This window comes from Novosphingobium sp. NFX11, from assembly GCF_057376415.1.
Map to the genome: position 1 here is coordinate 1,442,501 of NZ_CP080385.1, position 57,671 is coordinate 1,500,171.

Genomic DNA, 57,671 nt, shown 5'->3' on the forward strand with positions numbered 1-57,671 from the left:
GGGCAACTGGATCTCGCGCTGGACGTTGTCGATGGTGTTCCAGAACGCCGCGAGGTTGATGCGGGCGATGCCGAACAAGTCCTTCTTCACGCCGATTTCATACGAGTTCTGGACTTCGTCGTTGAACGGGCCGGGATCGACCTGGGTATAGACGTTGCGGAAGTTGTAGCCACCCGAACGGAAGCCCTTCGACCAGAAGCCGTAGACCTGCGTTTCCGGATCGGGCTGCCACTGCATGCCGACGCGCGGGGTCAGGCCCTTCCAGGTGTGCTTGTCGTTGAACGTGTAGTTGCAGGTCTGCGCTTCGTAGTCGCAGCCGGTCGCGGTCAGGTTGGCGACCTTCACCGCCTTGGTCTCGGTGGTGTAGCGCGCGCCCAGGTTCAGCGTCAGCGTGTCGGTGAAGTGCCAGTCGGCCGAACCGAAGATGCCGTAGGTATCCTGGTTCTGGATACCGCCGCCCGACAGGGTGCGGGTGCCGTTCGCCAGCTTACGCTGTTCCTTGTAGTCGATGCGCTGCGTGAAGTAGTACAGGCCGGTGGTCACGTCGACCTTGCCGAAGGTGCCGGCCCAGCGCAGTTCTTCGCTCATCTGCTTCTGGTGCGTGGTGTTGCCCGAGTGGAACGCATAGGACGGCGAGGCGTCGATGTCGTTGAACACGCGCGAGTTGTATTCGCGGTAGGCCATGATGTTGGTGATCTTGCCGTCACCGAACGCGGTATCGATGTTGGTTTCGTTGGAGGCGAAGTGCCAGTAGTTGTGCGCGAAGCCTTCCTCGTCGATGTTCACGTGGAAGCTGTCACGCGGGTAGAGGCCGTGGTTGCTCGCCACCGCGCCGTCGCCGTCGTACTTGCCGTATTCGTAGCGGAACACGGACTCGAACCCGTCGATCGGCGTGAAGCGCAGGGCCGGGCGCACGATGAAGGTGCGGTTCTTGCCGAGGTCGTCGTTGCCGTTGTACTCGTTGTGGTAGTAGCCGGTGTCCTTGTCGTAGTAGACTGCCAGCTTGGCCGAGATCTTGTCCTGCACGATCGGGCCTGTCACGGTGCCGCTGATCTTGTATTCGGGGCCGGACGAGACCGAGGCGCGCACGTCGGCGGAGAAGGTGTCCTTGGGCGTGGTGGTGCGGATCACCATGGCGCCGCCGGTCACGTTGCGGCCGAACAGCAGGCCCTGCGGACCGCGCAGCACTTCGAGGCCCTCGATGTCGAAGTTGCCGAACACGACACCGGCGCTGACGCCAAGGTACACGCCGTCGACGAAGACGCCCACGGTCGGGTCGATCGAGGGGATCGAGGAGTTGATGCCGAGGCCGCGGATCGAGAAGTTGGCATAGCCCGGCGTCGTGCCGACCGCGTTCAACTGCACGTTGGGCATGTTGTAGCTGAGCGACTGCAGCGTGGTGAAGTGCTGCTCTTCAAGTTGCGCGGCGCCGAACGCGGTGACCGCGAAGGGCACGTCCTGCACGTTGGAAGCCTGGCCGCGCTTGGTGGCGGTGACGACGATGGTGTCGAGGGCGCCAGAGTCATTGGCCGAAGAAGAGGCGCTGTCGGCGGCGGCATCCTGCGCCATGGCGGCAGGTGCGATGGCGAACGCCAGCCCCGCGCTGGTCGCGAGCAGGCCGCACTTGATGATCGAGGACATCTTCACTCTTCTTCTCCCACAAACCCGGGCGCTCACTCGCGCCTTGTTATCTGGCCCCGGCGCGATGCGCCTTGTTCTCTCACGTCACGGCGTGCAAGCGGCAGATGCTGCGCAGCATGCTTCGTGACGGGACACTCAAGTCCGCGCTCGGGGCGTTTCGTTCAATCGCAGGGCGGGTCCGGAGGGGAATATCACAAGGCTGATATCCCGGGTGGGGTGGCGGGCGCGTCCGCTTATCACGGATGGGATGGCGGCATATCGCGGATGTGAAATGCGCGGGGGTGTCCGGCCCGACGATACCGGCGCGCAATGCCCCGTGACAAGGCTTCGCCTCGAACGAATGTGAGAGGAAAAGCCGACGTGACGACCTGCGAAGACATCCGGCCCGGAGCGCAAACGGCAACCGGCGGCCTCGACGCGCTGTTCGCGCCGCGCTCGATCGCGCTGGTCGGCGCCTCGGACGATGCCGCGCGGATCGGCGGGCGCCCGCTGCGCTATCTGCGCGCCAGCGGCTATCAGGGCCGCGTCTATCCGGTAAATCCCAAGCGCGAGACGGTACAGGGCGAACAGGCCTGGCCTTCGGTCGCCGCGCTGCCCGAAGTGCCCGACCTCGCGCTCCTCGCCGTGCCCGCCGCCGCCACCCGCGCGGCGGTGGAGGACTGCGTCGCGAAAGGCGTGAAGGCCGCGATCATCTTCGCCGCCGGGTTCGCCGAGATGGGCGAGGAAGGCCGCGAGGAACAGGCGCGCATCGTCGCCATCGCCCGCGCCGGAGGGCTGCGCCTGCTCGGCCCCAACTGCCTCGGCGCGGCGGACAGTTCGATCGGCTACTACGGCACTTTCTCGGTCATGCTCGACGACGGCTTCCTCGAACCCGGCCCGGTGGCGATCGTCTCGCAGAGCGGCGCCTACGGCTCGCACATCGCGCAGCTGGCCCGGGGTCGCGGCCTCGGCATCCGTCACTGGATCACCACCGGCAACGAATGCGACGTCGACATGGCCGAGGCGCTGCGCTGGGTGATCGACCGCGAAGGCGTGAAGGTCGTCATGGCCTATGCCGAGGGCGTGCGGAACCGCGCGGTGTTCTTCGAGGCGCTCGACCTTGCCCGCCGGCGCGGCATCGCGGTGGTACTGCTCAAGGTCGGCCGCTCGGAAGTGGGCGCGCATGCCGTGGGCAGCCATACCGCCGCGCTGGCAGGCTCCGACGGCGTGTTCGACGCAATCTGCCGCCAGTTTGGCGTCCACCGCGCGCGCAGCACGGCGGAACAGCTCGACATCGCCTACGCCGTCGCCCGTGCGGGCCTGCCGGGCGGGAACAAACTGGGCATCTTCTCGATGTCGGGCGGCCTCGGCATCCAGATGGCCGACGACGGCGACGAGGCCGGGCTTGCCGTCACCCCGATGCCTGCCGAGGCGCAGGCGGAACTCAAGGCGCTGCTGCCTTACGCCTCGCCGGTGAACCCGATCGACGCGACCGCGCAGGCTATGACCGACCTGCCGCTGATGACGCGCTATATCCAGGTCGTGCTGGAGCAGGGCGGCTACGACATCTTCGTCGCGATCCTGGGCACCACGCCCGCGCTGCCCAGCTATTCCGCGCGGCTGGCCGAGGCGCTGGAGGCGGCCGGTCCCGGCGGCGCAGGCCTGATCCGCGCCGTCACCATGAGCGCCCCGCCCGAAGTTGTCCGCGCCTATGAGGAACGCGGCTTCCTCGTGTTCGAGGACAGCGTCGCGCTCACCCGCGCGCTCGGCGCGGTGGCGCGCTTCGCCGAGAGCTTTGCGGCTGCGCGCATCGAACGCCCGGCGCTGCCCGCCTTGCCTGCCCCGCTGACCGCGACCGGCACGCTCAGCGAGCGCGCCGCCAAGCAGGTGCTGGCCGAGGCCGGGATGCCGTTCCCCGACGAGCGCCTTGCCGCCACGCCCGACGAGGCAGCGGCAGCGGCCGACGCGATCGGCTATCCCGTGGTGGTCAAGATCTGCTCGCCCGATATCGCCCACAAGACCGAAGTGGGCGGCGTCGTGGTGGGCCTCAAGGACGCCGCCGCCGTGCGCGAGGCAAGCGCGCTGGTGCTCGAACGCGCCCGCACCGCGATGCCGGGTGCCATGATCGAAGGCGTGCTGATCGCGCCGATGATTGCGGGCGGGGTCGAGGTGATCGCGGGCGTCAGCGTCGATGCGACGCTCGGCCCGGTGGTGATGTTCGGCCTCGGCGGCGTGCTGGTGGAAGTGCTGAAGGACGTGACTTTCCGCGCCGTGCCCTTCGATGCCGAGGAGGCGCGCCGCATGATCGCGGAGACCACGGCAGGCAAAGTGCTGCAGGGCGTGCGCGGCGCAGCCCCTCGGATATCGCCGCGCTGGCCGAAAGCCTTGCCGCACTGTCGCGTTTCGCGGCGGCCAATGACGGTCGCCTTGCCGGGGTGGATATCAACCCGCTCAAGGTCATGCCCGAGGGTGAAGGCGTGGTGCCGCTCGACGCACTGGTGCTGCTGCAGTCATGACGCGCCTGCTCGACCGCGAATTCCTCGACTTGTGCCTGCACGACTGGCTCAGGGTCGAGGCGCTTGCCGAGCGCGATATGGTGGACGCCGTGCTCGACCTGTCGGAAACGCTGGCGCGCGAACGCTTCCTCACGCACTTCAAGGCGGGTGACGCGCATGAGCCGCAAGTCGGCCCGCAGGGCGTCACCGTCCACCCCGAAGTGCGCGCGGCCTTGGGCGAATATGCCGAGCTGGGCCTGTTCGGCGCAGGCTTTCCCGAGGAACTGGGCGGCCACGGCCTGCCGTTCGTGGTGAGCTGCGCCAGCTTCGCATGGTTCGCGGCGGCCAACATCGCGACGTCCTCCTTCGCGATGCTGACGGTCGCCAACGCGCGGCTGATCGCGGAGTTCGGCAGTCCCGCACAAGTCGATGCCTTCGCGCGGCCGCAGATCGCGGGCGAGTGGCTGGGGACGATGTGCCTGTCCGAACCGCAGGCCGGGTCCGACCTTGGCGTCGTTCGCACCCGCGCTACGTTCGAGAACGAAGACGATCTCGGCCGCCGCTACCGGCTGGTCGGCTCGAAGATGTGGATCTCGGGCGGCGAGCATGACGTGGGCGGCAACATCGTCCATCTCGTGCTGGCGAAAGTCGCGGGCGCAGACGGCGCGTTGCCCGAGGGGACGGCGGGCCTCTCGCTGTTCATCGTGCCGCGCGTGCTGCCCGATGGCATGCGCAACGACGTCGCGGTGGCGGGGCTCAATCACAAGATGGGCTACCGGGCGATCCCCAACTGCCTGCTGGCGTTCGGCGAGAACGGCGGCGCCACCGGCTGGCTGGTCGGCGCGGAAGGGCAGGGCCTGCGCCAGATGTTCATGATGATGAACGAGGCGCGTATCTCGGTCGGCCTCGGTGCGGCGGCGCTGGCGTGCCGGGGCTATGGCCATGCGCTGACGTACGCGCAGGAGCGGTTGCAAGGGCGCGGGAGCGATGGCGCCTTGGTGCCGATCATCGCGCACGCGGCGGTGCGGCGCATGCTGCTGGCGCAGAAGGCGCTGGCCGAGGGCGCGCTGGCGCTGTGCCTCTACGCCGCGCGGCTGGTCGACGCGGACGATGCCGACAGCGCGGCGCTGCTGGCGCTGCTGACGCCGGTGGTGAAGACGTTCTCGTCCGAAATGGGGCTGGAGGCCAATGCCATGGCGATCCAGGTCCACGGCGGCTACGGCTACACCCGCGACTTCGACGTCGAGCAGGTCTACCGCGACAATCGCCTCAACCCGATCCACGAAGGCACGACCGACATTCAGGCCATCGACCTGCTGGCCCGCAAGCTGCTGAAGGGCGGCGAGGGGCTGGCGGTGCTCAAGGCGCGGATCGCGGCGACGCTGGCTGCGGCGGACGGCTTCGCTGCGGAGACCGAAGCGCTGAGGGCGGCGTGGGCCGAGGTCGATGCCGCACTCGAAATGCTGCGCGGCTCCCAGAGGGCACTGGAGGTGGCGACGCCGTTCCTCTTCGCTTTCGGGCATGCCGTAGTGGGCTGGATCTGGCTCGACCTCGCGCTGGCTGCGCGCGGCAAGGGCGCGCGGATCGAGGCGGGCACGGCAGGGGCACTGCGTTACTTCACCGCCTGCGAACTGCCGCGCGTGGGCGCATGGCTGGCAAGCTGCACGGCTGGGGGCGAGGTGCTGGAGATTGATCCCGGCTGGCTGTGAGCGGAGGCCCTCCTCCCGAAGCTCCGTCACCCTGAACTTGTTTCAGGGTCGATCGTGCCGCCAAGTCGGAGCTGGGATAGTAAGCTGCGATCTCGGCTAGCGACACGACCCTTCGGTTGCGACTGCCCGATGGACCCTGAAACAAGTTCAGGGCGACGGGATAAGTTTCGTCATTGCGAGCGAAGCGAAGCAATCCAGGGCAGTATAACGCCGCCCTGGATTGCTTCGCTGGCAATGACGAGCTGTCAAAGGATCGCGTTCGCCAGTCCGCCGTCCACCGTAATCATCTGCCCCGAAACGAACGCCGAGTCCGCCGAGGCCAGCCACAGCGCCGTCTGCGCGATGTCGTCGGTCTCGCCCAGACGGCCCAGCGGAATGCGCGCCTTGCGCTGCGCCAGTGCCTCGTCATCCAGCATCGAGAGCACGCCTTCGGTCGCCACCGTCGCGGGCGAGATCGCGTTGACGCGGATGCCCTGCGCGCCCAGTTCCACCGAGGCCGCGCGGGTCAGCCCGCCGACGCCCGCCTTGATGCCGCAGTAGAGCAGCGCATTGACCATGCCCTTGAGCGCCGAGACCGAGGCGATGTTGATCATCGAGCCGCCGCCGCGCTGCGCCATGAAGGGCGCCGCAGCCTGCGTCATCCACACGATCCCGTCGAAGCCCACGCCCGACATGCGCGCCAGCGTCTCGGGGGTGATGTCCGCGATCGGCTCGTACTTGTTCCACATCGCGCTGCTGACGGTCACGTCGAGCCCGCCGAGTTCCCCGGCCGTGCGGGCCACTGCCGCCTGCACCGCCACGCGGTCCGATACGTCGCAGCCGATGGCGATGGCGCGGCCGCCCTGCGCGGTGATGCCGTCGACGACGGCCTGCGCCCAATGCTCCTTGAGATCGAGCACGGCGACGGCGGCGCCCTGTGCAGCAAAGAGTTCGGCAATAGCGCGGCCCAGCCCGCGCGAAGCCCCGGTGACGAGCGCGACGCGCCCCGACAGTCGTTGCGACATGATGGTCTCCCTAATGAATGACCGCAGCCTTGGACCGGCCGCCGCGCGCGCCCAAGCGGGCGCCGCCCGGGCCGCCGCCTTATCCCATAGGTGATAGCCGTGGCGCCGCGCCGGAGCCGGGTTGAGGCGTCGTCGCCCTGGTGCTTCGCTGACGCGAACACGAGAACGGGAGAAGACGATGGAGCGGCACGGTGCAAGAGTGGTGCTGGTGACGGGCGCGGCGGCCGGGATCGGCCTTGCCACGGCGCGGCTGTTCGCAGCGCGCAGCGATACCGTGGTGCTCGCCGATCGCGATGCCGGGGCGGTCCGGCGCGCGGCGGCCGAACTCGGCGCGCCGCATCAGGCACTGGTGCTCGACGTCGCCGATGAGGCCGCCGTGGTCGCGGCCGTAGCGGAGATTGCTGCGCAGCATGGCGGGATCGACGTGCTGGTGAACAACGCCGGGATCGTCGATCCGGCAGGCACCTCCGCGCTCGACCTCGATGCCGCAACGGTGGAGCGGCTTTTGCGGGTGAACCTAACCGGCAGCTATCTTCTGGCGCGAGAGGCCGGGCGCGGCATGATCGTGCGAGGCGGCGGCGCGATCGTCAATCTCTCCTCCGGCATCGCGTTGCAGGCGATCGCGGGGCGCACGCCTTATGCGATGTCGAAGGCGGCGATCCTCGGCTTCACCCGCGCGCTGGCCTGCGAGTGGGCGCAGCACGGGGTGCGCGTTAACGCGGTGCTGCCGGGCTACGTCGCGACCGAGATCGTCGAGGCGCTGGTGGCTGAGGGACAGGTGGATCCCGCCACGGTGGCCGCGCGCATCCCGCTGGGCCGCATGGCGCGCCCGGCCGACGTGGCGGAGGCGATCGTATGGGCGGCCGACAACGCTTACGTCACCGGCGGCAGCATCGCGGTGGATGGTGGCTATTCTGCCTATGGCGGCACCGCAGCGGCGGCCACGACAGAGGCGCCCGCAGCGCCGCAGTCTGACCGCCCGGTGGTGGTCATTTCCGGCGGTGCGCGCGGCATCGGTGCGGCCACGGCGGATCGCTTCGCGGCGGACGGCGCGCGGGTAATCGTGCTCGACCGCGAACTTGGCGCGTTGCCCGAAGGGCGCGAGGGGCATGTGCTCGACGTCACCGACGAGGCCGCGCTAGTCGCCATGATCGAAGGCATTGCTGCGCAGCATGGCCGGATCGACGTGCTGGTCAACAACGCCGCCATCGCCGACGATTTCCAGCCTACCGCCAAACAGACGCTGGCCGCCTTCGAGCATGGCCTCGCGATCAACCTCGTCGCGCCGCTGCGGCTGGCGGTAGCGGCGGCGCGTGTGATGCGGGGACAGGGCGGCGGCGCCATCGTCAACCTATCCTCGATCGCGGCGCGCGGGGGACTGCCCCGCCGCAACAGCTACTGCGCAGCCAAGGCGGGGGTGGAGGCGATGACGCGCCAGCTCGCGTGCGAATGGGCGCAGCATGGGGTCCGGGTGAATGCCGTCGCGCCCGGCTATATTGCCACTCCCGGCGTCATGGCGCTGGAGGCCAAGGGCAAGCGCTCGCTAAGCGGAATCCGGCGGCGTATTCCGCTGGGGCGGCTCGGGCGGCCGGAGGAGATCGCCGACGCCATCGCTTTCCTCGCCTCGCCTCGTGCGGGCTACATGACGGGGACGGTGGTGCCGGTGGACGGGGGCTGGTCCGCCTTCGGTGACGCGGGCGATGCTGCGGATGTGGATTGAGGCGCATCGCATATGGGATTCTCCCGCGCGCGAGGCTCCGATGCGCGACGGAAGGGCCGCAGTTGCGGCTAGATGGTCGCCAAACCTGAGGATGCCGAAATGACGATCAGACTCGAAGTGGCCGACTATGTCGCCGTGGTCACGATGGACAATGCCCCCGTCAATGCGCAGTCGATGGAGATGATCCACGGCCTCGCCGATGCCTTCGACGAGATCAGCGACCGCGACGACGTGCGCGTGGCGGTGCTGACCGGCGCGGGCAAGTGCTTCTCCGCCGGTGCAGACCTCAAGAACCGGCCCGACGTCTCCGCCCCCGGCGCTACCTGGAAGCGCAACCGTGCGGTGCGCGAGATCCAGCTATGCCATCATCGAGTGCAACAAGCCGGTGATCGCGGCGGTCAACGGCCCGGCGCTCGGCGGCGGGCTGGGGCTGGCAGCGAGCTGCGACATCATCGTCGCTTCCGAGACCGCCGTGTTCGGGCTGCCCGAGGTGGACGTGGGCCTGATGGGTGGCGGCAAGCACGCCGCGCGGATCCTGCCGCATTCGATGGTGCGCCGCATGATGCTGACCGGCTGGCGCGCGCCTGCGGCGGAACTCTATCGCCGCGGCGTGATCGAAGCCTGCCTTCCGGTCGAGGAACTGATGCCCTGGGTCATGGAGATGGCCCGCAGCATCGCCTCCAAGAGCCCGATGGCGACGCGGCTCGCCAAGGATTCCATGCGCACGATCGAGAACATGACCCTGCGCGACGGCTACCGCTACGAGCAGAACAACACCAACGCGCTGTCGAAGACCGAGGATTCGAAGGAAGCCATCGCCGCCTTCAAGGAAAAGCGCGCGCCGGTCTTCCAGGGCCGTTGATCGCGGCTATAGCGCTAGAATAACGGGTCGGGAGAAGAACATGGCAACCACGATGCAACCGGCGAGTGCGCCTGCCTCCTCTCGCGAGGTGGGCGGTTACGACTGGTACGTCGTCGCCATTCTCTTCTCCGTTTCGGTGCTGGGCTACATCGACCGCGTGATCCTCAGCTTCCTGGTGGAAGCGATCAAGGGCGATCTTGCGCTCAACGACGCCGAGATCGGCGCGGTGACGGGCATGGCCTTCGCGGTGCTCTATGTGTTCGGCGGGGTGTTCATCGGCCGCATGCTCGACAAGGGGCGGCGGGTGACGATCCTGGCCGCCTGCATCCTCGTATGGTCGATCGCCACGGCGGCGAGCGGGTTCGCCACCGGCTTCGTGACGCTGTTCCTGGCGCGCATGTTCGTGGGCGTGGGCGAGGCGGGGCTGAACCCGGCGGCGATCGGCATCATCTCCAGCCGCTTCCCGCAGGACAAGGTGCAGAAGCCGATCGGGTTGTTCACCACCGGCCTCTACGTCGGCGGCGGCATGGCGATGATGCTGGGCGCGCACCTGCTGGGCAAGTTCAGCGCGGGCGGCCCCTACGACCTGCCGCTGATCGACACCGCAGAGCCGTGGCGCGTCGTCTTCCTGCTGCTCGCGGTGCCGGGCCTGCTGGTGGCGCTGCTGGTGCAGACCACGGTGCGCGATCACAGTGCCGCGCAGCGCGCCGCCGCTGCGCCTGCCAAGGGCGAGGCGCTGGCCTTTGCGCGCGAGAACCGCACGCTGATAACGCTGCTGGCGCTGGGCATCGTCTCGTGGTCGATGAACAATTACGGGCTGCTCAACTGGTATCCGGCGATGCTGATGCGCTCCTACGCGATGACACCCGCGCTGGTGGCGACGAGCTATGGCCCGGCGTTCCTGCTGGCCGGGATCGCCGGGTGCCTTGCGGTTCATCCCTACCATGCATGGCTGCGCAAGCGTTTCGGCGGCAAGGCGGCGTACTGGCTGACCTTCACCTCGATGGCGGTGCTGAGCGTGACCACAATCCTCGGCCCGATCGTGCCGACGGTGGGCCTGGCGGTGTTCATGTCCTACGCGAACCTGTTCGTGAGTTCGATGTCGGTCGCCTCGATCTTCGTGCTGATCGTCGCGGTGGTGCCGCCGACGCTGCGCGGGCTTTACACTGGGCTCTACATGGCGCTGGTGAACCTGACGGGCGGGGCCTTCGGCTCGGTGCTGGTGGGGCTGATGACCGACCACGTCTACGGCGCCAAGGGCCTGAACCTGGCGCTTACGACGATGGCGGTGGTGTTCGGCCCGCTGGGCGCGGGGCTTATGTATGCGGCGCTGAAGCGGGCGCCGGAGCGGGGTGATTCCGCCTACGAAGCCTTCGGACCATTGATCGTGGTTCAGCACGTAGCGATCAATTTGCCAGCCCTCGGGGTGATCTACAAACCCCGGCTGACCTGACAGTCGTTCCGTCGCCGCCTTTGCGTCGCTCTCTGTGCGATATGCCCCGATCAGCTTCGCATCGTCGCCATACTCATCGTCAGCGCGGACATGGTGAAGGATGAAGACTGCTTCCATCGCATCGATATGCGCCGCTGCGCAAACGACCGCAACGGGGCGCTTAAGGTTGGTCCGGATTCCGGGGCGATAGGCTGGTTTACGCACGTAAAGCTAGGTCCGGTCGCGTCGTTTCCAAGCTGTGGAGACGGTGGTGCACAGCGGCCCTACAAAAAATTCCCACACGACAAGGCCAGACCCAACGGTTGTAGCGCCCAATGCGCCACGCATCGCCCAGCGCTGGGCTTCATCGGAAATTGAGAAGAGCCAGCATCCGCACCATAAAAGTAGGGGCAGTGCAATCCAAGGAATTAGCTGCGTTCGCATTTCATTGATCAGCGCTAGGCCGTCGAGTGGAAACGCCTTTCTGGCCAGATAAACTCGGTAGCGGGTCATCATCATCGCCCACTCTTCTCACAACCATTGCACGTCTGCAAAGGGGCGCTTTTTGACGTAACATCGCACGCATTCGTGGCGCTGCAACACCTCCCGATCAAACTTCAGCCAATCCCCTCCAGCACCGCCCGCCACGCCTCGGGCAGCGGTGTCGGGCGGCGGCTGTCGCGGTCGACGTAGACGTGGGTGAAGTGCCCCTCCGCCGCCGGTTCCTCGGCCCCCTCGACGAAGATGCCGAGGTGGTAGGTCACGCTGCTCGAACCGAGCCGCGCCACTTTCAGGCCGACTTCGACCTTCTGCGGGAACTCCACTGAGGCGGCGTAGCGGCAGCCGGTCTCCACCACGAGGCCGATCGGGTTGCCGTTCTCGATGTCGAGCAGGCCGACCTCGATCAGCCAGGAATTCACGGCGGTGTCGAACCACGAATAGTAGACCACGTTGTTGACGTGTCCGTAGACGTCGTTGTCGTGCCAGCGGGTGCTGATCGGGGTGAAGTGGCGGTAGGCGTCACGCGGGCGCAGGGGTTCACGGCTCAAAGGGCGGCCTCGTAGAGTTTGCGCGCGTCATCCAGCGTGATCGGGCGCGGGTTGTTCCTGAGCAGGCGTTCCTGCAGCATCGCGTCGGCGGCGAGCTGGTCGATGTCTTCGGCGCTCACGCCCACGGCCGCCAGCTGCGCGGGCATCCCGGCCTTTGCGGCCATGTCGCGCAGCGCTTCGAGCAGGCCCTGTGCCTGCGCCTGCTGGCCGAGGCCCTCCAGCGCCGGATCGACCAGTGGGCCAAGCTCGGCATAGAGCGGCATCGCCGTGCTCATGTTGAAGCCCAGCACATGCGGCAGCATCAGCACGTTGGAGAGGCCGTGCGGCACATGGAAGCGCCCGCCGAGCGGATAGGCGAGGGCGTGGACCCCTGCGACCGGGGCGTTGGAGAACGCCACCCCCGCCAGATGCGCGCCCAGCAGCATCGCCTCGCGCGCGGCCACGTTGCCCGGCTCCTCGCAGGCGGGGAGCAGGTTGGCGGCGAGCAGGCGCAGCGCTTCGCGGGCGAGCAGGTCGGACATCGGGTTCTTGAGATGCGCCGAGGTATAGGCCTCGATCGCGTGGACCATCGCGTCCATGCCGGTGGCGGCGGTGACGGGGCGCGGCAGGCCGAGCGTCAGCGCCGGGTCGAGCACCGCATGCCCGGCGACCAGCGCGGCCGAGGATACGCCGCGCTTCTCGTCCCCGGAAGCGTGATGATCGAGACGGGGGTGGCTTCCGAGCCGGTGCCCGCTGTCGTCGGCACCAGCACCAGCGGCAGGCCCTTGGCGCGCGCATTGCCGACGCCCCAGATCGTGTCGAGATCGTCGCCCGAGCCGAGCAGGTAGGCGGCCAGCTTGGCGACGTCCATCGGGCTACCGCCGCCGAAGCCGACGACGCTTGCCGCGCCGCATTCGCGGCCGCGCGCGACCACGGCCTCCAGCGTGGCGCGCGAGGGATCGGCCTCGACTTCGGAGAAGATCGTCACGTCCCGGCCCGAGGCGGCCAGCGCCGCCAGCGCGCTCCCGGCAAGGCCGAGCTTCACGATCATCGCATCGGTGACGAACAGCACCGGGCCTTCCGGCAGCAGCTCGGCGATGCGATCCGCGCTGCCCGCGCCGCTGACGAGGCGCGGGCCATAGGAGAAGGCGAAGCTGCCCGTCATGCGACCGGCTCGGCCTGCGGCGTGCGCAGCAGCGGGGCGATGGTAAAACCTTCGGGCATGCGGTCCATGTAGTACTCCAGTCCGGCGACGATCTTGGCGAAGCCTTCGCGCTCGCCCCAGAACATCGGGCCGCCGGTCCAGCGCGGCCAGCCATAGCCGTAGAGCCATACCACGTCGATGTCGGACGAACGCTGCGCGATGCCTTCCTCGAGGATCAGCGCACCTTCGTTGACCATCGTGTAGAGCGTGCGCGCGACGATCTCCTCGTTCGAGATTGCGCGCGGGGTGATGCCTTCACGCTCGCGGAATTCCTCGATCAGCGCGGCGACGACGGGGGAGGTGCTGCGCTTGCGGTTTGCGTCGTAGTCGTAGAAGCCGGCCTTCGTCTTCTGGCCCCAGCGGCCCTGCGCGCACAATGCGTCCTTGAGGTTGTCGATGCGCGTCTCGTCGCGGTGCCAGCCGATATCCACGCCCGCGAGGTCGGTCATCTGGAACGGCCCCATCGGCATGCCGAAATCGGTGTGGACCTTGTCCACCTGCTCGGGGCTGGCGCCTTCCATGACGAGGGCAAGGGCGTTGTCCTGACGCGGGATCAGCATGCGGTTGCCGATGAAGCCGTAGCACACGCCCGCGACCACCGGCACCTTGCCGATCCTCTGGCCGAGCGCCATCACGGTGGCGAGCACGTCCGGCGCGGTCTTGGCGCCGCGCACGACCTCGACCAGCTTCATGACGTTGGCGGGCGAGAAGAAGTGCATGCCCAGCACGTCCTCGGGCCGCGAGGTGCAGGCGGCGATCGCGTCCACGTCGAGGTACGAGGTGTTCGAGGCGAGGATCGCGCCGGGCTTGGCCACCGCGTCGAGGCGGCCGAAGACCTGCTTCTTGACCTCCATGTTTTCGTAGACCGCCTCGATCACGAGGTCGCATTCGCCCAGGGCGCCGAATTCGAGCGTGGGCGTCAGCAGCGCCATCGCGGCCTCGACCTGATCGGTGGTGAGGCGGCCCTTGGCGGCGGTGGCTTCGTAGTTGCTGCGGATCAGCGCGGCACCGCGTTCCAGCGCCTCGGCATTGGTCTCGACCATGGTGACGGGCAAGCCCGCCGAGAGGAAGTTCATGGCGATGCCGCCGCCCATCGTACCCGCACCGATGATGCCGACGCGCGCGATGTCGCGCCGGGCGATGTCCTTGGGCAGATCGTCCACCTTGGCGGCGGCGCGCTCGGCGAAGAAGGCGTGGCGCAGGGCCTGGGACTGCTCACCCGCGACGAGTTCGAGGAACAGGCGGCGCTCCACCGCCATGCCTTCCGCGATTGGAAGGGTAGCGGCGGCCTTCACCGCCTCGACGCAGGCGATGGGTGCGGTGAAGCCCTTGAACAGGCGCGGGTTGGCGGCGGCGAAGGCATCCGCAGCGGCGGCATCGCCCAAGACGGCGCGCTCGCCGGTCGGGCGTGCAGGACTGTCGGCGAAGCTGGCGGCAGCGGCGTGCAGGTCTTCGGCATTCTCGACGACTTTGTCGACGAGGCCGCTGGCGAGCGCCTTGGCGGCGGGCACCGGATCGCCCGAGACGATCAGCTTCAGCGCCGCCTCGACGCCGATGAGACGCGGCAGGCGCTGCGTTCCGCCTGCGCCGGGCAGGATGCCGAGCTTCACTTCGGGCAGGCCGAGCTTGGCCGAGGCCAGTGCGACGCGGTAGTGGCAGGCGAGCGCGACTTCGAGGCCGCCGCCGAGCGCGGTGCCGTTGATGGCGGCGATCACCGGCTTGGGGCAGGCCTCGATCGCGGCGAGGACGTCGGGCAGCTGCGGATCGGCGAGCGGCTTGCCGAATTCGGAAATGTCCGCGCCTGCGCTGAACAGCCTGCCGCTGCCGGTGACGATGACGGCGCCGACGGCGATGTCGTCGGCGGCCTTGGCGATGGCCTGTGCCAGCCCGCTGCGCAACGCCGCGCCCAGCGCGTTGACCGGGGGATTATCGAGGGTGATCGTCAGGATCGGGCCGGTCTGTTCGGTACGGATCATTGTGGGCTCCATGGAAGAGGGATACGCGGGCGGTCAGCCGGCGTTGAAGATGGGCGCGCGCTTGTCACGGAAGGCGGCGACGGCATCGCGGTGGTCGCGGGTCTGGCCGAGCAGCGGCTGCATGGCCGCCTCGAAGTCGAGGAAGCTTTCAAAGCTCATCGCGGGCGCAGCGGCGAACTGGCGCTTGGCGAGGTGGAGCGCGGTGGCCGGGCCGTCCGCGATCATCCGCGCCAGTTCCATCGCGCGCGGCAGCAGCGCCTCGGGGGCGAGAACTTCCATCGCGAGGCCGAGTTCGAGTGCTTCGGGCGCGTGGACCTCGCGGCCGGAATAGACGATCTCCTTCGCGCGCATCGGGTTGATGGTACGCAGGAAATGCCAGGCGAGCCCGGCGTCGGGGGCGTAGCCGATGCGGCGGAAGGTGGCGGCGAAGCGAACCCGATCGCTGGCGAGCACGATGTCGCTGGCGAGCGCAAAGCCCCATGCGGCGCCGATGCACACCCCGTCCACCGCCGCGATGACCGGCGCGGGGAAGCGGGCGACGGCGCGGGCCATGGCGTGAAGCTGGCGCATGCGGCGCAGGAAGTCGTCGGGGGTGGTCTCGCCCATCTCGCCGATGTCCGCGCCCGAGCAGAACGCGCCGCCGGTGCCGGTCAGCACCACCGCGCGCACCCCGGGGTCGGCTTCGAGATCGGCGAAGGCGGCGATGAACTCCCCGCGCATCGCCATGGTGAAGGCGTTCTTCGCGGCGGGCCGGTCGAAGGCGACGACGGCGACGGCGCCGTCACGGGTTACGGTGATGGTCATGGACGAGGCTTAGGCCCGTCGCCCTTCGGGCGGGGAGGCCCGGCGCACTGGCCGGGCCATATTCACGGATATGATGGTGTCCTCCCTCCTTTCGTCATTGCGAGCAAAGCGAAGCAATCCATGGCGGCGCAAACGGCCCTGGATTGCTTCGCTGCGCTCGCAATGACGAGGGTGTGGTTCAGGGCTTCGGCGTCACCAGTCCGAACGTGCCTTTGGGCGCCTCCACCAGCGCGAGGAAGGCGCTCAGGCGCTGCGCGGTATCGGCGGGCAGGGCGCTTTCCTGCGGCTTCTTCGTGATCGCCGCGATGAGCTGCGCGCGCGTCAGTTCCAGCTTCTGCGCGGAAGCCTTGCCGATAGGCTGATGGATCAGCACGCCATTTCGGATTTCCACGTGCTCCGCGACGCCATCCAGTACGAGGTCGAAGGCCATCGGCGCCGCCAGCGCCCGCTCGGGCACGAGGCGCACCGCCAGCAGGTCGAGGATGTCCGAAAGCGGCATCGCCGGGATCGCGCCCGCGACCGAGATCGAAACCGCCGGTCTTCACGCCCTCGCGCAATTCCTTCGCACCGGTGAGGAAGGCATTGCGCCACATCGAGCTGGTCGCCTGATAGCCCTGCTGTTCGAGGCTGTCGGCCAGCGCCAGCTTGGCTGCGTGGTTGTCCGGCTGCGCGAAGACGAGGCGCGAGAGCAGTTCCGAGGCCCAGCGGTAATCGCCCGCCGCCACCGCCTTTTGGCCCAGCGCCAGCACCGCCTCCGGTCCGCCCATCGCCTCGACGTACTTCGTCGCCACGGCTTCGGGCGGTAGCGGGTTGAGGTTCGCCGGGTTGCCGTCGTACCAACCGAGATAGCGCTGGTAGACCGCCTTGGCGTCATGGCTGAGCGTGCCGTAGTAGCCCTGGTTGAACCAGCGGTCGGCCAGCGGCTTCGGCAGCTTGAGGTTCTCGGCGATCTCCTCGCCGGTCATCCCTTCGTTCATCATCCGCACCGACTGGTCGTGCAGGTACTTGTACATGTCCCGGTGCGCGCCGAGGTAGTCGAGGATCTTCGCATTGCCCCAGTGCGGCCAGAAGTGCGAGGTGATGAGCGTGTCCGTCCGGTCGCCATAAAGCGCGATGGACTTGGTCAGATCGTCTGCCCAGGCCTTCGCATCGCGCACTTGCGCGCCGCGCAGGGTCAGGATGTTGTGCAGCGAGGAGTTGGCGTTCTCGGCCATGTCGAGCACGCGCAGCTGCGGCATGAAGATCGCCATTTCGGCGGGCGCCTCGGTATCGGGCATGTACTGGAATTCGAGATCGACGCCATCGATGGTCATCGTCTCGCCGGTCTTCGTGACTTCGTGCGTGGGCGGCAGCATGTGGACCGCGCCAGTTGCATTGCCGAGGCGGTTGAAGGCCGGGCCGATGCCGTCGCTGATGTCCGCCTTGGGACCGGTGCCGATGAGGTGGCCGAAGGCATAGATCGCGCGGCGGCTCATGGCGGGACCGGCGATCACGTTCTCCGAGATCGCTTCCTTGAGGAAGCCGCCCGGCGCCACGATCGGCACCTTGCGCGCGGCGGCCTCTTCCGGGCTGATGACGCCCGCCGCGCCGCCGAAGTGGTCGATGTGCGAATGGGTGTAGATCACGCCCATCACAGGCTTGTCGCCCAGCTTGGCGCGGACGAGGTCCATCGCCGCCTTCGCGCTCTCCACCGTGGTCAGGGTGTCGATGACGATGTAGCCGGTCTTGCCGAGCACGACCGTCAGGTTCGCCAGCTCGATCCCGCGCACCTGATAGACGCGGTCGGTCACCTTGAAGAGCCCGGATTGCGACAACAGCTGCGCATTGCGCCAGAGGCTGGGGTTCACGGTATCGGGCCGCTTGCCCTTGAAGATGTCGAGTTCCTTGAGGTCGCGGATGCGCTTGCCGTCGGGCTTTGTGATTTCGCTGCCGGGAATGCCTGCGACGAAGCCGCGCGTGGCGAGGTCGAAGTCCTCCTTGTCGTTCCACGGCAGGCTGGCGGTGGTCTCCTCGAAGTAGCGCAGCGTCGCGGCCGAGGCGGGTTTCTGCGCGCTATCCGCATCCTGGGCGGCGACATGGCCGCCCGCGCCGAGGGCTAGGAGCGAGACGGCGGCGATTGCCGCTGCGAAGCGTGGGCGATGGGCCATGGACATCCTCTTTTATGCGATCGTAGCGCAAACCCTCACGATCCGCGCCTGACAGGCCGGGCGCACTGTCGGGATGCCGCTGGGAGAGGCAAACGCGCCGGTCTGCGCGCGGCATCTTTCCCGGTTGTGATATTCCCCGGAGCGCCTCGCGTAAGCCCCTCGCTCGCCCATCCGCTTGCTAAGCGGCGAAAAAAGCGAGCGAGGACGAGCGATGAGTGGAACTGCCTATATCTGCGACGCGGTGCGCACGCCCATCGGCCGTTACGGCGGCGGTCTGGCCGCGATCCGTGCCGACGATCTGGGCGCGGTTCCGCTGAAAGCGCTGTTGGCGCGCAATCCCGGCCTCGATCCGGCGGCGGTGGAGGAAGTCTTCTACGGCTGCGCCAACCGGTCGGGCGAGGACAACCGCAACGTCGCGCGCATGAGCCTGCTGCTGGCGGGCCTGCCGCATACGGTGCCGGGCGTGACGCTCAACCGCCTCTGCGCCTCGGGCCTCGAAGCGGTCGGCGCGGCGGCGCGGGTGGTGGTCGCGGGCGAGATGGACCTGGCCTTCGCGGGCGGCGTCGAGAGCATGACGCGCGCTCCCTTCGTGATGGGCAAGGCCGACAGCGCCTTCGGCCGCGCCCAGAAGCTGGAAGACACGACGATGGGCTGGCGCTTCGTCAACCCGGCGCTCGATGCGCTCTACGGCACCGAGACGATGCCGCGCACCGGCGAGAACGTGGCGAAGGACTTCGGCATTGCGCGCGCCGATCAGGACGCCTTCGCGCTGCGCAGTCAGGATCGCGCGGCGGCGGCGCAGGAATCCGGCTTCTTCGCCGAGGAGATCGTCACCACCCCGGTCCCCGGCCGCCGCAGCGGCGACGTGGTGGAAGTCTCGGTGGACGAACATTTGCGGCGCGGCACCACGCTGGAGACGCTCGCCCGCCTGAAGCCTCTGTTCGAGCCGGGCGGGACGGTGACGGCGGGCAATGCCTCGGGCATCAACGACGGCGCGGCGGCGCTGATCGTCGCCAGCGAGGCGGCGGTGAAGGCCCACGGCCTGACCCCGCGCGCACGTATCCTGGGCATGGCTTCGGCCGGGGTGGAGCCGCGCGTGATGGGCATCGGCCCGGTTCCGGCTACCTGCAAGCTGCTGGCGCGGCTGGGGCTGACGATCGGAGACTTCGACGCGATCGAACTGAACGAGGCGTTTGCCAGCCAGGGCCTTGCCGTCATGCGCGAACTGGGTCTGGCCGATGATGCGCCGCAGGTGAACCCGAACGGCGGCGCGATCGCGCTGGGCCACCCGCTCGGCATGTCGGGTGCGCGGCTGGCGCTGACGCTGGTGCACCAGTTGGAGAAGACCGGCGGCAGGCGCGGCCTCGCCACGCTGTGCGTGGGCGTGGGCATGGGTCTGGCGCTGGCGGTCGAACGGGTTTGAGGTTTCTGCCGAGCGCGCCATGAATACATCGATTTCCTGAAGCAGCAGCGCTGCATCGACGAAGTTGCTGCCCGCACTTGCACGGCTTTGAACTCTGCTCAAAGCCGTGCTGGTTCTCCGCAGATCAGGTGGAGTGCTGAATGATGCTCATGCCGGATTTCAGAACTTGGTCCTGAGCGTCACACCGTAGGTACGAGGATCGCCCAGGGTGCCGGTGACCGCACCGGTGTTGCCTGCCGACAGGCTCAGGTAATAGAGCTTGTCCGTCAGGTTGCGCGCCCACAGCTGGATGTCGAGCACCCCGTCCAGCGCCCGCACGCCGATGCGTGCGTTGACCAGCGAATAACCGGGAATCAGCGAATAGCGCGAAAGGCTGGCGGTGGTGTTGAAGTCCGAGCGGTAGCTATAGTCCGCGCCGAAATAGACTTCGCTATCGCGGCCCAGCACAGATCCCACCCCTGACGCGCCTCGCCGCCTGCCGAGGCCGCCCACTTCGACACGCCCGGCAGGCGCTTCCCGCTAAGGTCGCAGGTGGTCTGCCCGGTGACCTCGATCGGGCACGGCGCATTGGGATAGTCCACGTACTTCGCATCGGTGAACGCGCCCGAGGCGTAGAGTGAGAGCCACGGCGCCGGATTTGCGCGCAGGTCCGCCTCGAAACCGCGCGTGCGAACTTTGCCGACGTTGGTGAAGTAGGACTGGTTGTTGCGCTCCACATCGACCACGGTAGTCTGGTAATCGCTGTCGTCGGTCCAGAACGCGGCGAGGTTGGCGGTCAGTTTATTGCCGAACCATGCGGTCTTCACGCCCAGTTCGTAGCTGTCGATCGTCTCGGGCTTGATGACCGGATCGGCGGCGAAGGCGCCCGTCGTCACGATGTTGGCAAGGTTGAGGCCGCCGAACTTGTGGCCGCGCCCATAGGTCGCATAGACCAGCGCATCGGGCGAGACCTTCCACGACAGCGTCGCCGAGCCGGACAGGCGGCCTTCCTTCGTGCTGGCGGAATAGGAATTGGCGATGCCGTAGCGCGAGCGGATCGTATTGGCGGCGGCAAGCTGCGCGGTGGTCAGCCCGTCGAGACTGGCGCCGGTGGCGGTCTGCTCGAACCAGCCGGTCTTGGTCTCGTAGGTGTAACGCAGGCCCGTGGTGAGATCGAGCGTGGGCGTCACGTGCCAGATCGTCTGACCGAAGGCGGCGTAGCTGTTGGTCACAGGACGCGAGTGGCCGAGGATGGTGTAGCCGTTGAGTGCGGCTGCGGCGGCTGTGCGGTCCACGCTGGGCGCCACGAACCATGCGGCGGCGTCACTGCCATAGGCATTCAGCGACTCGGCATCGATTGCCTGCCACAGGTAGTAGAGCCCCGCGACGTAATCGACCTTGCGCGTGCCTTCCGAGGCGATGCGCAGTTCCTGGCTGAACTGGCGCTGCTCGTTGCTCTGGTGGAAGTCGGTGCCGGCATCGAGGCTGGTGGAATCGCCGTCATTGTGCGGATACCAGTTCCACGCGCGGTAGGCGGTGACCGAGGTGATCGTGTTGCCCGGGATGGTGAGGTCAGCGATCGAGGTCACGCCCCACTGGTTCATCTTGTAGCGCGGGTTGGCGTCCACATCGACCTGCCGCGCCGAAGGATCTATCGGCAGCGGCGTATAGCCGGTGCGCGCGGCGCGGGCGTAATAGTTGTTCGCGAACGCCGTGCCGTTGTCGTACTGGGTCAGCACGCCGGTCAGCACCGCCGCCGCCGTCTTGGAATGCTGGCGGCCGTAGTCACCGATCAGGCGCAGCTTGAAGTTGCTGGCGGGCGTGAACAGCAGCTGCCCGCGCAGGCCGAAATCGTGATAGTCCTGCGTGTCCGAACCGTCGTAGCGGTTGGTCATGTAGCCGTCGCGGTCGGTCTTCGAGACGTAGAGGCGCGCGGCCAGCAGATCGTCCACCAGCGCGCCGCTGGCATAGGCGTGGACCTGCCGGAAATCGTAGTTTCCGAAGGTCACGTCGCCGCCCGCCTCGGGCTCGAACGTCGGCGACTTGGTGGTGACGACGACCGCGCCCGCCGACGTGTTCTTGCCGAACAGCGTGCCCTGCGGGCCGCGCAGCACTTCGATGCGCTCCACGTCCGAGAGGTCGAACACTGCCTGTCCGGGCCGCGCGAGGTAGACCTGATCGACATAGACGCCGACCGCCGGCTCCAGCCCGTCGTTGTAGACCGAGACGTTGTTGCCCAGCCCGCGGATGTTGATGCTGGTGTTGCGCGGGTTGGTGTTGGTGACGACGAGGCTGGGAGTCAGTTGCTGCAGGTCGCGCAAGTTGTAGGTGCGCGTCGCGGCCAGCTGCTCGCCGCCGAAGGCATTCGCGGCCACCGGTACGTCCTGGATGCGCTCGTTGCGGCGACGGGCGGTGACCATGATATCGAGGCCTCCACCACCTTCTGCGTCGGCAGCGGCTTCGGCGGCTGGTGCCTCTTCGGCGTATGCGGGGACGGCAGCCAGCGCGCTCGACCCGAGCAGGGCGAGCGTGGTGGCACGCAGGAACGTGTTCATGGAAAGACCCTCATTGCATGGCGCTACCGGCGACCGGGCGGCCGCCTGAAACTCAACCGTTTGAGTAGAGAACTCATGGTGCGCGGCAACAAAGATTCTCTACATAACTGGTAGAGTAAAACTTTGTGGGCCGCCGGAACTGCTCCCGTTAGGTCTTGCGCTCCCACGCATCGCCACGAACGGAACCGACGTGACCCGCAAGGCCGCCCTGATTGCCGCCGCTCTCATGAGCACCCTGATGACCCGTCCCGCCGCCGCGCAGGCCGTGAATGCCGCCGCGCCTGCGCCTGCATCAACCGCCGCTCCGGGCGCTGCGCAGAGTGCAGCGCGCCCGAACTTCCTCGTCATCGTCGCCGACGATCTCGGCTGGTCGGACCTCGGCGCCTTCGGGGGCGAAATCGCGACGCCCAACCTCGACGCGCTAGCCAACAGCGGCGTGCGTTTCACCGGCTTTCACACCGCGCCGACATGTTCGCCGACCCGCTCGATGCTGTTGAGCGGCGTGGACAACCACGAAGCCGGGATCGGGACCATGGTGGAATCGCGCCCCGCCACCCTTGCGGATCGCCCCGGCTATGAAGGCTATCTCAACGACCGCGTCGCCTCGATCGCGGAGCTGCTGCAACAGGGCGGCTACCGCACGCTGATGTCCGGCAAGTGGCACCTCGGCCTCACCGAGGATCGCGGCCCGGCCGCGCGCGGGTTCGACCATTCCTATGCGCTGCTGCAGGGACTGGGCAATCACTTCGGCGCCGACCAGAACGCGGCATGGACAAAGGCCAAGGCCAATTCGCTCTACCGGCAGGACGGCAAGCTGGTGAAGTTCCCGGTCGGGCACTACTCGGCGGACCAGTTCGCCGACAAGCTGATCGGTTTCCTTGATGAAGGGGGCGCCGACAAGCGCCCGTTCTTCGCCTACCTCACTTTCACCACGCCGCACTGGCCGATGCAGGCCCCGTCCGAGACGATCGCGAAGTACAAGGGCCGCTACGATGCGGGCTACGAAGTCCTGCGCTCACAGCGGCTCGAACGGCAGAAGAAGCTTCGCCTCGTCGCGCTCGACCAGCAGCCCCATGCGCTCGACGGCGTGAAGCCGTGGGACAGCCTGACGGCCGAGCAGAAGGCGTTCGAGGCGCGCAAGATGGAAGTCTACGCCGCGATGGTGGACCGCATGGACCAGAATGTGGGCCGCGTGGTCGCCGAACTGAAGCGCACCGGCCAGTACGACAATACGGTCATCGTGTTCCTGTCCGACAACGGCCCCGAGGGTAGCGAGATCGATGCGCCGTTCCAAGTGCGAGGGCTTCCTGACGGCGCGAAGAAGCTGGGCATCGACAACCGGCTGGAGAACATCGGCAACGCCACCTCCTACGTCGGCTACGGCGCGGGCTGGGCGCAGGCCAACAGTACCCCGTCGTGGCTGGTGAAGGGCTATCCCACCGAAGGCGGCACGCGGGTCTCGGCTTTCGCCTCGGGCAAGGACGTCGTCGGCAATCGCATCGCACGCGGCTATCTGAGCGTCACCGACATCGCGCCGACCTTGCTCGACCTTGCTGGGCTGACCCAGCCTACGACCTACGAGGGCCGCGCTATCCTGCCGTTCGAGGGGCACAGTCTGGTCCCCGTCCTGGCCGAGAAGGCCAGCGAAGTGCGCTCGCCGGACGAGCCGGTCGGCACCGAGCTGTTCTATCGCCGCGCGCTGCGCAAGGGCGACTGGAAGGCGGTCTACCTGCCGAAATCCGGCTCAACCTACCCGCGCGACGGCGTTGGCGAGGGCAAGTGGCAGCTCTTCAACCTCGCGACCGATCCGGCGGAAAGCACCGACCTTGCCGCCACTCATGCCGAAAAGCTGGCCGAACTCGTGGCGGACTGGGATCGCTACGCTGCGCAGAAGGGCGTCGCGCTACCACAGGATGCCGCGCCCTCGGCGGCAAAGCCCTGAAGCGCGTGGCGTGCCGGACCCAATACCCGGCACGCCGCCAGCCGTAAGGCTTCGATCGATCTGTTCCGGCACACTGATGAAAGCTGCAGACGACGCCCTGTATGGCGCCAAAGGTATGGGCGGGACACAATGGACCGCCCATACCTTTATTTGGTGGTATAGCCGCCATTGACGAGAATGGTCTGCCCGGTCATCCACCAGCCATCCGAAACCATGAAGCGGATATAGGGAACTATGTCCTCAATGTCGGTCAGTCCGGTCTTCGAGAAGCCCGACAGCGCTGCAGCAGTTTTGTGATAAGCGACCGCATCTGCGCCCTCGGCCGGGTAGAAAAAGGGCGTATCCATCGGGCCAGGCCCAATTGCCGTCACCGAAATGCCGCGTTCGCCGAATTCCTTGGAGGCAGCGCGGGTGAAGTGTTCGACCGGCGCCTTGGTTCCGGCGTAGCTTGAATAGAAGGATGTGTAGGCGCCCAGAAGAGAAGTGACGAGCGTTACCAGCTTTCCATTGTCATTAAGGTGCTTGCCTGCTTCCTTTATGAAGAAGAAAGCCGCCTTTGCATTGACCGCGCTCATCTCGTCATATTCGGCTTCGCCGATTTCGAGCATGGGCTTCTTCAGGACCTTTCCAACCGTGTTAATGGCAATGTCCGGGCGGCCGATGGCGGCAACGGCGTCGGCAAAGAGTTTTTCGACGGCAGCTGCAGTGGTCATATCCGCCTGAAATGCAACCGCTTCCGCGCCAAATCCCTTGATTGCTGCGACCGTCGCATCTGCCTCTTCCTTTGAAGTGGCGCTGTTATAATGAATGGCGATGGCCTTCGCGCCTTGCTCGGCAAGATCCCGTGCGATCAGGCCGCCGAGATTTTTGCCCCACCGGCGATGATGACGGTTTTCCCTTTAATGCTATGGTTGGTCATTCACTGCCTCTTTTACCAGATGGCCGACCATTTATTGGCCGCCTCGAGGTGCGAACATATGTTCAACATTTGAACGATAAAATTGTTTAATTTGAATTTACTTGTCTGAAAATCCGAACAATGGATATTCCGGGTAATATGGATCGTATCGAACTGTTCCGGGTTTTCATCCGTGTCGCCGAATGTGAGAGTTTTACGCGCGCGGCAGATACCCTCGGGGTTCCCAGATCATCCGTTTCGGCAGCCATACAGGCGCTTGAGGACCGTGTCGGGGCGCGACTGCTTCATCGTACAACCCGCAAAGTTTCACCGACGTATGATGGCATAGCATTTTATGAGCGCTGCCAGCGGGTTATCGCTGAGGTCGAGGATACCGAAAACCTGTTTCGTCAAAACGCAACTCAGCCAACGGGGCGTCTGCGCATCGACGTTCCGGGCCGGATCGGCCGGTTGATAGTGGCGCCTGCGCTGCCCGGTTTTTTCGATACCTACCCCAAGATCGAAATCGACATGGGGGTCACTGACCGCGCCATCAATCTGACGGGGGATGCAGTCGATTGCGCGCTTCGTGTTGGTCCACTGGCCGATTCCGGACTGATCGCGCGACCGATCGGTAAACTGCCACTGATCAATGTGGCAAGTCCGTCTTATCTGGCACGTCATGGGATACCAAAGTCGCCCGATGACTTGCGCAATCATCATGCGGTCAACTATGCCTCGCCCTCTACGGGAAAAGTCGAGGCTTGGGAGTGGGGCGAAGACAGAGGTCTGCGCACTATGTCTCTGGGTGGACCCGTTACGGTCAACAATGCTGAAGCCTATATTGCTTGCTGTCTTGCTGGCCTCGGCCTGATCCAGATCCCGGCCTATGACGTCAGATCTCATGTGGAGGCGGGCGAATTGGTCGAGGTGATGCCAGATCATCGGGCTGCCCCGATGCCGATGAACTTGCTTTATCCTCATCGCCAGCATCTGTCGCGCCGATTACAGGTGTTTGCCGATTGGCTCGAAGAATTGCTCAAGAAGCGACTGGCGTAGCACGCGGATTGCGCCTGCGAAGGTGCTCCAAAGTCTGGCAAGGTAAGGGGCTGCCCTGTTGCTCCGCAGTGCACGGGCTTTCGGTCATCATGCCTTCCCGGCAGCATGATTAGAGCGTCAAATGTCTCGGAAAGGCCGTCCCTGAAACATAAGCGCAAATCTGCTGAAATATTTCATTGATAATGAGACTGACTATCAGTATCAGCCGCCTTGTTCATAAGGGGGAATCATGCCAATCAAGCCATCCAAGGCGACCGCGCGTCGCACTTTCCTTGCGCTGTCCTGCATCGCGCCGGCTTTCGCGCCGGTCGCTCATGCGCAGCAGGCGGATCCTGCCGATCGCAGCCTCGGCGGCGTCACCGTTTCCGATACCGAGATCACCGAAGCCCCTGGCCGCAAGCTTGAATCGCCCAAGCGTACGCGGTCCGTTCGCGACACGCCGCAGACGATCACGGTACTGTCCAACGAAGTGATCGAGCAGCAGAATCTCCTGACCCTGCGCGATGTGCTCTCCACCGTGCCCGGCATCACTTTCGGCGCGGGCGAGGCGGGCACCGGCCCCGGCGACAACATCACATTCCGCGGCTACAGCGCGGCCAACGACATCACCGTCGACGGCGTGCGCGACAGCGCCCAGATCACCCGCACCGACCCGTTCAATCTCGACCAGGTCGAAGTGACCAACGGAGCCAACTCGGTGATCTCGGGCGCGGGCTCGGTCGGCGGCAATATCAACATCGTCACCAAGCGCCCCAAGGCCGATGACGCCTATGTCGCCACGGCGGGCATCGGCACCGACAACTACTATCGCGCGACCGTCGATCTCAACAAGCGCGTCAGCGAGCTTGTCGCCTTCCGTTTCAACGGCATGTGGCACCGCAACGACGTGCCCGGTCGCGATGTCGAGGACTACAAGCGCTGGGGCATCGCGCCTTCGGTGACCATTGGCATCGACAGCCCGACCCGTCTGACGCTGCAGTACAGCCATCAGGAAGACGACAATATCCCGCAGTACGGCCTGCCGTATTATGCGGTAGCAGGCGGTCTGATTTCCGGCGTCCATCGCAGCGACTACTTCGGCTACCGCAACGTCGACAAGCAGAAGATCAATGTCGATCAGCTGACCGCGATCTTCGAGCATGAATTCAGCGACACTGTCTCGATCCGCAACCTTGCCCGCTGGCAGGATCTGCGCCAGCTAACCCAGGTCAATCCGCCGCAGGGCACGTACTGCCTGTCGAGCGGCGTGACCCCGCTCGGCGCCGCGTGCACGGTCAACATCGGCACGACCGCCGCGCCCAACAACGTGCTCGTCCCCGCCGGATACTACTATCCGACCGGCCCGCGCGGCACCACGCGTGACACGCGCAACCAGCTGATGTTCGACCAGCTCGACATCAAGGCCGTCTTCAACACAGGCGCGATCGAGCACACGATCACGCTGGGCGGTGCCGTCACCTGGGAAAAATATGATCTCTACAACGGCAACGTGCTGCGCAATGCCGACGGCACCAATGCCTTCACCCGCCTGCCGCTGATCAACATCGACAACCCGAACGAGGTGATCACCGGTCCTGCGACTTCGGCATTCACTTATGGCAGCAACGTCTACACCGGCGCGGTCAACTTCATCCGCACCGGTCACACCATCGGCGAGCAGACCAACGTGGCGGGCTACCTGTTCGACACCATGAAGCTGGGCAAGTTCGAATTGAGCGGCGGCGCCCGCCTCGAGCGCAACACCGGCACCTCGCGTACCGACACGCTGTGCGGCCTCGCCGTCGGCTGCGCGGTTAGCGGCGTGCAGTACGGCTTCGGCGATGTCAGCGCGACCACCCGCGGTCGGAACGCCAACACGCTGTTCTCCTACCGCGTCGGTCTGAACTACAAGCCGGTCGAGGCGGTCAGCCTTTACGTTGCCTACGGCAATTCGCGCACGCCTTCCAAGAATTCGGTCAACGGATCGTGCACGGCTGACGGGCTCGCCGCCGATGGCTCGGCGATTCAGAACACGACCTGCAACATCAGCCCGGAATCGGCCAAGAACTACGAGATCGGCGCCAAGGCGGAGCTGTTCGACGGCGGCCTGTTGCTGACCGCATCGGCCTTCCGCAACGAGCGTGACAAGTACGCGGTCGTCTCGGGCGATCCGACGGTGCCGAACCAGCAGCTCGACGGCAAGTCACGGGTGGACGGCATCGCGATCGGCGCGTCGGGCACCATCACGCCTGCATGGACGATCACGGCCAACTACACGTACCTCAAGGCCAAGCTGATCCAGTCCGTCTCCGACTTCTGCCTTGCTAACCCCGGCGCGGTGACGGGCACGCGGACCTGCACCAATACGGCTGCGAACCCGAACCCGGGTGCCGGACAGTACCTGCCGCAGACGCCCAAGCACTCGGCCAGCCTGTTCACCACCTATCGTCTGCCGTTCGGCCTGACTGTCGGCTACGGGTTCACGTATCAGGGCAGCTTCCTGCTGACCGCCGCGACCCCGACGGCCGAGGCGATCAACGCGAAGGACTACCTGGTTCACCAGGGCTACCTGTCCTACGAGTTCTCGCCCAACCTGTCGGCGCAGCTCAACGTCAAGAATATCGGCGACAAGCTGTACTTCACCCGTATCCGCAACAATGGCTGGGCCACGCCGGGCGATGCCCGATCGGCGGTCCTGACCCTGACCGCGAAGATGTGACACGAAAGCATACCGTCACGAAACGCTTCAAGCGTTTCGTGACGGTATGCGGTTCGATTATAAACAAAAGACGGCTTGAGCAGACGTCAGATATTCCTACTCAAGCCTTACGCTGCTGCTGTTCTGCGTGGCCGAACGAGGTCTCGCGTCAGTACAAATTATCCTTGTAGTCCTTCTCCAGGCCTTTCCGCATCAGCGCGCTCATTCCGGGCACAGCGATACTCGCGCGGGCCAATGCAGCAGCGACGCCTTTGTTCTTGTTGAGCTTGATGTGCTCGATGAAAGGCTTCGTCGGCTCGATGCTCGTCCCGGGAGTGACCGGCCATAGCGCGGCGCGCTTCAAGGCGGGGCTTTCGCGCAATTCGAGGGCCTCGATCTGCACGCCGATCGCCAGTGATGGGACTTTGCCTTGTACCGTGAAATGTTCGCGCATGACGGGGTCGGTGGTGAGGTGTGCCCGTCCGTGGACGCGGGCGACGCAGGCAGAACCCGGCACCAGCAGAACCGTAGCACCTACTTCAACGCCGGCGACTACGATTCCACGCATTTCCCGCTGAACATCGCCAATCCCGATTACGACGAAGCATACGATACCGATTCCGTGCTAGGCTCGTCCGGCGGCAGCAAGGCGCACCAGACCGGGATATATCTGCAGGACCACCTGAAGTTCGGGGAGTTCGCCACACTGACCCTTGGAGGCCGCTATGACTGGGCCGAAGCATCCGGGCAGAAGGATGACGATTTCAGTCCGCGCATCGGCGCCACCGTGAAGCTGGCTGGCGGTGTGAACGCCTATGCCAGCTGGTCGAAGTCGTTCCTGCCGCAGCTCTATAGCCTGCAGGTCGTGGGCTTCGACGGTGAGGGTAATCCCATTGGCGGGCCGGTGCCGCCCGAGCGGGGCAGGAACATCGAACTGGGCGTGAAGTTTGCGCCGGACGGCACCCGGTTCAGTGGTAGCTTGGCCGTCTATCAACTGACTCGGCAGAACGTGACGACGTCCGACGCGGGTTATCTCGACTTTTCGGTCGTGACCGGCGAGCAGCGGGCACGGGGGATCGAGGCGGAGTTGCAGTGGCAGCCGATCGGCGGCTTCAGCCTGAACTTTGCCTACACCTACACCGATGCGGAGGTGACAAAGGATAATTTCTTCACTGTCGGCGCGCTGCTCTCCAACATTCCCCGTCACAATATCGGGGCTTTCGCGCAGTACGAGTTGCAGGACGGCCCGTTTGCCGGATTAGGCGCGACACTGGGCATCACTTACAACAGCAAGCGCAACGGCAACATCTACTCGGTAAATTCCGACGGTTCGGTGCTGCTCTGGCTGCCTGCCTACACGCTGGTCGATGCAGGGGTGTCGTGCAGGCGTGAGGGCTGAGGGGGCAACTGACCGTCGCCAACCTGTTCGCCGAGCGCTACTTTCCCGACACCGGTGGAATCGATCGCGTGACCCCCGGTAATCCGCGCAACTGGAGGCTGACGCTCTCACGGACTTTCTGAGCGGTCCCTTCCCGGTGTCGGAACATTTGCCGTATCACCCTACTGTGGTGCAATTGACTCGCAATATCGGAAAAGCCATATGCGCTGCTGACAGTCCATGGGGGGTGCATGATCCGTTTTTCCGTCTTTCTTTCGAGCGCTGCTGTGGCCGCGCTCTCGGTTTCCGCACATGCACAGCAGATGGCATCCGCCGATGAAACGACGATCCGGCCGGCCGATATTATCGTTACCGGCGAAAAGTCGACGCGCACACTGCAGGAGACCCCGACCAGCATCGCCGTGACCACTGCGGAGAAGATCGAGCGCGAGACGTTGATCTCCATCCAGGACGTCTACAACCGTACCGCGAACCTCTCGGAGACCTATGGGTCTTCCGGCTTCACCATTCGCGGCGTGAGCAATACCGGCGTCGGCGCGGGCGGGCAGGCCGATGCTGCCAGCGTCTACGTCGATGGCGCACCGATCCCGAAGTGGGCGCTGTATGGCGGCCCAACCGACATGTGGGACGTCCAGCAGGTCGAAGTGCTGCGTGGCCCGCAGTCCACTATTCAGGGCCTCAACGCGCTGGCGGGCGGCATCGTGATCACCACCAAGGATCCCTCGCTCGACCGCTGGACCGGCGATGCGCGCGTACTGTGGAGCGAACATGACGACCGCACGTTCTCGGCGGCTGTGGGCGGCCCGATCGTGGAGGACGAGCTGGGTATACGCCTTTCGGCCGAGCGCCGGGCCGACCGAGGGCTTATCCGCAACCTGACGCGCGGCGGCTATGACGACGAACTCAAGTCGCTGAACCTGCGCGGCAAGGTGAAGTGGACGCCCGCCGCCATTCCGGGGCTGGAGGCGGTCGCCAGCTACAATCGCGTGCGGCGCGACGGCGGTTACCTTTACGAATATGCACGCACCGATACGCCCGATTTCTACGACCACCGCGTCGCCACCGGCGACCAGCCTACCAGCGGCAAGATCGGCAGCGACATTGCCGTGTTCAAGCTGAGCTACCCGCTGGCGGACCACCTTAAGCTGTCGAGCGTCACCTCGTGGAATCGCTCGAAAGTCCATTCGCAGATCGATACCGACGGCACGCCGCAGGATATCCAGGCGATCGACAACCGCTATCTCTATCGCACGCTGACGCAGGAACTGCGTCTCAACTACGAAGGCGAGCGGCTGAGCGGACTGCTCGGCGCGTGGTACTATCGCCGCAGCGGCGCCATCGACCAGAACAGCCGCGTCAACATCGCAACGCCCACTTCGACGATCGCGGCATTGCTGCAGTCAGGCGGGGCGAGCGCCGCGCAGGCACAGACGATCGCTGCAGCCTATGCCACCCAGTTGCCGGTGATCCCGGTACTCTACCGCGCGACGCAGCCGGAAAAGGTGGAGACGATGGCGCTGTTCGGCGATGCGCGTTTCAAGCTGACCGACCAGCTGACGCTGATCGGCGGCTTCCGCTTCGACCACGAGCGCAACCGCTATGCAGCCGAGACCGTAGCGGCCTTCAACGGCACTTTGCCCGACGTCAATTTCCTCGGCACTGCCTATGCCCCGATCATCGGGCTGATCAACCAGGGCGTGCTGGGCCTCGTCGACGATGCCTCCTCGCCGCTGGCGTCGAACCGCCGCACGTTCAACGCGTTCCTGCCCAAGTTCGGCGTGAGCATGGACTGGACGCCCGACCTGACGACGGCGTTCACCGTACAACGGGCCTATCGCTCGGGTGGATCGAGCCAGAACCCGGCGCGTGCCGAACTGGTGCCGTACGATCCCGAGTATAGCTGGAACTACGAAGGCTCTGTGCGCTCCAAGTGGCTGGGCGGCAAGCTGATGGTCAATGCCAACGTCTTCTACATGAAGTGGAAGGACCAGCAGGTCACCGCCTACTTCGGCCTCAATGCCTATGACTACAACACCGTCAACGCCGCGGGCTCGCATCTCTACGGGTTCGAATTGGAGGCGAACGCCAATGTCGCCCCCGGCATCGACATCTATGCCTCGGTCGGCCACGTGCGTACCAAGTTCGACGATTTCGACCTGCCGACCGGCGCGACCAGCACGGTGGACCTGACCGGGACGCAGTTCCCCTATGCACCGCGCTGGACACTTTCGGGGGCATCAATGCGACCGTACTGGGCGGCGTCACCGCCAATCTCAATGCCAACTACCGCACTTCGGTGTTAACCGGCGTCGGGCAGGATCAGGACCAGTACGCCGTTGCCGCGCGCACCGTGGTCAATGGCCGGCTGGGTTACGAGACCGACAACTGGCAGGTCTTCGTGTTCGCGCGCAACATCTTCAACGAAAAGTACAAGCAGTACGAATATGCTGCGATCCATCAGGCGATCCTTGGCGATCCGCAGACGTTCGGCGTCGGCGCGGGCGTGCACTGGTGACGTCGCCACTGGCAATGTTGGTTGCGAGCCTGTTCCTGCTTGCGGCGGGCGTTCTGGGCGCCGGGCTGCTGCGTACATCGTGGCGTCGGCGTGAAGGCGCCGCGCCTGCATTGCTGGCCGGAGGGTGGGGCGTCCTGATCGGCGCGATCCTTCTCGCCGGGTGGGTGGTCGGCCCGGTCAAGGGCACCGCGCTGGCGTTGGCGATGGAAGGGATCGGTGCCTTCGGTATCGTCTGGCACGGCAGAGTCCGCAAGGTTGCGCGTGAGCGCGATGGCAAAGGCGAGGGCGGGGATGCACCCGAGCCGCTCGACGAGCCGGGCCGCGTATGGCGCGGCGTGCTGCGCACGCTACTGGCGGGGCCGCTCGGCATGACGGCGGCGATGGCGCTGGCCTTCTGCGTCACTGTTTACATGCCGGGTGATGCGCGCACGCGCATCGTCACCGGCGGCATGCTGCTGCCGGTTCTGTGGGGTCTCGCAATGACCTGGACACTCGCCGACCGCCGCCTGCTGCGTGCGACTGCCGTGCTGGTGGGCACCAGCGTGCTCGGCTTCGGCCTCGCTTTCCTCGGCGGCATCCTTTCCGGGGCGTCAACATGAGCAACACTCGCAAGAAACGGTGGCGCTGGCCGATCTCACCCGAGACGGTGCGCTCGGTGCTGAGCAGCCACTCGGTGTTGGGGCTGGCTTTCGCCGCGATCATCTATCTTGTCTGCCTGACCGGCACGATCGCGGTCTTCGCGCCGGACCTGCAGCGCATCGAAGTGCCGGGTACTCCGGTCGCCATGCACCTGTCGGAGGCTGCTGCAGCCCGCGCGCTTACCGAAGCAGTTCGCCAAACCCCGTCGGACAGTTCGATCTATCTGACGATGCCGAGCCCGGCCAAGGAGGGCGCAACGCTGGTTGCCTTCAAGCCGGGTTTCGAGCGCAACTGGGCGGTGGCCGAGGACGGTACGCTCTCCCCCTCGATGCGATCTGGACCGAGTTCCTGATCTACCTTCATATCTGCCTGCACCTGCCGCGCAGCTGGGGCGGGTTCATCGTCGGGCTAACGGGAGTGGCGCTGCTGTCCTCGCTGGTTTCAGGCATCCTTGCACACCCTCGCGTTGTGCGTGATGCGTTTCACTTGCGGCTTGGCGGATCGAGGCGGCTGCAGGAAGCGGACCTGCACAACCGGCTGGGGGTCTGGGCGCTGCCGTTCCACTTCACGCTGGCGCTGACCGGGGCGCTGCTGGGGCTGAGCACGATTATCGTCGCCGGGCTCTCGCTGCTGCTCTATCGCGGCGACATGACCAGGGTTTATGCTCTGTTCCTCGATCCGCCCCCGGCCATCGATGCCCGCACGGTGCCGATGCCCGATCTTGCCGCACTGATCGCGCAGGCCCGCGCGCGCATGGCCGAAGCGGCGATCGACAGCGTCATGGTCGAACGCCCCGGCCGCGCCGACATGCGTATCTCCGTCCATGGCCGCCGGTCCCGCCACCTTGTAGTACAGGATGAGGTGCAGTTCGATGCGCAAGGCGCGGCGATCCACGAGGAGCACCCGAAAGACATGGTGGTCGGCACTAGGGTGCTGAGCGGTATTGGTCAGCTTCATTTCGGCTGGTTCGGTGGTCCCGTCGTGCGTGTGGCATATGGTCTGTTGGGACTTGCGCTTTGTGTCGTAACCTCCAGCGGGGTGACTATCTGGCTCGCTCGCCGCCGCGATCGCGGCCGCCCGGCGCCGCAGTGGGAGCGCATCTGGTCGGCGGTCTGCTGGGGGCAGCCGGTAGTGCTGATGCTCACGGCAATCCTCGCCTTTGTATATCCCGAAGTTCCGCTGGCGCCGGCCTGGCTGATCCTGACGACGATCGCGATCGTGCTCTGCGCCGTCATGAACCGGTGTTCGGGTGAGTATCTGGCGCGGCTCTGGCGGCGGGGTCTTGTCGTCGCGTCGGCTCTTGCGGCGGTGCTCTATCTTGGCAGGGCATTGTACTGAGAACGATGCCGCATGAGATGGGCGGTGCGATACTGTGGAACTGGAGTTCTACCTCGGGAATGTGAGGGGGCAGCGCTCTAGCGTTAGTGACACCCGGCCATGAGCCTCGCACCGCCGAAATGGTGCAAGGCTCATGGTGGGAGGCCCGACGCCCCGGTCAGATCTGGGCCAGCCCGCCATCGACGAAGAGTTCGACACCGTTGATATAGGATGCATCGTCTGAAGCAAGGAACATCACGGCCTTGGCGATCTCTTCCGGCTGGCCGATGCGCCCGGCGGGAACCTGGCCGATCATGAAGTCCTTGACGCCCTGAGCTTGTTCGCCACCGCCGAACAGCTCGTTCAGGCCGGCGGTCTCGGTCAGGCCGGGGCTGACGGCATTGACGCGGATGCGGCGGTCCTTGAGGTCGAGGATCCAGCTGCGCGCAAAATTGCGCACGGCCGCCTTGGTCGCCGAATAGACGCTGAACGCCCCGGTGCCCTTGATGCTGGTGGTGGACGAAGTGAGGATCACCGAACCGCCATCGCGCAGCAACGGCAGCGCCTTCTGCACCGTGAACAGGACGCCCTTCACGTTGCTGTCGAAGGTCTGGGCGTAGTGTTCCTCGGTGATCGCGCCGAGCGGTGCGAGTTCGCCGCCACCGGCATTGGCGAAGACCACGTCGATCTGCGGGTGGCTCTGCTGGACCGCATCATAGAGACGGTCGATGTCGGCAAGGTTGGCCATGTCGCCGCGCACGCCGGTGATGTGGCCGCCGATCTGCTTCACCGCCGCATCCAGCGCATCCTGCCGCCGCCCGGTGATGAACACCGCCGCGCCTGCGGCCGCGAATGCCTTCGCCGTCGCCAGGCCGATGCCGCTGGTGCCGCCGGTAATTACCACTACCTTGTTCTCGAATGGGCTCGTCATTGTCTGTCTCCTTGGATTGCCGACCGATCGCCGGCGCCCGGCATCAATGAAACAAGAACGGTAGTGCCTGTAGTCGGCAAATGTGGCACTCAGCGTTCCACATAAGGAACGATGATGCGAATAGACCTGAACGACTATGCCTATTTCGCCGAAGTGGTGGCGCATGGCGGGTTCGCCCCGGCGGGCCGCGCGCTGCGTGAGCCCAAGTCGAAACTGAGCCGCCGCATCGCCGGTCTGGAGGCGCGGCTCGGGCTACGTCTGATCGAGCGGTCCAGCCGCCGCTTCCGTGTCACCGATACCGGACAGGCCTTTTACGAACGCTGCAGGGCGATCCTGGCGGAAGCCGAGCAGGCCGAGGCACTGGTGCTGCAGGCGCAGGCCGAGCCGCATGGCCGGGTGCGTTTCAGTTGCCCGACCGGCATGGTGGCGCCGATCGGCGGGCTGATCGCCTCGTTCCTCGCGCGCTATCCCAAGGTGCGGCTGCAACTGGTCGCGACCGATCGGGCGGTCGATCTGATCGAAGAGCGGATCGATCTGGCCTTGCGCGTGCGAGCCAGCCTGACCAGCGACGCCGCGCTGACGATGCGCTCGCTCGGCACCTCGACGCGCATTCTCGTCGCCGCGCCGCAACTCGCGAGCCGCATCGGCACCATCGCGCAGCTTGCCGAGGTTCCGGCGCTTTCCACCGACGATGCCGCTGACGATCTGGAGTGGAATCTGGAGATGGCGGACGGGATCCGCCACATGCTCCGCGTGGTCCCCAGGCTGGGGTGCGAGGACATGGCGGCGGTGCGCGACGCCGCCGTTGCCGGACTGGGCGTGGCGATCCTGCCCGATCATGTCTGCCGCGATGCCCTGCGCACGGGAACGCTCGTGCGCGTGCTGCCCGAATGGCGCGGGCTGCAGGGCATCGTGCACCTCGTCTTCACGACCCGGCGCGGGCTGCCGCCGGCAGTCCGCGCCCTGATCGACCATCTGGCCGCCGGCTTCCCGCGCGACGGCCTCAACTCCGATTGAGGTCGATTACCAACTCAGTCCCGCACGGACATAGAGGTAGCGGCCGTTGAAACCGAACGGCGAGTAGTAGGGAAACGCGGTCACGCCGGTGGTGTTGAGCGTGGCGGGCACTTTTTTGGGATAGACATCGAGCAGGTTGCTTGCTCCCAGCGCTAGATTGAACGGCGCATCCTTGGGTTGGTAGCGCAGTTCTAGGTCAGTGATCGCGTGCTTGCCGGTGTGCAGGTCGCTGGTGGCGACGGTGCCGGGCTGTAGAACGTCCCCATAATAGGTGACACGCGCGGTCGCGCCCAGCGTATCGCCGGTCCAGACCACGGTGCCCGAGACCTTCTCGCCTGGCGTGCCCTCTTCGATCGTCAGGATGCGGCTGCGGGCGAACAGGGCGGTGTTGGCAGGCACCTTCGTCACCTTGATGTCGTTGACGTTGCCCGCGACGGTCAGGTCGAAGGTACCCGCGACTTCGGTGACGATCTTGTAGTTGGCGACCGCGTCGATGCCCTTGGTGGTGGTCGCCAGCCCGTTCAGGAAGAACCGGGCGGCCGAGACGTTCGGGATCGTCGTGACGGCGATGTTTTCGGACAGGCCGATCTGGTTGCGCACGTGGATGCGATAGCCGTCCACCGTCAGCGAGAAGCCGCCGGTGCGCAGCACGAAACCGGCCGAGAGGTTGGTGGACTTTTCAGCCTCCAGCGCCTTGCCGCCCAGCGAGGTCGCTTCCGCCGAGGTTGAGGGATAGGTACCCGTGACGATCTGGTTGCCGTTCTGGATGACCGAGGTGATCGAGGTGTAATACTGCTGGATCAGGCTGGGTGCGCGAAAGCCCGTCGAGGCGGTGCTGCGGATCGCGAAGGCGGGGCTGAAATCATAGCGCAGCGATAGCTTGCCGGTGGCGGTGCTGCCGAAGTCCGAATACTTCTCGCCGCGTCCAGCCACGGCGACCAGCAGCTTGTCGGTGACCTGTGCTTCGAGGTCGAGGTAGATCGAGCCGTTCTGGCGGTGCTCGTTCACTTCGTTGAGTGTCGAGAAGCCCGGGAAGCCCTGCGCGCCCGGCGTCGCGCCGGGATAGGCGGTACCATACCCATAGGATGCAGGTTCGCCCGCCTTGATCTCGTAGCTTTCGCGGCGGCCTTCGACGCCCCATGCCACGTTCAGCGATTGGAACACGTCGAACTGCTTCGAGAAATCGATTCCGGCCACCCACTGGTCGTAGATCGAGGCGCCGTCGTAAAAGTCCGTCTGGCTGTCCGCGCCATACGTGTAGTTGGCGGAATCGCGGGTCCAGTAATCGATCCGGTTGCGGCCATAGCTGACGTTGAGGTCGGTCTTCCATCCCGCGATCTCGCCGCGCAGGCCTCCGGTTACGGTCAGATCCTTGGAGTGGGTGTTGATCTTGGGCAGGAAGCCATCGAGGTCGTAGACCGCTGCCGCCGTATCCAGCCGTGGGAATGCGGCGGAGCTGGAATCGCGGTACTGGTAGCCGCCGAAGGCATAGACTTCCCAGGTGTCGTTCAGCGGCTTGGCCGAGTTGACGTAGACCGAGTAGCTTTCGACTTCCGGATCGCCGAAGCGATTGTCGACGACGGGCGTGGTCAGGCGCGGGTCCACGTCGCCACGGCTGGTGGGGTTGCGCTTGGTGTACTCGCCCGAAACCGTCAGGAAGCCGTCCTGTCCCAGCTTTATGCCCTGCCACCCGGCGGCGGTGACGGTGCTCTCCCCGGTGACGTGGCGGCTGTCGCGCGCGGTGTCGATCTGGGTGTCGTAGATGCCGTAAGTGACGGTGGCGCCGCCGCCGTGATCGGCTTCGCGCAGGCGCAGGTTGACGACACCGGCGATAGCGTCCGAACCGTATTGCGCCGAGGCGCCGTCACGCAGCACTTCGATCGACTGGAGCGCAGTGGACGGGATCGTGTTGAGGTCAACCGCTGCCGAGCCGCGACCTACCACGCCGTTGACGTTGAGTGAGGCCGAAGTGTGCGCGCGCACGCCGTTGATGAGCACCAGCGTCTGGTCCGGGCTCATGCCGCGCAAGGTGGCGGGACGGATCGCGTCGGTGCCGTCGGTGGCAGAGGGACGCGGGAAGCTGATCGAGGGGACCGAGTTGGCGAGCGCGGTGCCAAGCTCGGTCGTGCCCTGCTGCTTCAGGTCCTGGATCGTCACGACGTCCACCGGAGACGCGGTGTCGAGCTTCGAGCGCCCTTGGGCGCGGCTGCCGATGACGACGATCTCGCTGTCGGCGCCTGTAGCTGCAGCCGTTTCTTGTGCGGCGGCCACCTGAGCCTGATCGATGGCGACGGTCGATACGGCGGCGAGCGCCAGGACATTCGTGAACTTCATGACTTTCTCCTCATGCCGCGAACCGGTTGCGGTCGGATGCGACGGGACCTGAACACATTTAATTCTTTTGGGGCGCCTGTTGAGACATTGCCGCATCGCATGCCGGTACAGAATCTGTCTCATAAATTTATCCAATATGTTCCGATATTTGCTTATCTGGAGAGGCGATGGTGTTAGTCTCCGACAACCCCAGGCGCTTTGCGACGATCACTGGGACGACCACCTGTCCTGCAACGTTCACCGCAGTACGACCCATGTCGAGTATCGGATCAATCGCGAGCAGCAATCCGGCGCCTTCCAGCGGAAGGCCGAGTGTCGAGAGTGTAAGGGTCAGCATCACGACAGCGCCGGTGAGGCCGGCGGTTGCTGCCGATCCGATGACGCTGACGAAGGCGATCAGCACGTAGTCGGAAGGCTGCAGCGCGATTCCGTAAAATTGCGCCACGAATATGGCTGAGATCGCAGGATAGATTGCGGCACAGCCATCCATCTTCGTAGTCGATCCGAGCGGCACGGCGAAGGCGGCGTAAGCGCGGGGCACTCCCAGTCGCTCGGTAACTTGCTCGGTGACCGGCATCGTGCCGATAGAAGAGCGCGACAGGAAACCGATCTGGATGGCGGGCCAGGCCACGGCGAAGAACTTGCGCGGGTCGATCCGATGTAGCGCAAGCAGGCCTGGGTAAACGGCCAGCAACACAATAGCCAGCCCGGCGTAAACCGCAGTTGCAAAACTGCCCAGAGCCGCCATTGCATCCCATCCATAACGTACGACAGCGTTGGCCAGCAGCGCAGCGGAGCCAATGGGGGTCAAGGCAATGATCCAGCGCAGTACCTGGCGCAGCACTTGGTTGGCAGAGGTCATGAAACTCAGGAACGGCTTCGCCTGTTCGCCGACCCGCACGGCGGCCGCGCCGACTGCAGCAGCTGCTATGATGATCTGCAGGACATTGAACGTGACCGACGTGCTCGCCTTGCCATTCTCGACGTTCGTGGAAGCCGACATGCCTAAATAGTTGGACGGCACTAGCCCGGTCAGAAAGTCCAGCCAGCTGCCGACAGAAGCGGGCGTTTGAGCGGCGGTCCGGCTGATGCCGGCGTGCAGTCCGGGTTGGATCGACAAGCCCAGTACCATGCCGATCATCACTGCGATGAGCGCGGTTATCGCGAACCATACAAGTGTATGCACGACCAGTCGCGCTGCATTATCCAAACCGCGCAGCGCTGCCACCGACGCAACGATGGCAGTGAAGATGAGCGGGGGAACGAGTGTTCGCAGCAGTTGGACAAATATTTGGGCTACAGTTTGAAAGGTGAGCGTGGCACTCATGGCGAAAGCGCTCTGCGGGTCCAATCCGCGTATGATCAACCCGCCCAGTATCCCCACGATCATGCCGAGCAGCACTTGCATCCCAAAACCGTGAAATCGTGGGCGGCGGACAATATCCGAATAAGGGATCATTCGGCTTTGCCTAATCATCATGAGTTGAAGCGCAAACAAGTTTCTCTATCGCAATGATAGAGAAATATCTCGTCGCTTGTACGTCATGCAGGTTTTCCACGCGCTCCCGCGAGCGTCAGTTGGACTTGATCCTGGTCAACCTGTCCTCCCGGGCTCGTCGGATCAGATGATTCCGTTTCCGCGTCTGCATCATCTGATTGAGCTGAGATGTCATGGGTGATCCAGACATTGCCACCGATTTCGGAGCCGACGCCAATGGTCACTCGGTCAAGGATTTTGGTGCGGCATAGCTGACCACGTCGTTCTCGATGATAGGGTGCCGTGGCAGGGGATTGATCGATGCGAGCGGCGGCACTGTTCGTTCATACCGCTCATTCCTTGTGATGGTGGGCCGCCTGCGCTTTCAGGTTTCGATTGGTTCGAAATGCCGGACCGCCCCGTCCGTCTGGCCCGCAGCAGCATGGCGGTTGCCGATAAGCGGCAGACCTAGATGACCGCGCAGGGTCTCGGCTTCGTATTGCCCGCGAAACAGCCCGCGTTCCACCAGGATGGGAACGACCTTTGCGCGGAACCGATCCCAGTCGGCAGGATGTTGGACGAAGAGATTGAACCCGTCGGCGGCGCCGCTTTCGTACCAGTGCTGCACCTGATCTGCGATGGTTTCGGGCGAGCCGACGAGCCGCAGCCAGCCGAGCGCTTGCGCCTCCAGTACACCGCGCAGAGTGACGCCCGCGCGCCGGGCATTATCGATATCATCGTGAAACCGCCTGATCCCGGCGTCTTCGCTGCGGGGAAGCTCGGGAAACGGCGCGTCGAGATCGTAAGTGCTGAAATCATGCCCGTCGAACTGTCGCGAAAGCGCATCCAGACGGCGGCGTATATCGCCGGCCGTCGTTCTTTGGCGCTCGATCTGCAGCGCTTCCTCGTCGGTATCAGCGACGATGATGCTCAACGCCGGAATGAAGAGCAGTTCGTCCGGATCGCGCCCGATCGCCTGTGCGCGGGCGCGAATGTCCTGTGCCAGTTCGATGGCTTCATCGGTGCTGCGCGCGAAGCTGAAGACGATATCGGCGCGTCTCGCGCTGAGGTCGCGGCCCTGATCGGAGGTTCCTGCCTGAACCAGCGGCGGCTGCCCCTGCGGCGAACGCTGGATATTGAGCGGTCCCGTGACCGAAAAGAACTCCCCGCGATGATCGAGCCGATGCTGTCTTGCAGGATCCAGGAATCGCGGCGCAGTCCTGTCGCGGGAGAAGGCACCTTCTTCGTAGGAATGCCATAAGCCCTGTACCGCCTCGACCGCTTCGTCCGCGCGCCGGTATCGCATGTCGTAATCACCATGGCCGGAGCGACTGAAGTTACCCGCCGTCCCGGGATCCTGACTGGTCACGATGTTCCACCCGGCGCGGCCGCCGCTGATGAGGTCGAGCGAAGCCAGTCGCCGGGCAATATCGAAAGGCTCGCTGTACGTTGTGCTGACGGTCGCCACCAGGCCGATGCGGTTGGTGGCATAAGCAACAGCGGAGAGCAGCGTCAGCGGCTCCAGCCGGTTCAGGTGATGGTTGGGAAAGTCGGGCGTGATGTACTGGCTGTCGACTATGAAGACGAAGTCGAAATGGGCGTCCTCGGCTTCCCTGGCCTGCTTCACATACCAATCGATGTTGACGCTGGCGTCCAGCGGCACTTGCGGATCGCGCCAGAGTTCGGTCCCGGATGCATCGCCCACGCCGATCAGGACGGCTCCCAGCTTCAGTGTATCGCGTGCCATGATCGGACCTTTCAGTGAGCGGTGAATACGGCTGGGGCTTCGCTGCGCTGCGCGGACAAGCGCGGCGCAGCAGCCAGCAGACGGCGGGTGTAGGGATGGGACGGGCTGGCAAGCACCTGGTCGGCCGGCCCGGTTTCGACGATGCGGCCGCGATAGAGCACCGCCACCCGGTCCGCGATCCCCGCGACAGAGCCGAGGTCGTGAGAAATGAAGACCTGCGCGATACCCTTTTCCTGCGCCAGACCACGCAGAAGCTTCAGGACATGAAGGCGATTGACCGCATCCAGCGCGCTGACGGGCTCATCGAGCAGCAGCACCCTTGGAGCGAGCGCCAGCGCGCGGGCGATCACCGCCCTTTGCCGCTGCCCACCGGAAAGGTGCCGGGGCAGGCGCGAGGCCAGCGCGGCATCGAGGCCGACGGCCTGCAGGGCTTCGCCGAGTGCCTGCGCGATGGAGGCGCCATCGGTTTCACCGCGCAGATGGAGACCCTCGGTAACAGAGGCCGCGATCGTCAGGTCGGGATCGAGGCTGCGCAGCGGATCCTGGAACACGTATTGCAACGTGCCGGACCGTCGCAGTTCGCGCAGCGGTCCGGCTTTCAATCCGTCGATCCGCGCGCCATCGAGTTCGATAGTGCCGCTCGCCGTCGGGATCAGGCCCAGGATCGTACGCAGGAGCGTGGTTTTCCCCGAGCCGGTCTCGCCGATCAGGCCGAGAATTTCTCCGGGAGCCAGTTCCAGATCGACGTCTTCGATCACCGTGCGGATTCCATAGCCCGCATGCAGCCCCTTCACTGCGAGCAGTGGCGTTCGCTTGCCGCTTACCGATGCCGGGCGGGCGCTGTCGATCGTGTGGACCGCGTGGTCTTCGATCAGGCTGCGGGTATAGGCGCTTTGCGGATTGCCGAGTACGCTGCGCGTGGGCCCGGCGTCCACGATCGCGCCGTCTCGCATGACGATGACGTGCTCGCAGATCTGTGACACCACGGCGAGATCGTGCGACACCAGGATCAGGGTCAGGGCCTGTTCGCGGCGCAGCCTGTCGATCAGGTCCAGCACTTCGGCCTGTACCGTCACGTCGAGCGCGGTGGTGGCCTCGTCGGCGATCAGGAGGCGCGGCCCGGCGCAGATCGCAATCGCGATGAGCACGCGCTGGGCCATGCCGCCCGAAAGCTCGAAGGGGTACTGCCGATAGACTGCGTCAGCATCCTCGAAGCCGACCTGGCGAAGCAGTTCCAGCGCGCGGTCGCGGGCGGCAGTGCGGCCGAGGCGCAGCGTCGCCCGGATCGCTTCCACCAGTTGGCGACCCACCGGGATCGAAGGATTGAGGTAGGAGCCCGGGTCCTGGAACACGGCCGAAAGCGCCTTCCCCCGCAAATCCTTCCACGATGCCGCGTCGAGCCGGGAAAGGTCCACGTCCCCGAAGCGTATGGAGCCGGAGGCCACGTTCAGGCCCGGCGGCAGGACATCCAGGATCGCCCGGCAGGTAAGCGACTTGCCGCTGCCGGATTCGCCCACGATGCCCAGCGTCCCTCCTGCTGCCAGTTCGAAGCTCACATCCCGCACGAGTTCTCGGCCCTGCGCCGTCACGACATGGAGGTTGCGGACCGAAAGCAATGGCTCGGCAGGCGGTTCCGGGCGGCGGTGGCGGATGCCGAGAGTAACGACGTTGTCGGCGGGAAGGCCGGAGTGGGCTTGCGTCATGCGGCGGTCTCCTTTCGTCCGGAATCCCTGAGCGCGTCGGCAAGCGCATTGAGCGCCCAGACGGTCGCGACGATCAGCAGGGCAGGGGCGACCGGGCCGAACGGGCGGTCGTAGAGGTTGGCGAGGTCGGTCGCGAGCAGGCCGCCCCAGGTCGGGTCGGGCGGCACGACGCCGATGCCGAGGAACGTCAGCGAGGCGACGATCGAAAGGCACGCGCCGGTCATCGATGCAGCGGCCACCGCCACCGGGGGCAGCACCTTGGCGACGACGTGGCGGCGCAGGATGGCGGAGGTGGAGGCGCCCATCAGGCGCGCGGCCTCGATGTATTCGGCATTGGCGATGGACAGGGCCGCCGCGCGGGTCACCCGGAAGAAGGCCGGGGTGATGAGGATGCCCACGGCGAACATCGCCTGGACCAGCCCGTTGCCCAGCATCGCGGTCATGGCGATGGCGAAGACCAGGAACGGCAGCATCATGAGCGCATCGATCACACGCAGGTTGATCCATTCGAACCGGCGTCCGAGAAAGACCGACAGCAGGCCGGGAACGACGCCCAGAACCAACCCGATAGACACCGAGAGCAGGCTGGCAAGGACGGAGACGGTCGATCCGGCCAGCAACCGGCTGAAGACGTCGCGGCCCAGTGCATCGGTGCCCAGCCAGTATCTCGTGCCGGGTGGTTGCAAAAGTGCCGAGCCGTCCTGCGCCAGCGGATCATGCGGTGCGATGAAAGGCCCGAAGACGGCGAGTATGGCCACGATAGCGAGAATTACCAAGGCGGCGCGGGCGCTGGGGTAGCGCAGGAGCTGGCGGATCATGGTTTCAACTCCGTCGCCGCGCGGCTGGCTGGAGGACGCCCAGCAGGACGTTGACGCACATGTTGCAGGCCAGGATCAGCAGGATCGACACGACGAGCGTGCCCTGTACGACCGGCACGTCGCCGCGCAGGGCGGAGTCGGCGGCGAGCTTGCCCATTCCGGGCATGTTGAAGATCGCCTCCGTCACGACGGCGCCGCCGATCAGCATCGGCACTTTCAGCGCCAGCACGGTCAGCGCCGGGCCTGAGGCGTTGCGCAGGACGTGAACGAACAGGATGCGGCGGCGCGAAAGGCCGCGCACGACCGCGCCGGTCACGTAATTTTCCGAGAGCGCGACAACGAGGCCGGTGCGCAGTTGCCGGGCGAGGTCCGCGACGACATCGACGCTGAGAGCCACGGCCGGAATGCTCACGGCGGCCAGCCAGCCGATCGGATCGTCCGCGAAAGGCACGTAACCCGAAGACGGGAGCCAGCCGAGCCAGAGGCTGAAAATCAGGATCAGCACGAAGGCTACGACGAAAGGCGGCAGGGACGAGACCAGGGCCGCGAACAGCGTGATCGCGCGGTCCAGCCGCCCGCCATGGCGCACGCCCGCCACGAGGCCGAGGCCCAGCCCGAATACCACGCCCACCAGCAGCGCCACGCCCGCGATCGAAAGGCTGATCGGCAGGCGCTGCAGGATCAGTTCGGAAGCCGGCACGCCGTTGAACCAGGACGTGCCGAGGTCACCGCGCAGGACGCCGCCTATCCAGTGCAGATACTGGAACACCACCGGCTGATCGAGGCCGAGATCGGCGCGGATGCGCGCGACGGTCTCGGGCGATGCGGCGTCGCCCGCGATCCCCGCTGCCGGATCCAGGCCGGACACCACGCCCAGCAGGAAGGTGATGAGCGTGGCGATGAAGAAGACCGGCAAGGTGATCCCCAGCGTCCCGCCGACATGGCGCAGCAGCGCCTTGCCGTGACGCAGGCGGATGGTCCGCCCGGTCACGATGGGCGCTGCCTGCGGCGGCGCTGGTTCGGAGATGGTGGTCATTCGACCGTCACTCCTTCCCAGCGGATCTGCGAGGGCACGATGTTGAGGTGCTTCACCCTCGAACGGGTGGCGACGATGAACGGCGTGCTGAACAGCCAGACGCTGGGCGACTGCTCGGCGCCCAGACGGGTCGCGCGTTGCAGGCGCTCCTTGTACTGAGGCGCGTCGATCGGCGTGGCCCGCACCTCGTCGATGGCCTTGAGGAACGCGGGCGGCGCATAAGGACCGCTGAGGTTCATGATGCCCTGCGGCCCGTAGACCGCCAGAAGGTTCTGGACCGGCGATTCCCGTCCGACCGTGCCGTCAACCGCCGTGGCCGGGCGCTTGGCGATATAGACCTCGCTCTGCCAACTGGATGAACCCGGCGGCACGATGCGCAGGCGCGACTTGATTCCGACGCGCCCCAGTTGGGCCTGCAGCAGTTCCGGCAGACCCTCGTTGATCAGCGGATTGATGACGATCTCGACCGTGAGGGAACCCGGTGCGTGGCCGGCCTGCGCCAGCAGCGCTTTGGCCCGTGCGGGATCATAGGCCCACTTGTCCCTCGTCTGCGGATCGAAGGCGAAGTAGTGCGGCGGGAAAGGCTGGTTGGTGGGCGTGCCGAGACCGGCCGTGAGCGTCTTCACCAGTTCGCCGCGATCGATGGCGTAGCGCACGGCTTCGGCCACGCGCGGGTCGTCGAAGGGCGCCTTGTTGCGGTTGATCATGAGATCGCTGGCATTGAGCGACGGGGCGGTGGTGACCGTCAGCTTGCGCGCACGGGCTTCCTCCACGCGCTTGGGTCCGATCGAGGCCACGTCGATCGCGCCCGAGACAAGCGAGGCGATCGTCGTCGTCGGCTCAGACAGCGTGGTCAGTTCCAGACGCTCGACGTGGATATTCGCAGCGTCCCAGTAATCCGGATTCTTGACGAAATAGGCGTGCGATTCCGGCACGAATTCGACCATCTTGAACGGCCCTGCGCCGACCGGCCACAGCGCCAGCTTCGCCTTGTCCTTCGCCGCGGCGGTGGGGCTGGCGATGGCGCCGACACGGCCCGCCATCACGTAGGGCAGCTGGTAATCGAGCCGCGAAAGGTGAAACACCACGCGCAGCGGCCCGTCGGTATCGAAGCTGGCGATGCTTTCGATCTCGGGGCGCAGGAAGGAATCCTTCTGCGTCTTGCCGCGTTCGAAGAAGGCTTTCACGGCGGCGGCATCGAGCGGGGTGCCGTCAGTGAATTTCAGCTTGTCGCGCAGCTGGAAGGTCAGTGTCCTGCCGTCCGGAGAGTATGTCCAGCTCTGCGCCAGTGCGGGCTGGACGTTGCCATCCTTGTCGAGCCGGGTGAGCGAGGCATAGGCGAGGCTGACGGTATTGATGTCGGCCCCGGTGCGGCTCGTCACCGGGTCCCACGACGTGGGTAGCATGAAGGCCCAGCGGACGCGCGCCTTTTCGGCAGCTTTGTCGCCCGAGCCGCCGCACCCGGCCGTGGCCAGGACGGCGGCCAGGACCACCGCCCAGCCTGCGAGGGAGCGTGCTTTCACGAGACCGCCAGCGCCGGCTCTTCGCGCCGGGCAGTCGGGGGTTGTGAGGCTTCGGCGCGGATGTTGGCGGGTTTGGGCAGTCCCAGGTTGCCGCGCAGCGTGGTGTCCTCGTACTCGCTGCGATAGACGCCGCGCGCCTGCAGGATCGGCACGACTTCGTTCAGGAACCGGTCGAACTGGTCCGGGTGGCCGAGCATCACATTGAGGCCATCGAGTGCGCCGCCCTCGAACCAGTGGATGATCTCGTTGGCAACGGTTTCGGCACTGCCGACGAACGGGCTCCCGCGCGAGGCGCTGAGAACTTCCACGGTCTGGCGCAGGGTCAGGTCGTCCTTGCGGGCAAGTTCGACGATGCGCTGTGCCTGCGTGAAGAAGCTGCGCCGTGCGTGTTCGAGCGTCTCGGCCGGGAAGGGGGCGTCGAGGTCATATTGGCGGAAATCATGCCATCCGAACGAGCGTCCGAGTTCGCCGAGAGCCTGCTCGAAACTCTGGTCCGCGCGGCGGGATTCGGTCTCGATGCGGCGGGCGTCCTCGTCCGTGTCGCCCACGTATATGCTGACGCCGGGAAGGATCAGAACGTCATCCGCGCCGCGTCCTGCCGCGACGGCCCGGCGGGTGATGTCCTGCTTGAAAGCGCGGCCATCCTCGATCGAGGCGGAGTGCGTGAAGATGGCATCGGCGGTCTGCGCGCCGAGGTTGCGGCCGTGATCGGAATCGCCGGCCTGGAAGATCACCGGCTGACCCTGCGGCGATCGCTGCAGGTTGAGCGGCCCGGTGACCGAGAAATACCTGCCCTTATGATTCAGCGCATGCAGCTTGGCGGGATCGAGGAACACACCGGTCTCGCGATCACGCGGGAAGGCGTCATCCTCGTACGAGCGCCATAGGCCCTGCACCACGTCGATATATTCGAACGCACGGCCATAGCGGGTTTCATAGTCGTAATGCTCGTCCAGACCGAAATTGCCCGCAGCGCCGGGATCGCCGCTGGTGACGACGTTCCAGCCGGCGCGCCCGCCGCTGATGAGATCGAGCGAAGCGAGGCGGCGAGCGAGGTTGAACGGCGAGTTGAACGAGGTGGTGAGCGTGCCGACAAGGCCGATATGGCTCGTCGCCGTCGCCAGCGCGGAAAGCAGGGTCAGCGGCTCCAGCCGGTTCAGGTAGTGCGGCGGCGAGTCTTTGGTGATGTACTGGCTGTCGACGATGAACACGAAGTCGAACTTCGCGGCCTCGGCCTTGCGCACCTGTTCGATATACCACCGGATGTTGACGCTGGCGTCCGCCGGAATGTCGGGATCGAGCCAGCGGTTGTGCTGGCCGGGACCGCCCGCGCCCATCGTGACGAGGCCGAGCTTCAAGGTTCTTCTGGTCATTGCCGTAACTCCTTTGCCGGATGGTCGTTCGGTGATTGCAGGCTGGTTCACAGGCGCCCCTTGAGCGTCAGCCCGTACATGCGCGGCTCGCCCAAAGCGCCCTGGACGATGCCGTTGGAAGCGCTGACGGAGAGCGTGTTGAAGTAGTTCTTGTTGAACAGGTTGCGCACCCACAGCGAGGCCTCCCAGCGGTCATCGGGATCGCGCACGCCGCCGTGCAGGCCGACCAGCGTGTAGCCGCGCACCCAGGTAAAGGGATCGAGGTTCACCGCTGCGTAGAAGCCCGAACGATAGCTGATGTCGCCGCCCGCGAAGGCATCGACGTTGCCCACCGAATGCAGGTATTCGGCGTTGCCGGTCAGGGCGAGGCGCGGTGCGCCCGAAGCGCGGCGGCCCGACAGGTCCATCGAGGACAGGTAGGAATAGAGGAACTGCGAGGGCGCGTTGCGGTAGGAGCGGTACTCCGCGTCGTTGTAGGTTCCCGCGACGCCGATGTTCAGCCCGTCGAAAGGCTGGGCGCGGGCATCGACCTCGACACCGCGTGAACGCAGCTTGCCGACGTTGCTGATGTAGCCGACGGCAGGCGTCACCGCGTAGTTGACGAAGTTCGCCTGGTAATTGCTGACGTCGGCCCAGAACAGCGCGAGGTTGAATTCCGCCTTGCCGCCCAGCAGGCGCGTCTTGATGCCCAGTTCGTAGTTGTCGACCTTCTCGGGCCGCACGAAGATGTCCACGCCCAGTGACTGGCGCACGAGGTTGATGCCGGGCGACTTGTACCCGCGCGAATAGGACGCATAAGTATGGACGTCGCTCGAAAGGTCGTAGGCGGCGATCGCGGTGCCGGACACGTTACTGGTGTTGTCCGACGCGGTGTAGGCGCCCGCAGGCGCATAAGCGGCGCGCAGCACGGCGACGGTGGACTGGATCGCCGGATCGAAGCTGGACAGCGCCGCGTAATCGCCCGTCGCGTAGGCTTCATAAATGCCGGTCTTGTGCTCGTAAGTGTAGCGAAGACCGCCCGTCAGGCGCAGCGAGGGGGAGATATTCCAGGTCGCCTGCCCGTAGGCGGCATAGCTGTGGGTCGCGGGAAGGACGTGATTGTACGATGTCAGGCCGTCGAACACGGCGGAGGGCAATGTCGATACCGAAGCCGTCGGCGTGTTCGCGGTGGTCAGCCACGTTGTCGCGTCGCGGCCATAGCGGTTGATGACGTCGTCGTCGGCCTCCTGCCAGAAGAAGTAGAGCCCGGCAGTATAGTCGATGGTTTCGCCGCCCTTGGATGCGGCGCGCAGTTCCTGGCTGAACTGCTGCTGTTTGGTGGCCACCACGCTGTTGGTGATGATGTTGGCGCCAAACTGGTCGCCGTCGTAATTGGGCACCCATTTCCAGTTGCGGTATGCGGTGATCGAGGTCAGCGTCAGCGGGCCGACGTCCCAGTCCGCGCGGGCCTGAACACCCCAACTGGGCATCTCGTCGTACTGCGAGGAGTCGATGTCGGTCTTGCGGTCGAAGGCGTTGACGGTGCCCGGCGTGTATCCGACGTCGGCGGCACGGCGGTAGAACCCGCGGACCTGCGCGCCGTTCGCCAGTGTCGTCGGCAGGACGCCGGCGATGCTGGTAAAGCCGACGTCGCCCTTCTGGATGCTGTAGTCCGCGATCAGGCGCAGCTTGAAGTCCGCGCTCGGCTTGTAGAGCAGATCGAACCGCGCGGCATGATTGTCGAGGTTGTCCCAATGCTCGCGCTGGGTGGTATTGTAGATCAATCCGTCGCGCCGGTTGCGCAAGTACGAGACGCGGAACGCCAGGTCATCGCTGATCACCCCGTTGTACGCGAAGTAGCCGCGCACCTGGTTGTAGTTACCGTAGCTCAGCTCCGCCCGCGCTTCCTGCTGGAACTGCGGCTCGCGCGTGGTGATGTCGATCGCGCCCGCAACGGTGTTCTTCCCGAACAGGGTGCCCTGCGGCCCACGCAGGACCTGAATGCTTTCGATGTCGATCAGGTCAGTGATGACCGATCCGGTACGCGGCCGGTAGACGCCGTCCACATAGAGCCCGACACCTTGTTCGAGCCCGTCGTTGGTGCCGCCGGCATTGGTGCCGATGCCGCGGATCGTGATCGTCTGGTTGCGGCCGCTGAAGCCCTGGATATTGAGGCTGGGGAGCTGCTGAACCACCTGCTTGAGCGAGCTGACGCCCTGCGCCTCCAGCTGGCGGCTGGAAATGGCGGAAATCGCGATGGGAACGTCCTGCGCACTTTCCGTGCGGTAGCGCGCGGTCACGGTGATTTCGCCGATGTCTGCGGCAACGGCCGCTGCATCCGCCGGGCTGGCCGCTTCCTCGGCCGAAGCGGCCTGAGGAACAACCACCGCGGAGACGGCAATCGCGGACGCCGCACCGGCAAGCAATCTGCGCCTTCTTCCGGAAAAAGACGTACTGAACAACGCTATCAAACCGACCCCCTGAACCAACTGACGGGGGGCGGTCTGGCGGAATTATGTCTACTCAATCAATAGACATAGTCTGAAGTCTATATGACTTCGCCTAAAGTGCGAATTTGGTTCAGAGCCTCGCGCAGATGCTGGTGGCCGTTGAGACAGCCTCGGGCTCATTGCGCAAGCCACCAATGTAGATAGTGCCGAGCACAACAATTCGGTGGCCACGACCGCATTGTTTGCGGCAGAAGACGATGTCCTTCTGAGCTATCCGATGGTCACTCTCGCCGAGGCGAGAGCGAAACGTTCTACCTATAGCCGTTAAGGCCGCAGGAGATGTGTCATGGGATTATCAGAATTTGATCCCGCCGCTCGTCAGCGGGTATCTTGGAACGCCGGGCGAAAGGTTGGTGCGAAGCAAGCGTTCAAACCCGTCAGATATGGGCGATCCGCTGCTTTCTCGACCAGCATGGGCGAGATCCGAGATTGTGGGCTCTTTCACCTCACTATCGATAGCAAGCTTCGCGGATGCGATCTGGTGAAAATCAGGATAAGCGATTTCCGCGCAGTTCAAATTTTGCTTGGGCAAACGAAGATCGAAAGCACGGTCAGATACCTTGGAGTGGACGTGGAGGACGCATTGACGTTGGCCGAGGGCACCGAAATCTGAGATTGCCCGGCTCCTTGCGACCACGAGGGCCCACGCCCTAAATCGTGGCGGCTCCGCACCCAAAACCAGATGTTCCGCCCATTTTTCACCTTTATATGTTGCCGTTCGGGGAAACGCGACTTGTCGGCTGACAGTTGATCCGAGAAGTCCGAATCCAGTTAGGGCGAGATAAGTCGTACTCGGCGGGGCCGCCTAGGCGGCTTCCTGAGTTCCCATGCGCACGATCACAACCGCGGATAAAAAGCTCCATGAGAACGAAGGGGCCAGGGTACGCATGGCGCGCGCGCTTTATCCTACGACTTTTCAGAGGTGCCATCTCCTTAGAGTGCAAGTTATAACTATGTTATAAAATGACCATGGCTTCATTCCGATCGGGTCATTTGGGTAGAAGGTTGAGAGGAGTTTCGATGGCTGAAGAGTTCTCGTGGGATCGGGAGGTTGACGTAGTCATCCTCGGGTCTGGCGGCGCGGCGATGACGGCGGCGATAACGGCGCACGATTTCGGCGCCAAGGACGTGGTCATCCTCGAAAAAACCGGCATGGTCGGCGGAACCACCGCAATGTCCGGCGGGATGCTGTGGGTGCCGGGTAACCACTACCAGACCGAGGCCGGTATCGAGGATTCCGACGAGGACGTGGTGACATACCTCGACACCCTGTGCCCTGACGCGCTCGATCCTGATACGCTGATGGCCTTCATGGAACAGGGGCCGGAGATGATCCGCTACTTTGCGGATAAGACCCCGGTACGTTTCCACGTCTTCGCGGACTTTCCGGATTACCAGTCTTACGTGCCGGGCGCCAAAGCGGACGGCGGCCGCTCGCTCGACAACGAGGCGTTCTCCTTCGATCGCCTCGGCAAATGGGCCGGGCGCGTAAATCCGAGCAAGATGGCCTATCCGCTGCGTGGCAGTCTGATGGAAGCGATCACCGGCAGCCTCGACGAGGCCGCACTGGCCGAGCGCGAGGCGCAGGACTATCGCGGCCTCGGACAAGCCCTGGCCGGATCGCTGTTCCTTGCCGTGCTGGAGCGCGATATTCCGGTCGAGTTCGAAAAGCGCGCCCGCAAGCTGATCAAGGACGGCGACCGGGTCGTGGGCGTCATTGCCGAGGACGCTGATGGCCGGGACTATCGCGTGCGCGCGCGTCGCGGCGTCGTCATCGCGACCGGGGGTTTCGAGTGGAACGAGACGCTGGTAAAGACCTTCCTGCGCGGGCCGCTGACCGGCCCCGTCAGCGTGCCTGAGAATGAGGGCGACGGCCTGCTCATGGCAATGGAAGCAGGCGCGCAACTGGGCAACATGCAGCATGCCTACTGGATGCAGAGCGCGCTCGAATTCAAGCCCCAGCATCGCGAGGCCAAGCCCAACTACATGCTGGGCTCAGACGAGCGTGCCCGGCCGGGTGCGATCCTCGTCAACCGCGCGGGCAAGCGCTTCGTGAACGAGGCGGCCAATTACAACGCCGTTGGCAAGACCCTCCACGCCTTCGACGCGGGCACCCACAGTTATGCCAACCTGCCGTACTGGCTCATCATCGACCAGCGCTACCGCAGCAAGTATCACACCTTCAACACACCGGCAGGCGGGCCGGTGCCGTCCTACATGATGCAGGCCGATACGCTGGAAGAACTGGCGGAAATAGCCGGGATTGATCCTGTCGGCCTTGCCGCCACGGTGGCGCGCTTCAACGATATGGTCCGCAAGGGCCACGATGATGACTTCAACCGCGGCGATGCCACGTACGACAACTTTTACATGTGGGGCGATACCGATTTCGAAGCGCCCTACCGCACGCTTGGCGTGATCGACCAGGGGCCATACTTCGCCGTTAAGATGGAAGCGGGGGCTTTGGGCACTGCGGGCGGGCCAAAGACCAATGCCGATGCGCAAGTCGTCGACTGGAGCGGCGCTCCCATCCCGGGGCTCTACGCTGCCGGCAATGCGATGGCTGCCGTTCTTGGCGAGGCCTATGGCGGCGCAGGCGGTACGCTGGGCCCCGGCATGACCTTCGGGTATATCGCGGGCAAGCATCTGGGCACGTACATTCCCAATCACTGAGACGCTGCGGGTCGGCGCCGTTCCTGCGCGCGCCGACCCGCAATGCGCAGGTGGGAGCCACGCGTACTCAGACCTTTTGCGACTTGGGGCGATATCCCAGGCGGACGAGTTGTCTGCGCAGCATTTCGCGCTGGCGGCTGGCTGGCCAGTCCGGACGCTGGATGGCCGCCAGCGTGGCTATGCCATTTATCGCGGCCTGAACCTCGGTCGCCACTTCTTTCGGGTCTTCGGCGGGATCGAATTCGCCCCGGCCCTGGGCCGCCGCGATCAGGTCGATGAAAAGGTCATAGCTGGTGGTGCTGCTCTCGCGCCATTCTGTCTCGATGCCCTTGATGTCGGGCGTCTGCCCCCAGAAGGCAAACAGGCAATGCCAGTCCTGCCAGCGTTGGCTGGTGGTCGGCAGGGCAAAGTCCAGGCACGTCAGCAAGTCCTTTCCCTCGTGGCTCGCCTTCCTGATCCGCGAGAGCCCCCGCTGCCATGCCATCCGCTGCGTGTAGGCCAGCATCTCGTGCTTGCTGCGGAAATAGTGGCACACGATGGCCGTGCTGTAGCCGCACTCCTCTGCCACGGCGCGGATAGTTACCGCTTCGGCGCCGCCTTTCAGAACCAAACCGGACACGACTTTCGCTATGCCCCGGCGGCGCTGTTCGTGATCGACTATGCGCGGCATGGGGGAAGTACCTCGATCTCTGGTCGTTGTTTCTGACAGCTACGCTACTGCTGCATATCGGGGAATCCAAGACCTGCCATTATGGACAGATGCTAGCAATCTATTTGGTACATAGTTATATAATGATGCGGGGAAGCGGGATCATGCCTGATAGTTCCAAAGGATGGCCAGGGGGCGGCGCTCCGCCCGGCGACGACGCGCCAGAGATCACCGGTTCGGCCTTCTTGCGGCTTTCCGACTTCCTTTCGCAGCAGGGCGCCTTCGACCTTTCCGTAATGGATAACCGCCCCGGTCGATGCCGACGCACGGGCATTCCCGGCCCTAGGAGGCTGCCTTGGGAGACCCGCAAGGCCGGCGAACTGTCGCTTGTCGCCCAGGCGCTGATCGTCGAGGACGATGTGTTCTGGGCGAACCGTTCCCGGATCGTGACCGTGCGCGAGAACCCCATTCTGACCCGGCTGTGGGCGCATACGCCTCTGGAACTGGGAGTTCCTGCGCTCATGGCTATCGCGGTGCGAACCGCGTTCGGCCGGATCGGCGGCGTGATCCTGACGCCGAAATCAGCCCGGCACACTGATCTTTCAGCACAATACGCCGCATTCGGGCCGCAGTTCGCATCGCTCGCCCGCGAATTCATGCTGGAAGACTTCGATCGGGACCGGCACGCATCGACCGCCAGCCTGCAAGGTGTGCTCAGCCCGCGCGAGGTCCAGTGCATCAGGCTGATCGCAATGGGGCAGACCGACGAGGAAATCGCCGACACTATGACCATCGCCCGCACGACCGTGCGCTATCACTTCTCGAACTTGTGCGAGAAACTGGGCGCCAGCAGCCGCGCCAATGCGGTCTACCGTGCGGCCACGCTGGGGTTGCTCCCCAGCGCGGCGTAAGGGGCCAACGTCGGACTATTGTACTGGACGGTCCGTCAGAGGCTGATGTCCATCGTCGCTGTCATGCGCGACGGGTCCGGATCATGCGGCGGCACGCCATAGTCCATGACCGGGAAGAACTTGCCGTCGAGCGCGGGCGATCCGTAATAGACCTGATCGTAGCGGTGGACCTTGATGAGCCATTCGCTCTCGTATTTCTGGAAGGTGCTGTGATAGATGCCCATCACAACCTGATACGAGCCATCGGGCATGCGCAGCACTTCATCCACGTGCCCGCGTGAGGCAGCGGTATCGCCTTCCACCTCGATGACGAGCGAGGAGATCGTCTGCCGCACGAAGGGAAAGCCCTGCATGACGTTCCACCAGTGCTCGACCACGGCTTCGCGGCCGCGCGTGATGGTCCCGAAGGCGTGCCACTCCCCGTCTTCGGCATAGCACTGGCCATGGGCCGCAGGATCGCGGCGGAAGATGGAATCGCCGAGGCGCGCAAGGGTGCGCCGCACGCCAGCATCGCCGTCCAGGCGGTTAAGAAGATCGCTCATGCTTGTCCTCGCTCATTGCGTGTATCGGGGAAAAGGAGGCCTGCCGGCTTCAGTCCTCAAAAATCAGCCAAGGGTCAGCGCGCCGCCCTGCCACCAGCGCTCGAATGCCTGGCGCAGCGCCGATGAGGCCAGTTCGACGACCATGCCCCCGGCAGCCGGCATCACATAGGCGAACGGCCCCCAGCGATCTTCGGGACCAGCTCCCGCGGCAACCACGCTCCATCCTTGCGCAATCAGTTCGTCCACCGTTCCTGCCACATCGTCCACCCAGAGGCCGACATGATCGCCGCGCGACAGAGCAGCATCGAAGAAGCTGCCCGCCTCGCCCTGCTGGAGTTCGAGCCGGACCGGCCCGTCGCACGAAATCGTGAAACGGTTGGTGATCGTCTTCAGGCCCTGCTCAGGCGTCCAGACCGGGAAACCTTCCAGCGTGAACGGCTCGGCAAACCGCAGTCCCAGCGTGCGGGAGTAGAACTCGATCGCCGCGTCGAGGTCCGGCACCAGCACACCGGTATGAAATACCTTGCTGTAATCGATCACTGCACTCTCCATTGAGCCGGGAATGGCCGCCCCGGGGCGGAAGATTTGGGAGGTGTCCTCCCCGGGGCGGCCTGTCGGTCGTCAGCGGGCCGGCAGCCAGCGACCGTAACGGGTCAGAACTCGTACCCGAGGATCACACCGTAGGTCCGCGGCTCGCGGGCGCTGGAGAACGACCAGAGACCAGCAACCGTGAAGGCGGCGTTGGGTCCGCGATCGTCCAGCAGGTTACGCCCGAACACCGTAACGCGCGCGGTATGCCCGGCCAGATCGAACCGCGTCGTCAGGCTGGCATCAACCAGATCCTGCGTATCCGAGCGCAGGCGCGGATCGTTGCGGGGCACCACCACCGTTCCGGTCGCGGGATAGGTCGCGGTCGCGTCCAGCCCGATCTGCTGGTCGTAGGGGCTGATATGACGATAACCCAGGTTCGCCACGACTTCGCCGAAACCGGTCGGCACCTTGTAGTTGGCGTTAAGCGACAGGGTCGTCTTGGGCGCGTAGATCATCGAGACGTTCGAATAGTCGATGGTACGGGTGCCAGGCACCGTCGCGCTGATCGCGCCCTGCGAAATGAAGTCCTTCAGGTTGTTGTCGAGCAGGCCCAGCGAGCCGGAAAGGGTCAGTCCCTGCGCCGGATGCGCGGTAAATTCCACCTCGACGCCCTTCAGCTTCGCCGAGCCGACATTGGTGACGATCGTTTCGCTGCCGACACCGCTCTGCGTGGGGATTGTCGTGTTCTGCTGCAGGTCCTTGTAGTCCGCCAGGAACGCGGCGACGTTGAGTTCGAGCAGTCCGTTGAACAGCGAGCCCTTGAAGCCGCCCTCGAAGGAGTCCACGGTTTCCGGACCATATGCGGTCGTCGCGGAGAAGAGCGTGGTGCCTCGACCCGAGAAGCCGCCGGACCGATAGCCGCGCGACCATGAAGCATAGAGCATCATGTTGGGATTGGGGTGGAAATCGATGCCGATCTTGGGCGTGAACTTGCTGTTGGTGACGCTGGCGTTGGGGAACTGGTCGGCGTCGACGCGCGCCATGTTCTGCTTGCGGTCCTGCGTCCAGCGGCCGCCGAACGAGAGGCGCCACCTGTCAGCGAAGGCCCAGTTGAAATCGCCGAAGAAGGCCAGCGAGCGGGCATGGCCGATATTGGCCTGCTCCGTGACCGCCGGAGGCGCGCCAAGTGTGATGCGCGTGCGCTGCAGGAGCGAATAGCGCGACTTGAAGAAGTACCCGCCAACGACGTAGTCGAGGCTGTCGCTCAGCTTGCCCGAAGCGCGCAGTTCCTGGCTGAACTGGCGATAGGTCTGCGAGCGGGCGGAGAAGTAGATGTCTGCGGAAGATCCGTCGAAGTCCTGCGTCTGCGCTTCGTCCGACTTGCGATAGCCGGTGACGGAGGTCAGCTTCACCGGACCTGCATCGAGGTTCATTTCCAGCGTCACGGCCGGAGATTCGTAATGCGAAGTGCCCGGCGTGCCAAACACGGTGTAGAGGTCAGTCGTGGTGTTGC

The 57,671-nt window shown here is 65.2% G+C and carries 38 protein-coding genes and 5 pseudogenes (2 of these 43 running past the window's edge); 18 read left to right on the top strand and 25 right to left on the bottom strand.

Features of this window, described 5'->3' with window-relative positions:
* Positions 1–1,641, bottom strand: the 5' portion of a protein-coding gene (locus tag KZO24_RS24480; protein ID WP_271184013.1) for a TonB-dependent receptor. Its footprint begins 531 nt before the window's first position; the window shows 1,641 of its 2,172 coding nt (coding positions 1–1,641); the start codon lies at positions 1,639–1,641; its stop codon lies off the left edge, out of view.
* Positions 1,642–2,001: 360 nt separating this feature from the next.
* On the opposite strand from KZO24_RS24480, the gene KZO24_RS24485 reads away from it, so the two are divergent.
* Together KZO24_RS24485 and KZO24_RS24490 are read left to right on the top strand one after the other, a co-directional pair.
* Complete coding sequence (locus tag KZO24_RS24485) at positions 2,002–4,287, top strand: acetate--CoA ligase family protein (RefSeq protein WP_486487361.1); 2,286 nt, start codon at positions 2,002–2,004, stop codon at positions 4,285–4,287.
* Positions 4,172–5,824, top strand: coding sequence for an acyl-CoA dehydrogenase family protein (locus tag KZO24_RS24490; protein WP_486487763.1), 1,653 nt, complete (start codon positions 4,172–4,174; stop codon positions 5,822–5,824). The genes KZO24_RS24485 and KZO24_RS24490 overlap by 116 nt, the downstream gene beginning before the upstream one ends.
* A gap of 245 nt (positions 5,825–6,069) precedes the next feature.
* Here KZO24_RS24490 and KZO24_RS24495 read toward each other — a convergent pair whose 3' ends face one another.
* Positions 6,070–6,828: an SDR family NAD(P)-dependent oxidoreductase gene (locus KZO24_RS24495; protein WP_271183680.1), complete on the bottom strand. Its 759-nt coding sequence runs from the start codon at positions 6,826–6,828 to the stop codon at positions 6,070–6,072.
* Between the two features lie 178 nt (positions 6,829–7,006).
* On the opposite strand from KZO24_RS24495, the gene KZO24_RS24500 reads away from it, so the two are divergent.
* The 3 genes and pseudogenes from KZO24_RS24500 to KZO24_RS24510 all read left to right on the top strand — a co-directional run bounded on the left by KZO24_RS24500 (position 7,007) and on the right by KZO24_RS24510 (position 10,863).
* Entirely contained in the window at positions 7,007–8,548 is a 1,542-nt protein-coding gene (locus tag KZO24_RS24500; RefSeq protein ID WP_271183681.1) for an SDR family oxidoreductase, read from the top strand.
* Between the two features lie 99 nt (positions 8,549–8,647).
* Positions 8,648–9,410: pseudogene (locus KZO24_RS24505) on the top strand (enoyl-CoA hydratase/isomerase family protein).
* A gap of 40 nt (positions 9,411–9,450) precedes the next feature.
* Positions 9,451–10,863, top strand: coding sequence for an MFS transporter (locus KZO24_RS24510; RefSeq protein ID WP_486487362.1), 1,413 nt, complete (start codon positions 9,451–9,453; stop codon positions 10,861–10,863).
* A gap of 596 nt (positions 10,864–11,459) precedes the next feature.
* Here the strand turns inward: KZO24_RS24510 and KZO24_RS24515 are convergent.
* The 5 genes and pseudogenes from KZO24_RS24515 to KZO24_RS24535 form a co-directional block, all read right to left on the bottom strand.
* Positions 11,460–11,891: an acyl-CoA thioesterase gene (locus KZO24_RS24515; protein ID WP_271183685.1), complete on the bottom strand. Its 432-nt coding sequence runs from the start codon at positions 11,889–11,891 to the stop codon at positions 11,460–11,462.
* Positions 11,888–13,035: pseudogene (locus KZO24_RS24520) on the bottom strand (iron-containing alcohol dehydrogenase). The gene KZO24_RS24515 and the pseudogene KZO24_RS24520 overlap by 4 nt, the downstream one beginning before the upstream one ends.
* Positions 13,032–15,050: a 3-hydroxyacyl-CoA dehydrogenase NAD-binding domain-containing protein gene (locus tag KZO24_RS24525; RefSeq protein ID WP_271183687.1), complete on the bottom strand. Its 2,019-nt coding sequence runs from the start codon at positions 15,048–15,050 to the stop codon at positions 13,032–13,034. Before KZO24_RS24525 ends, KZO24_RS24520 begins: the two are co-directional and overlap by 4 nt.
* Positions 15,051–15,083: 33 nt before the next feature.
* The gene (locus tag KZO24_RS24530; RefSeq protein ID WP_271183688.1) at positions 15,084–15,854 is read right to left on the bottom strand and encodes an enoyl-CoA hydratase/isomerase family protein; all 771 of its coding nucleotides are present in this window, start codon (positions 15,852–15,854) and stop codon (positions 15,084–15,086) included.
* A gap of 62 nt (positions 15,855–15,916) precedes the next feature.
* Positions 15,917–18,001 (bottom strand): alkyl/aryl-sulfatase, encoded by a 2,085-nt coding sequence (locus tag KZO24_RS24535; protein WP_486487363.1) that lies wholly within the window; start codon positions 17,999–18,001, stop codon positions 15,917–15,919.
* Between the two features lie 211 nt (positions 18,002–18,212).
* On the opposite strand from KZO24_RS24535, the gene pcaF reads away from it, so the two are divergent.
* Positions 18,213–19,424, top strand: coding sequence for a 3-oxoadipyl-CoA thiolase (gene pcaF / locus KZO24_RS24540; RefSeq protein ID WP_486487364.1), 1,212 nt, complete (start codon positions 18,213–18,215; stop codon positions 19,422–19,424).
* 159 nt (positions 19,425–19,583) lie between these two features.
* Here the strand turns inward: pcaF and KZO24_RS24545 are convergent, their stop codons facing one another.
* Positions 19,584–19,871, bottom strand: coding sequence for a hypothetical protein (locus tag KZO24_RS24545; RefSeq protein ID WP_486487365.1), 288 nt, complete (start codon positions 19,869–19,871; stop codon positions 19,584–19,586).
* Positions 19,778–21,958 (bottom strand): TonB-dependent receptor, encoded by a 2,181-nt coding sequence (locus KZO24_RS24550; protein ID WP_486487366.1) that lies wholly within the window; start codon positions 21,956–21,958, stop codon positions 19,778–19,780. Before KZO24_RS24550 ends, KZO24_RS24545 begins: the two co-directional genes overlap by 94 nt.
* A gap of 238 nt (positions 21,959–22,196) precedes the next feature.
* Between KZO24_RS24550 and KZO24_RS24555 the strand changes: the two genes are divergently transcribed.
* On the top strand, positions 22,197–23,900 hold the full coding sequence (locus KZO24_RS24555) for an arylsulfatase (protein ID WP_370424081.1): 1,704 nt from the start codon (positions 22,197–22,199) through the stop codon (positions 23,898–23,900).
* 146 nt (positions 23,901–24,046) lie between these two features.
* On the opposite strand, the pseudogene KZO24_RS24560 reads toward KZO24_RS24555, so the two are convergent.
* Positions 24,047–24,819: pseudogene (locus tag KZO24_RS24560) on the bottom strand (SDR family oxidoreductase).
* A 138-nt stretch (positions 24,820–24,957) separates the two neighbouring features.
* Between KZO24_RS24560 and KZO24_RS24565 the strand changes: the two are divergent.
* Complete coding sequence (locus KZO24_RS24565; RefSeq protein ID WP_430099426.1) at positions 24,958–25,857, top strand: LysR family transcriptional regulator; 900 nt, start codon at positions 24,958–24,960, stop codon at positions 25,855–25,857.
* Positions 25,858–26,086: 229 nt separating this feature from the next.
* Entirely contained in the window at positions 26,087–28,555 is a 2,469-nt protein-coding gene (locus tag KZO24_RS24570; protein ID WP_486487367.1) for a TonB-dependent receptor, read from the top strand.
* 148 nt (positions 28,556–28,703) lie between these two features.
* On the opposite strand, the gene KZO24_RS24575 is transcribed toward KZO24_RS24570, so the two are convergent.
* Positions 28,704–28,988: a hypothetical protein gene (locus tag KZO24_RS24575; protein ID WP_271183696.1), complete on the bottom strand. Its 285-nt coding sequence runs from the start codon at positions 28,986–28,988 to the stop codon at positions 28,704–28,706.
* A gap of 30 nt (positions 28,989–29,018) precedes the next feature.
* Between KZO24_RS24575 and KZO24_RS24580 the strand changes: the two genes are divergently transcribed.
* The 5 genes and pseudogenes from KZO24_RS24580 (at position 29,019) to KZO24_RS24600 (ending at position 34,425) form a co-directional block, all read left to right on the top strand.
* Positions 29,019–29,933, top strand: a complete 915-nt coding sequence (locus KZO24_RS24580; RefSeq protein WP_430099424.1) for a TonB-dependent siderophore receptor — start codon at positions 29,019–29,021, stop codon at positions 29,931–29,933.
* A 230-nt stretch (positions 29,934–30,163) separates the two neighbouring features.
* Positions 30,164–32,448: pseudogene (locus KZO24_RS24585) on the top strand (TonB-dependent receptor).
* Positions 32,445–33,047: a hypothetical protein gene (locus KZO24_RS24590; protein WP_430099421.1), complete on the top strand. Its 603-nt coding sequence runs from the start codon at positions 32,445–32,447 to the stop codon at positions 33,045–33,047. Before KZO24_RS24585 ends, KZO24_RS24590 begins: the two are co-directional and overlap by 4 nt.
* Positions 33,044–33,439, top strand: coding sequence for a PepSY domain-containing protein (locus KZO24_RS24595; RefSeq protein ID WP_486487368.1), 396 nt, complete (start codon positions 33,044–33,046; stop codon positions 33,437–33,439). Before KZO24_RS24590 ends, KZO24_RS24595 begins: the two co-directional genes overlap by 4 nt.
* 23 nt (positions 33,440–33,462) lie before the next feature.
* Positions 33,463–34,425 carry a PepSY-associated TM helix domain-containing protein gene (locus KZO24_RS24600; protein ID WP_486487764.1) on the top strand — a complete coding sequence of 321 codons (963 nt, stop codon included), beginning with the start codon at positions 33,463–33,465 and terminating at the stop codon, positions 34,423–34,425.
* Positions 34,426–34,582: 157 nt separating this feature from the next.
* Here KZO24_RS24600 and KZO24_RS24605 read toward each other — a convergent pair whose 3' ends face one another.
* The gene (locus tag KZO24_RS24605) at positions 34,583–35,335 is read right to left on the bottom strand and encodes an SDR family NAD(P)-dependent oxidoreductase (protein WP_271183701.1); all 753 of its coding nucleotides are present in this window, start codon (positions 35,333–35,335) and stop codon (positions 34,583–34,585) included.
* A 114-nt stretch (positions 35,336–35,449) separates the two neighbouring features.
* Here KZO24_RS24605 and KZO24_RS24610 point away from each other — a divergent pair, with 114 nt between their 5' ends.
* Positions 35,450–36,352: a LysR substrate-binding domain-containing protein gene (locus KZO24_RS24610; protein WP_271183702.1), complete on the top strand. Its 903-nt coding sequence runs from the start codon at positions 35,450–35,452 to the stop codon at positions 36,350–36,352.
* A gap of 6 nt (positions 36,353–36,358) precedes the next feature.
* Here KZO24_RS24610 and KZO24_RS24615 read toward each other — a convergent pair whose 3' ends face one another.
* The 9 genes from KZO24_RS24615 to KZO24_RS24655 form a co-directional block, all read right to left on the bottom strand.
* Positions 36,359–38,686, bottom strand: a complete 2,328-nt coding sequence (locus tag KZO24_RS24615; protein ID WP_271183703.1) for a TonB-dependent receptor plug domain-containing protein — start codon at positions 38,684–38,686, stop codon at positions 36,359–36,361.
* A 127-nt stretch (positions 38,687–38,813) separates the two neighbouring features.
* Entirely contained in the window at positions 38,814–40,145 is a 1,332-nt protein-coding gene (locus tag KZO24_RS24620; protein ID WP_271183704.1) for a dicarboxylate/amino acid:cation symporter, read from the bottom strand.
* 403 nt (positions 40,146–40,548) lie between these two features.
* Entirely contained in the window at positions 40,549–41,910 is a 1,362-nt protein-coding gene (locus KZO24_RS24625; RefSeq protein WP_271183705.1) for an NtaA/DmoA family FMN-dependent monooxygenase, read from the bottom strand.
* An 11-nt stretch (positions 41,911–41,921) separates the two neighbouring features.
* A complete protein-coding gene (locus KZO24_RS24630; RefSeq protein WP_271183706.1) occupies positions 41,922–43,613 on the bottom strand; it encodes an ATP-binding cassette domain-containing protein in 1,692 nt (563 codons plus the stop codon).
* Complete coding sequence (locus KZO24_RS24635; RefSeq protein ID WP_271183707.1) at positions 43,610–44,431, bottom strand: ABC transporter permease; 822 nt, start codon at positions 44,429–44,431, stop codon at positions 43,610–43,612. The genes KZO24_RS24630 and KZO24_RS24635 overlap by 4 nt, the downstream gene beginning before the upstream one ends.
* 4 nt (positions 44,432–44,435) lie before the next feature.
* A complete protein-coding gene (locus KZO24_RS24640; RefSeq protein ID WP_271183708.1) occupies positions 44,436–45,467 on the bottom strand; it encodes an ABC transporter permease in 1,032 nt (343 codons plus the stop codon).
* Positions 45,464–46,990, bottom strand: a complete 1,527-nt coding sequence (locus KZO24_RS24645; protein ID WP_271183709.1) for an ABC transporter substrate-binding protein — start codon at positions 46,988–46,990, stop codon at positions 45,464–45,466. Before KZO24_RS24645 ends, KZO24_RS24640 begins: the two co-directional genes overlap by 4 nt.
* Positions 46,987–48,363 carry an LLM class flavin-dependent oxidoreductase gene (locus KZO24_RS24650; protein WP_271183710.1) on the bottom strand — a complete coding sequence of 459 codons (1,377 nt, stop codon included), beginning with the start codon at positions 48,361–48,363 and terminating at the stop codon, positions 46,987–46,989. The genes KZO24_RS24645 and KZO24_RS24650 overlap by 4 nt, the downstream gene beginning before the upstream one ends.
* A 47-nt stretch (positions 48,364–48,410) precedes the next feature.
* Positions 48,411–50,768 carry a TonB-dependent receptor gene (locus KZO24_RS24655; RefSeq protein WP_486487369.1) on the bottom strand — a complete coding sequence of 786 codons (2,358 nt, stop codon included), beginning with the start codon at positions 50,766–50,768 and terminating at the stop codon, positions 48,411–48,413.
* A 370-nt stretch (positions 50,769–51,138) separates the two neighbouring features.
* Between KZO24_RS24655 and KZO24_RS24660 the strand changes: the two are divergent.
* Together KZO24_RS24660 and KZO24_RS24665 are read left to right on the top strand one after the other, a co-directional pair.
* Positions 51,139–51,465 (top strand): annotated as a pseudogene (locus tag KZO24_RS24660) (hypothetical protein).
* Between the two features lie 407 nt (positions 51,466–51,872).
* Positions 51,873–53,525 carry an FAD-binding protein gene (locus KZO24_RS24665; RefSeq protein ID WP_271183712.1) on the top strand — a complete coding sequence of 551 codons (1,653 nt, stop codon included), beginning with the start codon at positions 51,873–51,875 and terminating at the stop codon, positions 53,523–53,525.
* Between the two features lie 67 nt (positions 53,526–53,592).
* Here the strand turns inward: KZO24_RS24665 and KZO24_RS24670 are convergent, their stop codons facing one another.
* Positions 53,593–54,195: a TetR/AcrR family transcriptional regulator gene (locus KZO24_RS24670; RefSeq protein ID WP_271183713.1), complete on the bottom strand. Its 603-nt coding sequence runs from the start codon at positions 54,193–54,195 to the stop codon at positions 53,593–53,595.
* 143 nt (positions 54,196–54,338) lie between these two features.
* Between KZO24_RS24670 and KZO24_RS24675 the strand changes: the two genes are divergently transcribed.
* A complete protein-coding gene (locus tag KZO24_RS24675) occupies positions 54,339–55,085 on the top strand; it encodes a helix-turn-helix transcriptional regulator (protein ID WP_271183714.1) in 747 nt (248 codons plus the stop codon).
* A gap of 35 nt (positions 55,086–55,120) precedes the next feature.
* Here KZO24_RS24675 and KZO24_RS24680 read toward each other — a convergent pair whose 3' ends face one another.
* From KZO24_RS24680 to KZO24_RS24690, 3 genes are all read right to left on the bottom strand, one after another.
* Positions 55,121–55,627, bottom strand: coding sequence for a YybH family protein (locus KZO24_RS24680; RefSeq protein WP_271183715.1), 507 nt, complete (start codon positions 55,625–55,627; stop codon positions 55,121–55,123).
* 63 nt (positions 55,628–55,690) lie between these two features.
* Entirely contained in the window at positions 55,691–56,167 is a 477-nt protein-coding gene (locus KZO24_RS24685; protein ID WP_271183716.1) for a VOC family protein, read from the bottom strand.
* Between the two features lie 113 nt (positions 56,168–56,280).
* Positions 56,281–57,671, bottom strand: the 3' portion of a protein-coding gene (locus KZO24_RS24690) for a TonB-dependent receptor (protein WP_271183717.1). It continues 865 nt past the right edge of the window; only the last 1,391 of its 2,256 coding nucleotides appear in the window; the start codon falls outside the window, past its right edge; the stop codon is at positions 56,281–56,283.

Bases quoted from the DNA above. Each gene is read 5' to 3' on its own strand.
- KZO24_RS24635 (WP_271183707.1), bottom strand. From the start codon at position 44,431: ATGATCCGCCAGCTCCTGCGCTACCCCAGCGCCCGCGCCGCCTTGGTA.
- KZO24_RS24570 (WP_486487367.1), top strand. From the start codon at position 26,087: ATGCCAATCAAGCCATCCAAGGCGACCGCGCGTCGCACTTTCCTTGCG.
- KZO24_RS24670 (WP_271183713.1), bottom strand. From the start codon at position 54,195: ATGCCGCGCATAGTCGATCACGAACAGCGCCGCCGGGGCATAGCGAAA.
- KZO24_RS24535 (WP_486487363.1), bottom strand. From the start codon at position 18,001: ATGGCCCATCGCCCACGCTTCGCAGCGGCAATCGCCGCCGTCTCGCTC.
- KZO24_RS24575 (WP_271183696.1), bottom strand. From the start codon at position 28,988: ATGCGCGAACATTTCACGGTACAAGGCAAAGTCCCATCACTGGCGATC.
- KZO24_RS24610 (WP_271183702.1), top strand. From the start codon at position 35,450: ATGCGAATAGACCTGAACGACTATGCCTATTTCGCCGAAGTGGTGGCG.
- KZO24_RS24615 (WP_271183703.1), bottom strand. From the start codon at position 38,686: ATGAAGTTCACGAATGTCCTGGCGCTCGCCGCCGTATCGACCGTCGCC.
- KZO24_RS24630 (WP_271183706.1), bottom strand. From the start codon at position 43,613: ATGACGCAAGCCCACTCCGGCCTTCCCGCCGACAACGTCGTTACTCTC.
- KZO24_RS24605 (WP_271183701.1), bottom strand. From the start codon at position 35,335: ATGACGAGCCCATTCGAGAACAAGGTAGTGGTAATTACCGGCGGCACC.
- KZO24_RS24525 (WP_271183687.1), bottom strand. From the start codon at position 15,050: ATGATCCGTACCGAACAGACCGGCCCGATCCTGACGATCACCCTCGAT.
- pcaF (WP_486487364.1), top strand. From the start codon at position 18,213: ATGAGTGGAACTGCCTATATCTGCGACGCGGTGCGCACGCCCATCGGC.
- KZO24_RS24680 (WP_271183715.1), bottom strand. From the start codon at position 55,627: ATGAGCGATCTTCTTAACCGCCTGGACGGCGATGCTGGCGTGCGGCGC.
- KZO24_RS24500 (WP_271183681.1), top strand. From the start codon at position 7,007: ATGGAGCGGCACGGTGCAAGAGTGGTGCTGGTGACGGGCGCGGCGGCC.
- KZO24_RS24665 (WP_271183712.1), top strand. From the start codon at position 51,873: ATGGCTGAAGAGTTCTCGTGGGATCGGGAGGTTGACGTAGTCATCCTC.
- KZO24_RS24530 (WP_271183688.1), bottom strand. From the start codon at position 15,854: ATGACCATCACCGTAACCCGTGACGGCGCCGTCGCCGTCGTCGCCTTC.
- KZO24_RS24650 (WP_271183710.1), bottom strand. From the start codon at position 48,363: ATGACCAGAAGAACCTTGAAGCTCGGCCTCGTCACGATGGGCGCGGGC.
- KZO24_RS24675 (WP_271183714.1), top strand. From the start codon at position 54,339: ATGCCTGATAGTTCCAAAGGATGGCCAGGGGGCGGCGCTCCGCCCGGC.
- KZO24_RS24595 (WP_486487368.1), top strand. From the start codon at position 33,044: ATGAGCAACACTCGCAAGAAACGGTGGCGCTGGCCGATCTCACCCGAG.
- KZO24_RS24550 (WP_486487366.1), bottom strand. From the start codon at position 21,958: ATGAACACGTTCCTGCGTGCCACCACGCTCGCCCTGCTCGGGTCGAGC.
- KZO24_RS24555 (WP_370424081.1), top strand. From the start codon at position 22,197: ATGACCCGTCCCGCCGCCGCGCAGGCCGTGAATGCCGCCGCGCCTGCG.
- KZO24_RS24640 (WP_271183708.1), bottom strand. From the start codon at position 45,467: ATGACCACCATCTCCGAACCAGCGCCGCCGCAGGCAGCGCCCATCGTG.
- KZO24_RS24625 (WP_271183705.1), bottom strand. From the start codon at position 41,910: ATGGCACGCGATACACTGAAGCTGGGAGCCGTCCTGATCGGCGTGGGC.
- KZO24_RS24495 (WP_271183680.1), bottom strand. From the start codon at position 6,828: ATGTCGCAACGACTGTCGGGGCGCGTCGCGCTCGTCACCGGGGCTTCG.
- KZO24_RS24510 (WP_486487362.1), top strand. From the start codon at position 9,451: ATGGCAACCACGATGCAACCGGCGAGTGCGCCTGCCTCCTCTCGCGAG.
- KZO24_RS24620 (WP_271183704.1), bottom strand. From the start codon at position 40,145: ATGATCCCTTATTCGGATATTGTCCGCCGCCCACGATTTCACGGTTTT.
- KZO24_RS24565 (WP_430099426.1), top strand. From the start codon at position 24,958: ATGGATCGTATCGAACTGTTCCGGGTTTTCATCCGTGTCGCCGAATGT.